Consider the following 47,285-nt stretch of genomic DNA (forward strand, 5'->3'; position numbering starts at 1 on the left):
CCCGCCGCTTTCAATTTTTTTATACCATTACCGGCTACTTTTTCATGAGGGTCCTTTAACCCAATGACAACCTTAGGTATTCCCATTCTTACGATTAAATCCGCACAAGGTGGGGTTTTGCCATAATGAGAGCAAGGTTCTAAGGTTACATAAATAGTAGCATTTTTGAGTAGCGTACTGTCTTTTACCGAGTTTATAGCATTCACCTCGGCATGTGAACCACCATAAGCACTGGTAAACCCTTCACCAATAATTGTGTCATTATACACAATTACTGCACCTACCATGGGGTTGGGCGCTGTAGTACCCAATCCGTTTTTTGCAATTTCAATACACCGTTGCATATATCTCTCATCTGCAGAAAATGCCTTTGATTGAGATGGTATTGTATTTGTAGAATCAAGATTATTAATGGACATCAAACTTTACCTTTATACGCATATCACGTATCTTCACACCTCAAAAATAGTACTTTAAAACCTATTGCATAGTTCATATGGAAAATGTCGTGATACGTGAAATTAAAAAGGAAGATAACCCGCAAGTTGCTAGGGTAATACGGCAGGTGTTGGAAGATTTGGGAGTGCCAAAAGTGGGCACGGCCTATGAAGACCCTTCATTGGATAACATGTATGAGCATTATAATAAACCCAAGGCCACTTATTTTGTGATCGAAGAAAATGGTTCAATTTTAGGCTGTGCCGGTGTTGCACAACTAGATAATTACAACGGTAATGTTTGTGAGCTTCAGAAAATGTACTTTTTGCAAGAAGCAAGAGGCAAAGGGGCAGGTCATAAAATGATCAATGTATGTTTGGATAAAGCCAAGGAATATGGTTTTGATGCCTGTTATTTGGAGACAATGCCCTATATGGAAGCTGCACAAAAATTGTATAAGAAAATGGGCTTTGAATATATAGATGCCCGTATGGGGGATACCGGTCATTATTCCTGTCCTGTATTTATGCTTAAAACATTGTAATTGTGCTGTTAAAAGAGGTAAAGAATATTTTTCATGCAGAATTGGACGCTATCTATGGTAAAGATGAAGTAAACAGCTTTTTCTATCTACTTATTGAGCACTATTTTGAATTAGAGCGTTTTGTATTGGCGTTACAACCTAATCTTAATATAGAAAAAGAACAAGAGACTATCTTGTTTAAGGCGTTGTCCGAATTGAAGTTACATAAACCTATTCAACATATTACAGGTATTGCCCATTTTATGGACTTAGATTTTAAGGTTAATAAGCATGTGTTGATACCTAGACCCGAAACCGAAGAATTGGTTCGGTGGATTTTGGATGATGTTAAAGAACTAAATCAATCTTTAACTATTTTAGACATGGGTACGGGTAGCGGTTGTATTCCTATTTCTTTAGATAAAAATCTGGCGGATGCTAAAGTGTATGCGTTGGACGTTTCGCCACAAGCCCTAGTGGTTGCTGAAGAAAACAATAGAACGCTTGGTGCAAATGTTACCTTTGTTAAGGCGGATATGTTGTCCTTACATTCTAAAACGGCAGCAAAAGAATTAGATCAAAAATTTGATATTATTATTTCCAATCCGCCATATGTACGCGAATTGGAAAAAGCAGAAATGCAAAATAATGTAATAGACCATGAGCCAAGTTTGGCACTTTTTGTTCCAGATAAAGACCCGTTAAAGTTTTACAAGGCAGTTGTAAATTTTGCATCTGAACACTTGAATAAAAATGGTTGTCTGTATTTGGAAATCAATCAGTATTTAGGAGAAGAAACTAAACAAATATTGCAAAAATCTAATTTTAGGACTATCGAATTAAGACCAGATATGTTTGGTAATGACCGTATGATAAAAGGAATAAGAAAATGAAAAGTATTGTAGTGTTTTGCGGTAGTAGTGAAGGTATTGTTTCTGATTATGGCGTAAAAGCATATGAACTGGGAGAGACTTTTGCAAAGAAAGGTATACAACTTGTATATGGAGGAGCCAAAATTGGCATTATGGGTAAAATTGCCGAAGGCGTTTTAAATAATAAAGGAAAGGTAATAGGGGTAATTCCTGTATTTTTAAAGAAAAAAGAAGTAGTTCATGAGGGGTTGACGGAATTGATAGTCACCCAAAATATGCATGAACGCAAATTGAAAATGCATGAACTATCTGACGGAATAATAATGCTCCCTGGAGGATTTGGTACTTTAGAAGAGTTTTTTGAAATGTTGACTTGGTCGCAGCTTGGGTTGCACCAATACCCCATAGGAATTTTGAATACCAATGGTTTTTACGATTCCCTATTGCAAATGATGCATGACATGGTACAAAACGGATTTGTTAAAAAAGAACATTTAAATACTATTTTGGTAGATGATACTATAGAAACATTATTGCATAAAATGGAAAACTATATACCATTGCCTACACCAAAATGGATTAATAAAGAACAGCTTTAATAATTATGAAGGCAAAGATTGAAGAACTAAGAAAAGAGTTGCGAGAGCATAATCACAATTACTATGTGTTGGATAACCCGACCATTTCAGATTATGAATTCGATATGAAATTGAAAGAATTACAGGATTTGGAAGCTAAACATCCTGAATTTTATGATGCCAGTTCACCATCATTACGTGTAGGTGGTATGATCACCAAGAATTTTGCAACCGTAGTTCATGAACATAGAATGTACTCTTTAGACAATTCATACTCTAAAGAAGATTTAGAGGATTGGGAGAAACGTATTCAGCGTAATTTGGGAGACGTACCTGTTGAATTTACTTGCGAGTTAAAATATGATGGCGCATCTATCAGTATAACTTATGAACAAGGTAAACTGGTAAGAGCGGTTACCCGTGGTGACGGAATTCAGGGGGATGATGTTACCAATAATATAAAAACCATTAAATCGGTTCCGCTCCAGTTAAAAGGGGATTATCCAGATAAGTTTGATATACGAGGAGAAATAGTATTACCGTTCGACGGATTTCAGAAAATGAACGAAGAACGCATTGCCAATGGAGAAGAGCCGTATATGAATCCGCGAAATACGGCATCGGGCAGTTTAAAACTTCAAGATAGCAGTGTGGTTGCACAGAGACCATTAGATTGTTTGCTGTACAGTATTGTAGGTAGAAACCTGAATATTGACTCTCAATTTCATATGTTGGAGAAAGCTCGAGAATGGGGCTTTAAAGTGCCAACTGTTGCCAAACTTTGTAAAACTACAGATGAAGTTATGGCATTTGTTGAGGAGTGGGATGTAAAACGCCATGAGTTACCTTACGAAACCGATGGTGTTGTGATAAAAGTAAATAGCCTTCAAAACCAAGAAGAGCTTGGTTTTACCTCAAAAGCCCCGCGATGGGCAATGGCGTATAAATTTAAAGCAGAACAGGTTTTTACCACTTTAAATGAAATAACCTATCAGGTAGGGCGTACAGGCGCAATAACCCCGGTAGCCAATCTAGAACCGGTATTATTGGCAGGTACTACGGTAAAAAGAGCATCGTTACATAATGCGGACCAAATAGAAAAATTGGATATTAGGGTAGGTGATACCGTATTTGTAGAAAAAGGAGGAGAAATTATCCCCAAGATTATAGCGGTTGATCTCACGAAAAGACCGGCAGATTCCAAACCAACGGAATATATTCATGAATGTCCAGAATGTGGTACCGAGCTTACTCGTACAGCGGGTGATGCGAAACATTATTGCCCAAATGAGTACGGTTGTCCGCCACAAATAACCGGTAGAATTCAGCATTTCATTTCTAGAAAGGCAATGGATATTGAAGGCTTGGGAGGGGAAACGGTAGAATTACTGTTTAAAGAAGGGTTGATAGACGATTATGCCGATTTATATAAACTCACCAAAGAAGATGTTTTACCCTTAGAACGAATGGCGGAGAAGTCTGCCGAGAATTTAGTAAACGGAGTAGCGGAATCTGTAAAAGTACCTTTTGAACGTGTGTTGTTTGCTTTAGGTATTCGCTTTGTAGGCGAGACCGTGGCTAAGAAATTGGCAAAAGCATATAAAAACATAGATGCTTTAAAAGAAGCTACATTAGAGCATTTAACTTCTGTAGATGAGATAGGGGAGCGCATAGCGCAAAGTGTCATCGACTTTTTTGCGAACGAGAAGAATATAGATGCCATAGAGAGATTGCGAAGTTTTGGCGTGCAATTATCAATATCTGAAGAAAAGTTACAAAACCAGACCGATACCTTGGCGGGTAATACTTTTGTGGTTTCCGGAGTATTTGAGATTTTAAGTAGAGATGAGCTTAAAAAGAAAATAGAGGATAACGGGGGTAAAGTTGGATCATCTATATCTTCTAAAACTAGTTATTTGGTTGCGGGAGATAAAATGGGACCTAGTAAGCTTGCAAAGGCAGAAAAACTGGGTATACCCATTATTAGTGAGCAAGATTTTATAAACATGTTAGCATAGATCATTATGGATATTTTTACAATAATTTCAGTACTTGTTTTTCTATCGGCAATTTTTGGATATATAAATGCCCGCTTTTTAAAACTACCCAATAGTATTGGCTTAATGTTGATTACAATTGTGTTTACTTTGGCTGTATTTGCTATTGGCTATGTAGACGATACGTTAATAAACGCAGAGCGTTACATTATTACACAGATAGATTTTAAAACGGTGCTGCTAGATATTATGTTGAGTTTCCTGTTATTTGCAGGGGCGCTTCATACCAATTTTGAACAGCTGAAAGTACAACGTTGGCCTATACTGGTATTCTCAACATTAGGTGTTTTGGTGTCTACCTTTTTAGTGGGGACCAGTATGTATTATTTGTTGCAGTTGTTGGGTATGCAGATCAATTTTATTTACTGTTTGTTATTTGGATCTCTTATATCACCAACAGATCCTATTGCCGTTTTGGGAATATTAAAAAAGGCCGGTGCACCAAAAAAGTTGGAAACCAAAATTGTGGGAGAATCATTGTTCAATGACGGGGTAGGGGTTGTTGTATTCTTAACGATATTTCAACTGGCATCTGCAACAGAGGTAGCTGTATCTCCATTACATATTATAGAACTATTTGGGGTTGAGGTAATTGGCGGGTTGGCATTGGGTCTGACCCTAGGTTGGGGAACGTATAAATTAATGCGATCCATTGACGATTATGATATAGAGGTAATCATAACATTGGCAACGGTAATGGTAGGTACATTGATAGCGCAGAAATTCCATTTATCGGCACCTTTGGCAATGGTGGCTGCTGGTTTGGTAGTTGGTAACGACACCGTTCGCGATTCTGCCATGTCAGAGACCACGGAGACCTATGTAGATAAATTTTGGGAGCTTTTAGATATTCTGTTGAATACCTTGTTATTTGTATTGATAGGGATGGAAATGCTGGTACTGACATTTAAAACAGAATATATTATTGCAGGTTTATTGGCAATTCCGCTAGTATTACTTTGTCGCTATCTTTCATTAATGCTTCCTATTAAATTCTTTGAAGAGAAATTGGATTTTGTGCCAAGGACCAATTTGGTAATGACCTGGGGAGGATTGCGCGGTGGTATATCTATAGCATTGGCATTAGGTCTTTCAGATGACATGCATAGAGATGCTTTTTTAGTGATAACCTACATAGTTGTGGTATTCTCGATAATAGGACAAGGCTTAACCGTTGAAAAATTGATTAAAAGTGTCGTAAAATGATACCTAAGACCTATCTTGAATTTGAAAAGAGTTTGGAATTCACCAATGTGCCAAAAGACTGGTCAAACGGACTAAAAGCTGCATGGTACGATGCCAAAGGCGATTGGGAAGCTTCTCATAATATTGCCCAAGATATGCACAATGAACTTGGTAGTTGGTTGCATGCCTATTTGCACAGAAAAGAAGGTGATCGGTTTAATGCAGGATATTGGTATAGATTAGCGAATAAAGAATATCCCACAATTACTTTAGACGAAGAGTTAAAGGTAATTGTGAAGTTTATCTTGATGAGCGGCTAGAAAATTTCCTTTGATCAATTTTCATTTTGGTCTATAATTTTAGAAAATCGGCAAAGTTCCTTGAACGAAGATACAAGAACTTTGAAGTATGAAAGCAATGCAGAATATTATGCAAATCAATTAGGGATAAGTGCAAAACGATTAAATCAGGTGCTTCAAGAAAAGTTGAACCCTACCGCAAAACAAGTGATACAGCAAAGACAGATAACAGAGGCTAAACGTAAACTCATCAGAAGCGAAATCACTACAAAGGAATTGGCTTTTGACCTAGGGTTTGAGTCCATAAGCAGTTTTTTCCGCTTTTTTAAAAGGAATGTGGGTGTTAGTCCAACCGCTTTCAAGGCTCAGCAAAAATCTTAAAATATAAATCTGGAGCAAAAAAAATCGGAATTACTAAGTAATTCCGATTCTTATAATGCTATAAATGCAACTAGATCATTTTAAAATCCAGAAGAATTTCTCCTTCTATGGAAGCCTGTAAATGGTCTCCTTTAAAAGTTTCACCTGCACCAACTGCTGGCGTACCGGTAAAAATCATGTCGCCCGGATTTAAGGTCATAAAAGTAGAAACAAAACTGATGATTTCGGCAAAGTTATAAATAATGTAACCGGTGTTACCAACTTGCTTCTTTTCACCATTGATGACTAAATCAAAGTTAATGTTATCCAATTCGGGAAAATCGGAAATAGGTTTAAAACCAGAAATAGGAGAAGCACCGTCAAAACCTTTGGCCAAAGCCCAAGGACCTTTCTTTTCTCTGCTGGCAGTAAGTACATCTTTTGCTGTATAGTCTATTCCAATACCTATTTCAGAAATGTATGAGTTTGCTTCCTCTACAGAAACATTTTTAGCGGTTTTACCGATTTTTACAACTAATTCTACCTCATAAATCAATTGATTGGTAATCGCAGGGAATTCAACATCCTTGCTATCCGTTACCAATGATGAATCTGGTTTTGTGAATATTAGTTGTACATCATTTTTTAAATCATCAATTTCAGATTTATCTAAAACATAGTTTTTGCCAATGCCTATAATTTTCATTACTGTGGTGTTAGTATATTATTAATTTTGAAGTGAAATTAAACAATCTGGCGAGTATTATTTATTGTTTTAATTGAAATCACATTAACATTACTTTTTGTTTAAAGATAAGGTGTATATGTTGTGATTAAGAATTGATATTTTTTAGTAAAAACAATAGCCAAATATTATTGTATTATCTGTTTATGATAAGCCATTTAAACATTGGTTATATTTTCTGTTCACTATAGATAATCAGATTTATACATGTTTTAAAAACACTATTTCAATTAAAGGATGAAGCGTTTTAATAAGCCGTTAAAGAATTACGGTTTGACCACAAGAAAGTTTTTTTAAAGGAGTAAGGGGAGTATACTCCTTTGGTGTTTAAATTAAACCGTTAGAATTTAAATTTAATTATGTCAAAATCTTTTTGAAGATAGTTGAATTCACATTAAAAAAATTACTACACGGATACTTGGTAAGTATTTTGGATTTTGATTACGTGTTAATTACGGTTATGTATTAACATAAAAATTGCTGTAATAACTTTTTTTTCTGGTCCAGCTTTTAGAACTGACAACCAATTTTAAAGATTATTACAGCAATTAATTCATGAATTGGTAAACTTTTGGTTTTTACGACATTCAATCTGCTAATTTTAATAAAGTGTGCCTAAAACCTGGGTTTTTCTTTCAAAAATCATCTCGCTGCCATTTTTCAATTCATTAGGCTTTTCTAAAGCATTCAACTTAAGGTTGTTTTTTATAGAATATTTCTTTTGTAAAAAATCTACTTGCATAATATTGAGTTTAGAATGAGTAACTAATTTAATCATTAATTCATTGAAAATCATTTAATTATGATAAAATTAAGTAATGTGAACTAAGAAATGCGAATATGATTATTTTGGGAGGGATAAAATGCCAAACTAGTTTTTTAAAGGTGCTTTTTTTTGAGAATTTGCACTCAAAAAATACTGATTTAGAAAATTGTAAACCGACAATTCTCCTTTTTAGGAATTATAATAGGTTATAATGACTTTTTAAAACAAACGCTATTTTCCATTTTTTCATATGGAGGATAGCTATCGGTAATAGTGTATTTATTTTTTTTATACAGTGCAATGGCTTCCGGCTGGCGTAATCCGGTTTCAAGAACTGCAAAGGAGTAATTTAATTCTTTTGCCCATTCTTCTAATACCAATAACACTTTTGAGGCAATACTTTTACCACGAAATTCTGGTTTTACGAACATACGCTTGATCTCAACGGAATTTGTATTGAACTTTTTAAAAGCGCCACAGGCAACAGGTGTTTTGTCGGAATAAAAAACAACACAGTTTTTCAACGCATCAATACCGTTGAATTGTGCGTAAAAAGCATTTTCATCGCCATCACGTAATGCCAAATCAGCATCGAGCAAAGCAACTAATTGCTTAAAGTTTTTATTATCACTAGAACAACGTTTATAGTAAAGCATAATAGGTCTCTTTTTTAGACTTTAATAGTATAGCCATTTGCGTTAACAGTACTATTGTCAAAATAAAAGTCAATTCTACCTAGATTTACTCCAAAACACCCAACTTGATTTACAAGAATATCACGCTCTACGGCATTACTAACTACAGTAGGTCGATCTAGAAAGGTGTGAGTGTGCCCACCAATGATTAAATCCGTGTATTTAGTTCTTTTGGCTAACTTTAAATCATCTGGTTTTTCAGTGCTGTATTCGTATCCTAAGTGAGACAGGCAAATGACCAAATTACACTTTTCTTCTTCTTTAAGTTTAGTTTCCATATCGGTAGCCAATTCATAGGGATCTAGAAAAACCGTTTCCTTGTAAAGTTGTTTAGTTACTAATCCATTCAATTTAATTCCTAATCCGTAAACGCCTACCTTAATTCCGTCTTTTTCATATACTTTATAAGGCTGTGTCAATCCGTCTAAAACCGTATTCGAAAAATCATAATTAGCACTGATAAAATTAAACTTGGCATATGGCATTTGAGCCAATAGACCGTCAATACCATTATCAAAATCATGGTTTCCAATAGTGGTAGCGTCATAATTAAGCATGCTCATTAGTTTAAATTCTAACTCACCGCCATAAAAGTTAAAATACGGTGTACCTTGAAAAATATCACCGGCATCAAAAAGAAAAGTATTCGGATTCTCTTTTCTAATGCTTTCTACCAAACCAGCTCTACGCGCCAAACCGCCTAAGCCTGGAAAATATGCATGATCGTTAGGGAAAGCGTCTACGTGACTGTGTACGTCATTAGTGTGTAAAATGGTAATGTGTTTTTTTGTGGCAACGTTGCAAGAATTTAAACTAAGTCCGCCCAAAGTCAATAAACCAGAGGTTGCAGCCGTATTTTTTATAAATTTTCTTCTTTCCATTTTACTGTAATTGATAATATCTTAAATCTACTTTTGGGGCTAGGGTGTCCACTTTGCTAAAGAAATCTATCATGGCGTTTCTTATTTTATAATCAGTTTCCGTTTTGGAAATGGCATCTTTGAAAAAACCCATATTATCGCCACCGGTTACCAAATAATCTGATGTTGCCACATAATAAGATTTATTTTTAGCAATAGGTTTTCCGTCCACGGTGAAAGTATTGACCGTGTTATTTTTATTCAATATAAGCTGTGCGCCTGCAATGGGGTGCGCTCTTTTGGACTTTATTAGGTAATCAACCATTTTCATTAGAGATTCGCCGTTTAATTCTACGACGACAACAGAGTTTTCAAAAGGCATTACCTCATAAGCCGTTCTGGAAGTTACGTTGCCTTTGGAGATAACAGCGCGTATACCGCCATGGTTCAATAAAACCATATCTATATTATGGCCAGTTCGTTTCTTGAATATAGGATTGGTCTCACTTAGAACGATATCCGCCATTAAATTACCCGCTGTGGTGTTGAATTTTCCATCGGTTTTAGTAATAACAAAAGGTGCATAGGCCAACGTACTATCTAAAATGCTTTCTACTCTATCATGATACGGCTGAATAAATTGCTGAATACTGTCAATAGAAGTATAATTTGTATCAACAGCTATTTGCTTGCCAGTCAGCTCAATGAGATGTTCCGGAGTATTCTTGCAAGACGCTATAATTACAAATGTTATAAATATAACATAATGTTTTATATTTAAAATCTCAAAGTGTTTTAACTTCGCCATATAGTTGCGGGGATATTATTTACATTTGTCTAAATGTAAAAATACATGTTTTTAAAAGGAATTAAGGACAAGTTTAAGCGGAAATCAGGTCGCAAAATATTAAAACAGTTGGTGGCAACACCAGCTGCTGTAATGCGTGAGGGTAAAGGAATACGTTCTGTAGGTTGTATTGTGGATCTGGATAAATTTGAGAAATCTGAAGTGTTTTTTCAGTTTCAAGAAGAGTTTTCTTTACATCCAAATGCCGTAAAAATTATTGGATATAAACGTTTTTATGATAAAAACTCGCCATATGCCACTCCAGTTTTTTCAGATAAAGATCTTGGATGGAACGGTGATATAGAAAACAGTTATGCCCTTGAATTTTTAGGACGTGAATATGATTTATTGGTAAATTATTATAACGAGGATAGCTTACTATTGAATTTAATGTCGGTAAAGACCAAGGCCCGTTTAAAAGTAGGTTTTACAGAAGTAGGGCCAACTTATAATGATTTAATGTTAGATACGCCTTTAAAGGACTTTCAAATATTTAAAAAAGAATTGAAAAAGTACTTGGGCATTTTTAAGGAGATTTAGTTATGAAACAATTAAGAGGAGCAGGGGTAGCGTTAATAACGCCATTTAAGGAAGATGGATCTGTAGATGTTGAAGCTCTTAAAAAAGTAGTGGCCTTCAATATTGAAGGTAATATAGATTATTTGGTAGTACTGGGTACAACGGCCGAATCTGTAACATTATCAAAAGCTGAAAAACAATTGGTAATGCGTACGGTTGAAGAAGTTAATGCAGGTGCGTTACCTTTGGTTATAGGTATTGGTGGTAATAATACCGCAGCATTGGTTGAAGAATTACGATCCGCAGATTTATCCGCTTATGATGCCATACTTTCTGTGTCACCATATTATAACCGCCCAACCCAGGAGGGAATCTATCAGCACTTTACAGCACTTTCACAAGCATCTCCCTTACCTATAATTTTATATAATGTACCAGGTAGAACCGGTAGTAACATGTTGCCCGAAACCGTGGTTCGTTTGGCAAAGAAATTTGATAACATAGTTGCGGTTAAAGAAGCTTGTGGCAATATGGTACAAGTGCAAGAACTAATATCTACAAGACCTCAAGGTTTTCTAGTACTTTCTGGTGATGACATTACTGCATTGCCTACAATTGTTGCTGGCGGAGACGGTGTTATCTCTGTAATTGGTCAGGGTTTGCCAAAAGAATTCTCTAAAATGGTTCATGAGGGCTTAAGTGGTAATAGCAAAAAAGCTTATAGTTACCATTATAAAATGCAAGATGGCATGAAGTTGATTTTTGAAGAAGGCAACCCGGCAGGTATCAAAGTTATATTTGAATATCTAGGTTTGGCCAATGCAAATGTTAGACTACCGTTAATAACAGCTAGTGATGCCTTAAAACATAGAATTGTATCCTTTATGGAATCTATGATACGTATACCGGCATAAATATTCGTTAAATCTTCATTGAGTAGGGCATTCTTGTGGTGTAAAGCCTGTATTTTTATTGGTTTAAAATGTTTTTTAAATCCATTGATAATTACTAATTTTGCAAAATGTTTTTTAAAATGAGGAGAGTTTTTTCAATACTATTGATTGCCATTGCTTTACAATCATGTAGCGAGTACCAAAAAGTACTAAAGAACGATGATGTAAAAGCCAAATATGACATGGCCGAAACTTTCTACGAAGAAGGTGATTATAGAAGGGCGAATAGATTGCTTGAGCAAATAGCGCCCAAGTATGTAGGTAAACCCCAAGGCGAACGTGTAATGTTCTTTTTGTCCAACAGCTATTTTCAGCGTGGAGATTACAATATGGCAGGCTACCAGTTTGAGCGTTTTGTAAAATCATACCCTAAAAGTGATAAAGCGGTTGAGGCAACATTCTTAGGAGCTAAAAGCTTTTATAAACTATCGCCGGAATATTCCTTGGACCAAACCGATACCGACAAGGCTCTATTAAAATTGCAGAATTTTATTAATACATATTCTGAATCTGAATTTTATGCCGAAGCAAATGCCATGGCTCAGGAGCTGACTACCAAAAAAGAACAGAAGGCATTTGAGATTTTAAAGCAGTATAATAAATTGGGTGAATTCAATTATGACATGCTGAAGTCTGCGGTAGCTGCTAGTGATAATTTTGTGTCAGATAATCCTGGCTCACCTTTTAGGGAAGAGGCAATGTTTGTAAAGGTTGAAGCGTTAACCCATATGGCGGTTAATAGTTTTGAGCAATTAAAGGAAGAACGTTTAAAGAATGCCAAAGCGGCTCATGCTGCCTTAATGAAGCAGTTTCCTGAATCTAAGTTTGATAAAGAGGCTACGGATTTGATTGAAAAGATTGATAAAGAATTACAACGTATGCAAGCGCAGACCGTTGAATCAAAATAAATAATTTAATTATGAATATGAACGATTTAAAAAACTCTAAAGCATCGGTATCAACGGTAACCATTAACCGTAACGAGTTTGATCAGCCAACAGAAAATATCTATGAGGCTATTTCAATTGCTGCAAAGCGTGCTGTTCAGATCAACTCTGAAATTAAAAAAGAGCTTTTAGAGAAATTAGAAGAGTTTGCTACCTATAGTGATAGTTTAGAGGAAGTTTTTGAAAACAAAGAGCAAATTGAAGTTTCTAAGTTTTATGAAAAATTACCTAAGCCACACGCAATGGCGGTAGAAGAGTGGTTGATGGATAAAATCTACCATAGAAACACGGAAAAAGACGCTTAAGAAATATGTTGAACGGCAAAAATGTTCTTTTAGGAATCACCGGAGGCATTGCTGCTTATAAAACAACATTCTTAGTTCGTTTATTTATAAAAGCTGGCGCTAACGTTAAGGTTATACTTACCGATAGCGCCAGCTCTTTTGTTTCGCCGCTTACGCTGGCTACTTTGGCCAAAAACCCTGTTGTTCTTGATTTTGTAAAAACAGAGGAAAATACGGTAGATTGGAATCATCATGTAGAAATGGGGCTTTGGGCAGACCTAATGTTAATTGCACCGGCCACGGCAAATACCATGTCAAAAATGGCAACAGGTAATTGTGATAATATATTGATGGCTACTTATTTATCGGCTAAATGCCCGGTTTTCGTTGCTCCGGCAATGGACTTGGATATGTATAAACATCCAAGTACAAAAAAATCCTTAGATGAATTAACTTCATTTGGTAATGTCATTATACCGGCAACAAGTGGAGAACTGGCTAGTGGCTTACATGGTGAAGGCAGGATGGCAGAGCCAGAAGAAATTGTAAACTTTATTAAAAATCAGCTGTCAAAAGGTTTGCCATTGTCCGGTAAAAAAGTGTTGATTACTGCCGGGCCAACGTATGAGGCTATTGATCCAGTGCGTTTTATAGGTAATCACTCAACAGGTTTAATGGGGTTTGAACTTGCTAAAACAGCTGCAGGTCTTGGTGCTGAAGTGTATTTGGTAAGTGGACCTACAAACCTTTCCGTTACCCATGATCTTATTCATGTGGTCAACGTAGTTTCTGCAGATGATATGTATCATAGTGCCCAAATGTATTATGATGCATCGGATATTGTAATTTGTGCCGCTGCGGTGGCAGATTATAGGCCAAAGACCATTGCTGAACAAAAAATTAAAAAATCCGAAGAAAATTTTACCATTGAGTTGGTAAAGAATAAAGATATATTGAAAACCTTCGGTGATCATAAAAAACACCAATTTTTAGTTGGTTTTGCCCTAGAGACCGAAAACGAAATTGAAAACGCAAAAGGTAAATTAAAGCGTAAGAACCTAGATGCAATCGTGTTGAATTCAATGCGGGACAAAGGCGCCGGTTTTGGCGGTGTTACCAATAAAATTTCATTTATAGATACCAATTCTAACATTACTACGTTTGAACTAAAGACCAAGGCAGAAGTTGCCGTGGATATCTTCAATGAAATTATTAAAAGACGATATGCGTAAGGCTGTATTTTTATTTCTTTTCAACCTTTTTTGTTTTGTATCGATAGCACAAGAATTAAACTGTGCCGTTACCGTCAATTCAGATCAATTAACTCAAGGTGATCTTCAGGTTTTTAAAACGTTGGAGCGTTCATTGAATGATTATGTAAATAAAACCAAATGGACCAATAGGGTCTACAAGGAAAATGAAAGGGTAAATGCCCAAATGTTCATTACCATAACTTCTTATGAGTCTAATAGTTTTAGTGGTAATATTCAAATACAATCTTCAAGACCGGTATATAATACCTCTTATTCTACGCCTATATTTAACTACAAGGACAATGCTTTTAATTTTAGGTACATAGAATTTCAACCAATGATTTTCAACGAGAACCAGTTTGAGTCTAATTTGGTAAGCGTAATGGCTTATTATGTCTATGTCATATTAGGCTTGGATGCAGATACGTTTTCTTTGGAAGGTGGTACGGAATTTTACAGAAAAGCGCAGAATATTGTAACGCAGGCGCAAGGTAGTAATTCTGCCGGTTGGAGCCAGTCCGCCGATTCTAACCGAAGTAGATTTGAATTAATAGATAATCTTTTATCAAATACCTACAGGGAGTATCGTATTGCCATGTATAACTATCATAGAAAAGGACTTGATATACTGCCAGATAATAATAGCACAGGTAAACAAGTAATTGCGGGTACTATGAATCTTTTTCAAACGATGATCAATAGACGGCCTAATGCCTTTTTAATTTCCACGTTCTTTGATGCAAAATCAGAGGAGATTAAGAATATTTTTTCTGATGGACCTAAGGTTGATATTGTAAAGCTAAAAGAAACATTGAATAAAATAGCGCCTTTATATGCTTCAACTTGGAACGATATTAAATATTGAACCATTTTACAAAACAGAATTATAGGTTACCTTTGTGAATCTAAAATTCTAACGCGTGCTTTCAACCCTTTCTATTTCTAATTACGCATTAATTGATCGTCTAGAAGTTGACTTCAATAAAGGTTTCACTGTTATTACCGGTGAAACAGGAGCCGGTAAATCTATTTTACTAGGTGGTTTGTCATTGGTGCTCGGTAAGCGGGCAGATTTATCTTCACTACGGGTAAAAGATCAGAAATGTATTATAGAAGGTACGTTTAAAATTGATACGTACGGATTACAGAATTTTTTCGAAGAAAATGATTTGGACTATGAAGATAGTACGGTTATTAGACGTGAAATTTTGCCAAGCGGAAAGTCAAGGGCCTTTGTGAACGATACGCCCGTTACTTTAGGTGTCCTATCAACTTTGGGTGAAAATTTAATAGATATACATTCACAGCATCAGACCATGCAACTTACCGAAAACGACTTTCAGTTAAAACTGGTAGATGCTTTGGCAAACAATCAAAAAAGATTATTGGTATACAGAAAAGATTTAAAAGCTTACCGTAATACGCAAAAAGAACTTGAGAAGCTGATCGAGGTGCAAAGTTCAGCAAATAAAGAGCAAGATTACAATACGTTTTTGTTAGAAGAGTTGGAAAAGGCACCTTTAAAAGTTGGTATTATTGAAGAGCTGGAAGAAGAATATGAGCAGTTGAACAATGTTGAGCTAATTATGGAGCAATTGTCTAAAGGGGATCAATTGTTCAATGATGAGCAGATAGGTGTATTGCCCTTGGTGGCCGAAATGCGTCAATCTCTCTCTAAATTGGTAGATTTTGGCGGCAACTATAAGGATTTGTTCGAGCGTGTAAAATCTGTAATGATAGAATTAGATGATATTAGTACCGAATTACAGCAGCTGCAAGAAGGTGTAGAGGCCAATCCAGATCAATTGGAGCAAGTAAGCAATAAATTACAGTTACTATACAACCTATTAAAAAAGCACAATGTCAGTGATATTGCAGACTTGATTGTTATAAAGAACGATCTTGCCGATAAAGTATTTGAAACTGCCAATTTAGATGATAAAATTGCGGCTAAAACAACCGAAATAGAGGACATGGCATCTGCATTAGAATCTAAAGCAATTGCACTAAGGGAAAAGAGAAACTCCGTAATTCCTCAATTAAAGAATAAATTGGAAACGGATTTGGGGCTGTTGGGTATGCCAAGTGCATCGTTTGAAATTAAATTACATGATGCCGAAACATTCACTACTACCGGTAAAGATGAGCTTTCATTTTTATTTACTGCAAATAGAGGTGGGAGCTATGGAGAATTAAAGAAAGTAGCATCTGGTGGTGAACTATCAAGAATAATGTTAGTGATAAAAGCGATACTTGCCAAGTATGAAAAATTGCCAACGATTATGTTCGATGAAATTGATACCGGTGTATCTGGTGAAATCTCTGACCGTATGGCAGATATCATGAAAGATATGAGTGCAGATCTGCAGGTATTCTCTATCACGCATCTACCCCAGGTAGCATCAAAAGGTAATAATCATTTTAAAGTTTTTAAAACTGAAGCTAAGGAGCGTACCATGACTAACTTAAAGAAACTGACAGATGATGAAAGAGTGGTAGAGTTGGCGCATATGCTAAGCGGTAAAGATTTGTCAGATTCTGCCCTGGCACATGCAAAGGAGCTTTTAAGTTCATCCACCGGTAATTGATACTATAGACTATAGGGTATTCTATATTTACTCAAATGATGCTGAATTTCTATGCATATATTAGTGCTATTGTTTTAGGGTATTTAAGTGGTACTTCAATTCGCTATTAACATATTTTAGATATCTTTGAATTTTAAATTTAACTATACAATCGACCATCATGGGATATAACTTATTAAAAGGTAAAAGGGGAATTATATTTGGAGCACTAGATGAAAATTCTATTGCATGGAAAACGGCACAAACGGTACACGCAGAAGGTGGTACGTTTGTTTTAACAAACGCCCCAATTGCAATGAGAATGGGTCAAATAGACCAATTGGCAAAAGAAACCGGTTCAGAAATTATACCTGCAGACGCTACAAGTGTTGAAGACCTTGATAATTTGGTGGCAAAAGCAGTTGAAATATTAGGAGGGAAAATCGATTTTGTATTGCATTCCATCGGTATGTCTGTAAACGTACGTAAAGGTAGGGCGTATACAGATGAGAAGTATGATTTTACTCAAAAAGGATGGGATGTTTCGGCATTATCATTTCATAAGGTAATGCAATCATTGTACAAAGCAGATGCAATGAACGAGTGGGGTAGTATTGTAGCGCTTACTTACATGGCAGCTCAAAGAACTTTCCCTGATTACAATGACATGGCAGATAATAAAGCATATTTAGAATCTGTAGCCCGTAGTTTTGGATATTTCTTCGGTAAAGAGAAAAAAGTACGTGTAAATACTATTTCACAATCACCTACGGCTACTACTGCTGGGCAAGGAGTAAAAGGTTTTGACGGATTCATTAGTTATGCGGAAAAAATGTCTCCGTTAGGTAATGCATCGGCTCAAGATTGTGCAGATTATACCATTACTTTATTTTCAGATCTTACGAGAAAGGTTACAATGCAGAACTTGTTTCATGACGGCGGTTTCTCTAATACAGGGGTTAGCCAAGAAGTTATAGAGAAGTTTTAATCAAGATTTAAATTTTCCAATTTCATTGGAGCCTATTTATAAAAGGAGAGTTATAATGAACTTATCGTTTTCTTTTATCATTCCTGTATACAATAGACCCAATGAAATTAAGGAGTTGTTGGATAGTCTACGTTTACAGACCTATGACAATATTTTTGAGGTGGTCATCGTTGAAGACGGTTCTACTATTTCATCTGAAGAAGTAATTGGTGATTATGTAGACTATTTGGCAATTTCATATTATAAAAAGCCTAATTCTGGTCCCGGTGATTCCCGTAATTATGGTATGGCTAGGGCAAAGGGCAATTATTTTATTGTGTTGGACTCTGACTGTATTTTACCCCCACAGTATCTTGTTAAAGTTGAGAAAAGTTTAAGGGAAGATTTTGTGCATTGTTATGGTGGGCCGGATGCGGCGCATGAATCATTTTCTACCGTGCAAAAAGCCATAAATTATGCAATGACTTCTTTTTTGACCACAGGCGGAATTCGTGGTGGTAAAAAAGCGGTAGATAAATTCCAGCCCAGAAGTTTTAATATGGGCATTTCTAAAGAAGCTTTTGAGAATGTTGGCGGTTACGGTAACATTCATCCGGGTGAAGATCCAGATCTTACCATACGCATTTGGAACAAGGGCTATAAAACCAAATTGATTTCAGAGGCATTTGTGTATCATAAAAGACGAATAGACTGGAACAAATTTTATATTCAGGTCAATAAATTTGGGATGGTACGCCCTATATTAAATAAGTGGCATCCAGAAACTAAGAAAATCACGTATTGGTTTCCTACCGTGTTTTGCTTAGGGTTATTGGGTTCAATTATATTGGCGATAGCAGGGTTTATGGTGCCATTGTATTTTTATTCTTTATACTATCTGTTATTATTCATAGATGCACTTAGAAAAACCAGTAATTTAAAAGTTGCTTTTTTATCTTTAGTGGCAACAGCGATACAATTTTTTGGATATGGATACGGGTTTTTAAAATCAACCTTGTATATTAATTTCTTAAGTAAAAAGCCGGAGGAAATTTTTCCGAAATTATTTTTTAGTTAAAAGTGATGGAACGATTAGTAGAGTGGATAAAGACAGGACTTAAAAAGAGAAAGGTAAAAGTTTTTCTGGTGTTCTTGTTGTGTGCCTCTCTAGCCTGGTTAATTAACAAATTATCACTGACCTACACTAACAATACTACTTTTAAAGTTGAGTATATTAATGTTCCCAAAGAATTTTTATTGGCCAACACTCCTAAAGAAGAGATTGAGGTACGGCTACAAGCAGCGGGCTTTCAGTTTTTAGGCTATGAACTTAAACCTAAGCATGTACAATTAGATGTTAGCAAAGTAATGCACAAAGACGAAGCATACTATTTATCTGCAGATCAAATAAGAATACAATTAGAATCCCAGCTTAATAATTATAGTACCTTAACGGATTTTGATAGCGATGCTATATATTTTGATTTTACATCTTTAGAAACAAAAAAAGTGCCGGTAAAAGCTTTGGTAGATTTAACCTTTGCATCTAATCATATTCTTGAAGGCGAGATTAAAGTTGAGCCAGATTCAATACAAATTTCAGGACCTAAAAGCCAAATAGATACCATTAATCAAATTAAGACCACATTGTTTAAATCTGATTATATAAATAGCTCATTCTCAAATGAAATAAATCTACAGCTGCCAACACAATTAAAAGGAACAACTTTTTCAAGTAATAGTGTTGCTATATCTGGTAAGGTGGTCAAGTTTTCGGAACAAGTTATTCAGGTTCCGGTTCATGTTATTAACCTACCGGAAAATATTAAGGTTCGTACATTTCCTGAAATTGTTGAAGTACGTTGTCAGGGTACATTAGAGCATTTGAAAGAATTAGAGGTAGAAGATTTTTCGGTAGAGGCAGATTATTTAAAAGTTTCAAAAGAAACAGGAAATAGATTGTCTATAACACTAAAAAAGTATCCAAGAGTATTACATAATGCCATAATGAATACGAATGAGGTTGAATTTATACTTCGAAGAGAATGATAACAATAGGTTTAACAGGAGGTATAGGTAGCGGAAAATCTACTGTTGCATCAATGTTCAAAGATCTAGGTGTGCCGGTCTATGATTCTGATCAAAGGGCAAAGCATTTAATGAATTCTTCTAAAGCTATTCATGACCAGTTAATTGAATTACTAGGAGAGGAGGCGTTTCTTGATGGTAAATTAAATAGAGCGTTTATAGCTAGTAAAGTTTTTAATGATAAGAACTTGTTGGCTAAACTTAATGACATAGTTCATCCGGTAGTTAGGGAAGATTTTGTAGCATGGGCCAAAAATCAAAATGCTAGATATGTAATTCAAGAAACGGCATTACTGTTCGAAAATAAATCTCAAGCATTGTATGATGAAGTTATTTTGGTTACTGCACCAAAAGAAGTAAGAATTGGTCGTGTATTGGCTAGGGATAATACAACAAGAGCGCAAGTTGAAGCACGTATGGACAATCAACTTGAAGACAAAATTAAATTAGAGTTGGCCAATTTTGTTATAGAAAATATTGATTTGGAAATTACCAAGGAAAAAGTGCTTCAAGTCCACGCATCTATCCTTACTGAACACTAGTTATTTAGCAATTTTAACATTTTTGTTAAGGTTAGGTTAAACGTACTGACCTCTAACTGTTAAATCTTTAATTTTAACACCCAATGAACAAAAAGTTATTTGTGCTCTTAGTGGTTTTGATGAGCCTTTCACTTGTTGGTCTGATTTTTGTTCAAAGTTTCTGGATCAGTAAATCCATAGATAGCGGAGAGGAGCAATTCTCTAGTAGTGTTTCTGAAGCATTGAACAGTGTTACCAACAAGATTACCGAAAGAGAAACCAAAAATTACTTTGATAGGTATTTACATGCAAAGGATAGTATTGGAGGAGAGCTTAAAGGTGCTCAGCTCACTAATTTTTTCTTTATTGATAGGGATATCAATTCTAATGAAATATTGTTGTATGAACACGGTATTTTAGAAGAGGATTATGGTATTTCTTCTACGTTCTTTGATAGTAGTGATGGTGCTGATACCACTATCATTAAAAATTTTACAAGTAAGCGAACTACCTCTATATTTAGGGAAGATTTTGATTTAGAAGGTAACACTCCACGTTTTAATCCTATTCAGCGGATTGAAAAAATTGGTGGTCTTAATAAGATGGAAAAGGCCGCCATGGAAGAAATGTTTATGGTTCATGCAAAACGTGTGCCTATTCATAAACGTGTTTCCAAACAAGAAATTGAATTGTTGTTACAGCGAGAGTTAGAGAATAGGGGTGTTGATATTGCTTTTGAATATGGAGTATATAGCAATGGTCTACCGACCAAGGTAAAATCTTCCAAATTTAAATACGCAGAATCAAATATTTATAAGTCTCCTATGTTTGTGGATTTTGAAGGTGTCTCAAATTTCGATTTGTTAATTTCTTTTCCCAAGAAAAAGCGATTTTTGGTACAGAATATTTTGGGTCTAGCGCTGCTTTCATTATTATTTACGATAATTATTGTAGTCGCGTATGCCGGGGCAATTTATCAACTTATACGTCAAAAACAGATATCTGAAATAAAAACGGATTTCATAAATAATATGACACATGAGTTTAAAACTCCGATAGCTACTATAAATTTGGCGGTAGAGGCAATTAGGAACCCTAAAATAATAACGGACCAGGAAAAGGTTTTGCGTTATTTACAGATGATTAGAGATGAGAATAAAAGAATGCATGCACAGGTTGAAAATGTACTTAGAATCTCTAAACTTGAAAAAAATCAGCTTGATATAAGTAAGGATAGGGTCAATGTTCACGACATTATAGAAGATGCCATTACTCACGTAGAATTGATAGTTGATGATAGAGGTGGCTATATACATACCCATTTAGACGCTGAACGTTGCGAAGTTTTGGCCAATGAAATGCATTTTACCAATGTAATAGTCAATATGTTAGACAATGCGATCAAGTATTCTGAAGAAGCACCAAAAATAGATGTATTTACAGAAAGAGCTAAGAATTACATCATAATAAAGGTTCAGGATCAAGGTGCCGGTATGAGTAAAGCAGTGGTAAAGAAGGTATTTGAAAAATTCTATAGAGAGCACACAGGAGATTTACATAACGTTAAAGGACATGGATTAGGTTTGTCTTACGTTAAAAAAATAGTTGAAGACCACCAAGGCGAAGTATATGCCGAAAGTGAAAAAGGAAAAGGAAGTACATTTTACATAAAATTGCCGTTAATATAAAAATATATGGAAACAATAAACAAGAAAATACTTTTAGTAGAGGATGACCCAAATTTTGGGATTGTATTGAAAGATTATTTGTCAATGAATGACTTTGACGTCACGTTGGCAAAGAATGGAATGGAAGGTTTTGAGAAGTTCAAAAAAGATAATTATGATATCTGTATTTTAGATGTGATGATGCCTTATAAGGACGGTTTCACATTAGCGAAAGAAATTCGTGAAAAGAATGAAAATGTACCTATTGTATTTTTGACGGCAAAAACAATGAAGGAAGATGTTCTTAAAGGATATAAAGCTGGTGCAGATGATTATTTGAACAAGCCTTTTGATTCTGAGGTATTGTTAATGAAATTGAAGGCTATCTTGCAGAGAAAAGCTTCTAATGGCTTGGCAGATAGTAAGAAGTTTGAGTTTACGATCGGTGGCTTTCACTTAAATTCAAAATTAAGATTCTTAAAATATAAAGACGAAGAGTCAATTAAACTTTCTCCAAAAGAGAACGAATTGCTACGTTTATTAGCTTTACATGAGAATGATTTAATGCCAAGGGAATTGGCATTGACAAAGATTTGGAGAGATGATAATTATTTTACCTCTCGTAGCATGGATGTTTATATTGCAAAATTACGTAAGTATCTAAAAGTTGATGATACCGTTGAAATACTAAATATACATGGAGAAGGTTTCCGTTTAGTTGTAAAGGCAGAGGGAGAATAATTTTCTTAAAAACTAGTATAAAAAAAGCATCCGGAAAGGATGCTTTTTTATTTTATAACTTTTCTATTATTTCTTTTACAATTTCATTGGGAGTCTGATCAATGGATACCGTTAGCGCATCTTTAGGAGTTTCAAGGTCATCAAATTGAGATTGTAATAAGCCTTTAGGCATGTAGTGGTTTTTTCGATTATTAAGTCTAGCTTCTATAAGTTCAAAACTACCGTCCAAAAAAATGAATTGATGTTTATTCTCTAAATTTTTACCAAGTATAGCTCTGTATTTTTCTTTTAAGGAAGAGCATACAATTACCGCTCCTGTAGCTAAATTTTCAAAACCTACCTCATTAAGTTTTTCTAACCAACCTTGTCGATCATCATCGTTTAACGGGTGACCTTCACTCATTTTCTTCACATTTGCTTCTGGATGAAAACTGTCTCCATCAAAAAAAGGAAATTGTAATTTCTCTGCCAATAGTTGCCCAATGGTAGATTTTCCGCTGCCTGAAACACCCATTAGATATAAAATTTGTTTTTTAACCATGTTTTAAATTTACAATTTCATTATCAATTTTAGACAAAAGTGTTGTAGGCTCATAATCAAAATCAATCCATTTGGTATTTTTATTTCTCAAAAACCAGGTAAGTTGTCTTTTTGCAAATCTTCGTGTATTCTTCTTAATTTCAGAAATTGCGAATTCTAAAGTCCATTCGCCAGAAAAATACTTAAAAAGCTCCTTGTAGCCAACCGTTTGCAAAGCGTTCAAATCTTTAAAATCTGCCAAGCCCTCAACTTCCTGTAAAAGTCCTGCGTCCATCATTAAATCAACACGTTGGTTGATGCGTTCATAAATAATGGGTCTATCGGCTTTTAAGCCAATGGATACTACTTTGAATTCTCTTTCTTCCTTTGGTTTATCAAGAAACGAAGAATAGGTAGAGCCGCTACCAATGGTAACTTCTAATGCCCTGATAACTCTTTGTGGATTTTGAATGTCAACCTTTTCAAAATATACAGGATCAAGTTGCTTTAATTTTACCTGTAAAGCTTCTATACCTTTTTCGGCTAGCTCTTTGTTCAAATCTTCTCGAATAGATGGATCAATGTTTGGGAAGTCGTTTAGACCATCTGTAACGGCATTTACATATAGTCCGCTGCCGCCAACCATAATAACCACATCATGGGTTTTAAAAAGATGAGATAATTTATCAATAGCTTCCCTTTCAAAATCGCCCACTGTATACTGTTCACTAAAGTTTTTATGTTGTATAAAATGATGTTTTGCTTGCGATAGCTCTTCTAAACTTGGAACTGCGGTACCAATATTCATTTCTTTGAAAAACTGTCTGGAATCTGCCGATATAATTTCGGTATTATAATGCTGCGCCAAGAGAATTGCCAATTTGGTCTTGCCAATGGCGGTTGGGCCTACTACCGATATAAGAATTTTATTCATTTAAAATAGATCCACAGTTATAACAATGTGTAGCGTCATCTCTATGGCCTTCTTTACTACAGGTTGGGCAACATTGCGTATTGATATGGACATAACTTCCTGATGTCTTAAGGTCTGATGTATCTTTACTTTGCTTAGAAAATTCGGCGGTAACCATACCTGTAGGTACCGCAATGATGCCATAACCTAATAACATAATAATAGTTGCAATTGCTTGACCTTGTGGTGTAATCGGTGCAATATCACCATAGCCTACGGTAGTAAGTGTCACTATGGTCCAATATATACTTGTGGGTATACTTGTAAATCCTGCTTCATCACCTTCAACTAAATACATAAGTGTTCCCATCATTACCGAAGCAATAAGAACTGCAAACAGAAACACCGTAATTTTTGCCCTACTGGCCTTTAAGGCTCTTTTAAGTTGTGAAGCTTCACCCAGAAAACGAGCAAGTTTTAAAATACGGAAAACCCGTAATAATCTAAATGCCCTAACCGCTAGTAATACCTGCGATCCGGCAAAAATATATGAGATGTATAATGGTATGGTAGATAAAAAGTCTATAATGCCATAAAAACTAAAAATATAGGCGCTTGGTTTTCTTATAGATATAATTCTTGCAATATATTCAATGGTGAAGAAAATGGTAACGACCCATTCAAGCACAAATAAAATATCATGATATTCGGCATCAATAGCTTTTACACTTTCTAGCATGATAAGAATGACACTGAAAATTATGATTATGAAGAGAATTATATCGAACAATTTACCCATAGGGGTGTCCGCCTCATAAATTATTTCATGAATTTTATGTTTCCAAGGTGAAAGTTTTTCTTCTTCTTTCAAACTATTCGTTTATTTCTATTATTTTAAGTACCCTTTTCTTTCTTAAATACGATTCAATAAGATAATTGGCGTCAAGAGTACCGTTCATTGGTGTAATTATACTTTCTAATATATGAATATTATTTATTTGATAGTTCAAATCATAGAACCCAAAGCCCACTAAAGAGCCATTTTTAATTAAAATAGCACTTTGTTCGCCAATTTCTCGACCTTTGTCCACCACAATAACTTTTTTGCCTTTAATGCTATTTTGTGTAGTTGCCGCAATTACGCGTTTATTATATTCCTCAATACTTTCTTTATTGATACATGCTCCATTACAAGTGTTATTATCATAACCTGAACAATTATTTCGAGCTTCGCTAATACCGTTTACTTTTTCGCAAAGTTGAAACTCTTTGGTAATCTTGTACAAGTAATTCTTAGCACTGAATACACTGTTAAAAAGCCAAATGGTCTCTTTACATTCTCTATAAGGCTTAATATCTAGGGCAAAATAGCCGTTTTCATTGACCCTTTTACAGATAGCATGACTGTACATTCTTTTTTTGGGGATGGTGCTATATTTTGGCCTAAGTTTTAATAGCTCTTCATGTTCTTTTAAAATGGCAATAAGTTCGTTGCCGGTAAGTTCAAAAGTTACCTTTTTAGTGTCTTTGGTTAATTTTCTGGACTTGGTATTGGTCTTGGTAAAAATTTGGTTGACCCTCTTTTTAATGTCGTTCGATTTGCTAAGGTGGATGATCTCCCCATCCTTATCATGCATGTAAAAAACTCCGGTTTTATTCGGTAAGTCTCTTACTATATCCAATTGTTTTTCAGATAGTTCGCCCTGTGTTTCTTTTCTGATAGTGTCTTTAATGATTATTTTTTCAGAATCTTTGGCAAGTAACAGTTTAAACAATTTTATAGTAGCCAAGGCATCACCGTTTGCACGGTGTCTGTCACTTACCGGTATGCCCAAAGATCGTACCAATTTACCAAGACTATAGGATTCGGCATCTGGTAATAATAACTTTGAAAGATCTACGGTACAAAGCGTTTTGCGTTCAAAATTATAACCTAAACGTCTAAATTCCGTTCTTAAAATTCTATAATCGAACTGGGCATTATGGGCTACAATGACCGTATCTTCTGTAATTTCTATAATGCGTTTGGCTACCTCGTAGAATTTAGGTGCAGTTCTTAGCATTTTGCTATTAATTCCGGTAAGTTTCACAACAAAAGGTTGTATTTCCCTTTCCGGATTTACCAAGCTAATGAATTTGTCGACTACCTTTTGTCCATCAAATTTGTGAATAGCAATTTCGGTGATACCCTCCTCATTAAATTTTCCTCCAGTAGTTTCAATATCTAAAATTGCGTACATGTAATAGTTTATAAATTATGGGGTAGATCTCTAGATATTAATTTCTTGATCCAAAGATACTACTTCCTATACGTACCATGGTACTTCCTTCTTCTATAGCTATTTTGTAATCACCGCTCATACCCATAGAAAGAGTAGTAAAATCCGAATAAGTACTTTGAAGTTTTACGAAAAGGGATTTAAGACTACTGAACTCTCTACGTACTTGTTCCATATTATCGGTAAAGGTAGCCATACCCATTAATCCTTCAATTTTTACATTTTCAAAGGCTTTAAATTCTTCATTATCAACTAGATCAAGTAGCTCTTCTTCGTTAAAGCCAAACTTGGTGTCTTCCTCGGCAATATGTACCTGAAGTAAACATGGGATAATGCGGTTATGCTTTTTTGCTTGTTTATTAATTTCTGCCAACAATCTAGGGCTGTCGACCCCGTGGACCAAAGAAACATACTCGGCCATATATTTAACCTTGTTGCGTTGAAGGTGCCCTATCATGTGCCATTTAATATCTTTTGGTAAGTTCTTCCACTTTTCCGTCATTTCTTGAACCCTATTCTCTCCAAAAACACGTTGTCCCTGATCATATGCCTCTTGAAGGTACGATATTGGTTTTGTTTTTGAAACGGCAACCAAGGTAACGGACTCGGGAATGGTATCTTTTATGGCTAATAAGTTTTCTTTTATAGACATATATTTTTACAGTTCTTAAGGACTCTTATTTCTTAAATTGACTTGATACTACCTCTGCCTTTCTATTTTCTGAATAATCATAAAAGCCTTCACCGGATTTTACACCTTTTTTGCCTGCCATAACCATATTTACAAGTAATGGCGATGGTGCATATTTAGGATTTTTAAATCCGTCGTGCATAACGTTTAAAATAGAAAGACAAACATCTAAACCAATAAAATCAGCTAATTGTAATGGTCCCATAGGGTGCGCCATTCCCAACTTCATTACCGTATCTATTTCTTCAACACCTGCAACACCATGATGTAAGGTTTCAATAGCTTCGTTGACCATGGGCATTAAAATTCTATTTGCCACAAAACCAGGATAGTCATTTACTTCTGTTGGAGTCTTACTTAATTTTTCGGAAAGTTCCATGATAGCGGTAGTGGTCTCGTTAGAAGTACTATATCCACGAATAATCTCTACTAATTTCATAATAGGAACCGGATTCATAAAATGCATTCCTATCACCTTATCAGGTCTACTGGTAGCGGCAGCTATCTGTGTTATTGAAATTGAAGAAGTATTTGAAGCTAAAATGGTATTAGCGTCGCAAAAGTCATCAAGTTCTTTAAAGATTTTAAGTTTTATAGTTACATTTTCTGTGGCAGCTTCAATAGCTAGATCAACATTAGATACACCAAGCTGTAACTCTGTAAAAGGTGTAATGTTGACAAGCGTATTTTTTTTGTCATTTTCACTGATTTTATCTTTCGCCACCATACGGTCAAGATTTTTTGTAATGGTAGCAATACCTTTGTCCAATGCATCTTTAGAAACATCAATTAGGTGTACTTTAAAATTGTTTTGGGCAAATACGTGGGCAATACCATTACCCATAGTACCAGCACCTATAACCGCAACTGTTTTCATATTTTATTTGGATTAAATGCTGCAATAATCTGTAATGCAACTTTTAGTGCTTGTGTTCCTTGTTTTAAACTTACTACAGGCGTTGAATTATTTGTAATAGCAACCGCAAAAGACTCTAGCTCATCTAAAATGGCGTTATTGGTCTCAATGGACGGATTTTCAAAATAAATCTGTTTTTTAACGCCTTCCGCATTTTGTAAGATCATATCAAAATCACCCGGTTCTTTTGGGGCATCTTTCATTTTTACGACCTCAACTTTCTTTTCAAGAAAATCAACGGATATATACGCGTCTTTTTGAAAAAATCTGGATTTTCTCATATTCTTTAAAGAAATTCTACTGGCCGTTAAATTTGCTACGCAACCATTTGCGAACTCTAAGCGTGCGTTTGCAATATCCGGTGATTGACTAATGACCGAAACACCGCTGGCATTTACCTGTACCACTTCAGAATTAACAACACTTAATATAGCGTCGATATCATGAATCATTAAATCAAGAACTACAGGTACATCTGTGCCTCTAGGATTAAATTCTGCCAATCTATGTGCCTCAATGAACATTGGTTCTTTTATGGCCTGTTTTACGGAAGTAAACGCAGGGTTAAAACGTTCTACATGACCCACTTGTCCTTTAATGCCATATTCTTTTTCTAAGGCCAGTAATGAATTAGCTTCCTCTAAGGTATGGGTAATAGGTTTTTCAATAAATATATGCTTACTTTTCTCAATTGCTTTCTTTGCACAATCATAATGAGAAAGGGTAGGGGTTACAATATCTACAACATCAACGGCATTAATGAGATCATCAAGATTTTGGAAATAAGTATAACCAAATTCAGAACTAACCTTTTCGCCATTAGAACTGTCCGCATCGTAAAAACCGACAAGTTCATATTTTTGAGATTCTTTTAGAAGTCTAAGATGTATCTTGCCTAAATGCCCAGCTCCTAAAACACCAACTTTTAACATTTATTTCGTTTTCCTCAAAAATACGCATAGTTAGGTACTTTTATCCTATGCAGTATTTCAAATTTGGAAAAAAATAAGGATAAGTTTTTGCTTGTACTACCATCATATAAAGAACTTTGTTAACTTTGAGGTACAAACCGACTACCATTGAAAGATACCTTAAAACACAGGGGAATGCGCAATCATTTAGCGCAAGTATTGATAGACAAAGGAATAGCCGATAAAAAGGTTTTGGACGCCGTAAGGGAAATACCTAGGCATTTATTTATGGAGAGTAGTTTTGAGGGGCATGCTTATCAAAACAAAGCATTTCCTATAGCTGCCAATCAAACAATTTCTCATCCGTACACGGTTGCATTTCAAACTGAATTGTTAGAATTGGAACCAGGGCAAAAAGTTTTGGAAATTGGCACGGGTAGCGGTTACCAAACAGCGGTACTTCTAAAATTAAAAGTTAAGGTCTATACTGTTGAAAGACAGTTAGAGTTGTTTAAAAAAACCAGCATCTTTTTTAAAAAAATGGGTTACAGGCCAAAGCAGGTAATTTTTGGCGATGGATATAAAGGATTGCCAAAGGAAGCTCCATTTGATAGAATTATTGTAACCGCTGGTGCACCAGAAGTACCCAAAGCTTTGTTATCTCAGTTGAAAGTTGGCGGTAGATTGGTAATACCAATTGGTTTTGAAGAACAAATAATGACTTTGTTCGTTAGAACTACGGAAAAAGAATTTTCAAAGACGGAGTACGGTTCGTTTAGATTTGTACCGTTATTGGAGAATAAGAATTAGCCGTTAAAATTTTTCTTTATACGATCAAGATCTCTCTTGTTATCGCGATCTTTAATAGATTCTCTTTTGTCGTAAAGTTTTTTACCTTTTGCCAATGCAATTTGCATTTTGGCAAATCCTCTTTCATTGACAAAAACGCGTAGTGGAACAATCGTTAAACCAGAAGTATTTACTTCCTTGCTAAGTTTTTTTAATTCTCTTCTTTGTAAGAGTAATTTTCGTTCTGCCTTTGGTTTATGGTTAAAGTGAGATGCATGGGAATATTCATCAATTTGCATATTTATTACAAAAAGCTCCTCTTTATCATTAAATTCACAAAAACTTTCTGAAATAGACGCTCGTCCTTCCCTAATGGCCTTGATTTCGGTACCTGCTAATACGATACCTGCTGTATATTTATCTAAAAGCTCATATTCAAAACGAGCTCTTTTGTTCTTAATGTTTATAGTATTCTGCATCACAAGCAAAAGTAATAACATTTCAATGAATGTCTTATACTTTTAAAATTTATTGCTAACTATATAAATTGTTGTTAGTATTAATCCGGGCAGTTACAATTAAAAATCAATTTTTCAACAGAAGGTGTACCGTTAATAATTTTAACTATAAATAACGTACCATTTTCGCTATCCTCAATGTCATAATACTTTTGTTCGTCAATTAACTTATTGACAAATTCAGGAGTAGTGTTACTGTGACCTACTATTAGGACATTGTTGTTTAAATTATCGGCCTTAAATTGTGCAATATCAATGGTGCTTGGGTCGTAGTACTGTACATCTATATTTTGTTTGACCGATGTAGGTGCTGCCGTCATTGCCGTTCTATTGTAGTCAGTTGAGTAAATGGCGTTAAGTTCCGTGTCTGCAAGAATTTCTGCCCAGTGCATAGCTCTTCCTAATCCTTTTTGGTTAAGTTCTGGATCAGGATCGTCTGGATTGTTTCTATTTTTTTCGGCATGTCTAATAAGATAAAATGTCGAAATTGATGTTTGTTCTTGCGCTGTATCATTTACTGGCTCATCTTTGCAAGAAAGATTGATTGCTAGAAATATTAAAAGAACAATTTTTAATGCTTTCATGAAATTTTGTTTGGTGTATTAATTTAATAACTAAAATTACTTCAAAATAGTACTATAAATAGTCTATTTTTTGTTTTTTTGCATATGAAAAAAAATTGTGGGGCACTTCTTATCGGTTTTGTAGTTCTAGGTCTTAAGGCCCAAGAGGTCGTACTTCCTACTGATTTCAGGCAGCAAAATCTCACTGAATACAACAGTAGTTTAATTAATCCGGCTTATAGTTTAGATTGTAACAATCCCTCATCTGTAGCATTGTGGACTAGATGGCAATGGCAGTCTTATGACGGAGACCCAACAACGTTATTCTTAAATTATACGGCAAGGCTGAATGATGTTTCTGCCGCAGGTGTTGGTTTTTTTCAGCATAATACAGGAATTTTTCTTAATACGGGAGCTGCTCTAAATTATGCTCACACCATAGAATTAAGTGATGGAGTAATTTTAGGTGCTGGTTTAAACGTTTTCGCTTTTCAACAAAAATTAGCGGACGATCGTTTTTTTGTACCGAATCCCATACAGACCACTGCAGAAAACGACTTCATATTACAAATGGCGCCAGGCGTTAATTTAAGTATAGACAGGTTCAATATTGGATTGGTTTCTGAAAACCTTTTCGATTATAATTTTACCTCCAACGAGCGTAACACAAGTCCTGAAGATAGAATGTTTCAGACTTTGGTGAGCTATGATTTTCCTGTTAGTGTATTAAGTACGGATGATAACTCAGTTTTAAGACCTATGCTATATTATAAGACTATCCCTGGGTTGGATAATCAAATAGGGCTGACTACATTATTGACGACAGATAAATATTGGGCGCAGGCCGGTTATAATAGTTTTTACGGGTTTTCCGGTGGTGTAGGTGGGCGTTTCTTTAAACGATTGTCTTTTGGTGCATTGATCGAAGTAGGAACAAGTTCAGAATTAAAAGGACAAGATCCGTCATTTGAATTGGTAACATCTTACAAACTAGGAACCTTACGTACACCAGAGGAGAAACTTGAAGAACAGTTAATTGCGGAGGAGCAAAAACGCAAACAGGATGTTTTGGTAAAACAAGAAGATAATGTAATTGTATCCAATCAATTGACAAAGGCAGAGAAATTGGCACTTAAACGAGAATCTAAGAAACAAGAGCGTTTGGCACTTATTGAAAATAAAAGAATAAAGGATAGTATTCAAAATGCTTCAAGTAAACCAAAATTGGCCGTAAAAGAATCAAGAAGGGATATTAGAAGAAGAAAAGATTCTATAGAGAACGCCAGGGCAGAGCAGGCTTTGGTAGCGGCCAAGGCATTGAAACAGCAAAAATTGCAAGATTCTATAGCAACGGTTAAGAAAAATGAAGCAGCTGCTTTGGCACTAGCTCAACAACAAAGGCAAGATTCTATTGCCCAAAGCCAGGCTTTGGCCATGAAAAATGAAGTAGTAAAGGTTAGGGCTGGGGAAAAATACGAGGAAGTGACAAAAGAAGGTTCCTTAGAGCCAGGTTACTACCTAATTGCCAATGTATTTGGGACTAAAAAGTATTTAGATGCTTTTATCTTAGATATGCAAAAGCGTGGAATAAATGCTAAATCATTCTTTAGACAAAAGAATAAATATAACTATGTGTATTTGGCTAAATATAATTTTATAAAGGAAGCCAGAGAAGCTAGGGACTCTAAACTAAGTGGAAAATACACTGATAAATTATGGATATTCAGGGTTACCGGAGAATAGAAAGCCTAATAGTTTTCACAGGGGTAACTTTTTGTTATAGCTTTACTACCTAATTATAGATTTATTTCAATTCCCTTTTAATAAGAACATCTAAATAGGTAACCGTATTCAATAAGTATTTGCGATCCTTTGTTAAGGTAGCCATTGAAATTGCCCCTTGTATAATTGTAAATAGTTGTTTTGAGAATTGCAAAGGAGATACCGGTAGTTTAAATTCCCCGTTATTAATGCCGTTTTCAAAAACCAAAGCAATTTTTCCTTCAATTTCCTTGACAGTTTCTTTTGCTGCAGCTGCAAGTAGTTTATTATTGTGTTGGGCATCAATACCAACGTTTAAAATAGGGCAACCACCCATATTCAAAGTAAAAATGTCATATTTTTTATAGAAGTTGATCAAATTATTAATTTTGTCCATGGCCTTGCCGTCAATTGACAATTGCTCGTCAATGGCAGAAAGTAATAAACTTCTATTATATTCAAAAGCAGCTAGGGCAAGTGCTTCTTTGTTTTCAAAATTACCATAAAGCGCACCTTTGGTTAAGTTGGTGGCGCCGGTTAAATCACTCATACTAGTGCCCACATATCCATGTTTGTTAAAAACAGGTGCGACAGTCTCAATAATAAATGCAGTTGTTCTTTCGGCTTTGGTTGACATAATAGACTGTTTTAATGCGAATATAAATAATCTATACTGTATGGTATATACTGTTTATAAAAAAAAGCGTCCATATATTTTATATGAACGCTTTTCTAACAAATTAATAATATTAAACCGTTATTTCTTCCTGATTTCTAAAGACCAGACCATTATCAAAAGCATCTAACAACACAACGCTTTCAGCTTTAATTTCACCACTCAACAATGCTTTTGACATATTATTGAGTACTTCTTTTTGAATAGTTCTCTTTACAGGTCTTGCACCAAATTGTGGGTCATATCCTTTATCCGCCAAATAATCTATAGCTTCTTCCGTGGCATCTAAAGTAATTTGCTGATTATCCAGCATTTTCTTTAAACTCTCTAGCTGAAGCTTAACAATTTCTTTAATATTATCTTTCGTTAAAGGTGTAAACATGACTATGTCATCAATTCTATTGATAAACTCCGGTCTAACGGTCTTCTTCAATAGACCTAGCACTTCAATCCTTGCGGCTTCGGTTGCACTATAAACGTCTACGGCATTTTCAAAAGTGTCTTGGATAATATCGCTACCCATATTACTGGTCATGATGATAATCGTATTTTTAAAATCTGCGACCCTTCCTTTATTATCGGTCAATCTGCCTTCATCAAGGACCTGTAATAAGATATTGAACGTATCTGGATGTGCTTTTTCTATCTCATCCAATAATACAACTGAATATGGTCTTCTGCGTACGGCTTCAGTTAATTGTCCGCCTTCATCATAACCTACATATCCTGGAGGCGCACCTACAAGTCTACTGACCGAATGTCTTTCTTGATATTCGCTCATGTCTATTCTGGTCATGGCATTTTCATCATCAAATAAATATGATGCCAAGGTTTTTGCCAATTCAGTCTTACCTACGCCGGTTGTACCTAGAAAAAGAAAGGAACCTATAGGTTTTCTTGAATCCTGCAGGCCGGCCCTACTTCTACGTATGGCATCTGAAACCGCCTCAATGGCCTCTTCTTGACCAACAACACGTTTATGGAGTACTTCTTCAAGCTTCAACAACTTTTCACGTTCGCTCTGCAACATTTTTGTGACAGGAATGCCGGTCCATTTAGCAACTACTTCGGCAATATCATCACTGGTTACCTCTTCTTTGATCAACGTACCGGAATGTTGCTGTTTAGCTAAATTGTCTTGTAGCTTAGTAAGGTTTTCTTGAGCTTCTTTTATTTTGCCGTATCTAATTTCCGCAACCTTGCCATAGTCACCATTTCTTTCGGCACGCTCGGCTTCGGCTTTAAAGTTTTCAATGTCCAGTTTTGTCTGTTGAATATTGTCAACTACAGATTTTTCGCTTTCCCATTGGGCAAAAATTTCATTTCGCTCTTCTTTCAAATTTGCCAAATCTAAGTTTAGAATCTGTAATTTTTGAGTGTCGTTCTCCCGCTTAATAGCTTCTATTTCAATTTCAATCTGCATAATCTTGCGGTCAAGAACATCTAATTCTTCAGGTTTGGAGTTTATTTCCATTCTAAGCTTAGAAGCGGCTTCATCCATAAGGTCAATGGCCTTATCTGGTAAAAATCTATTGGTGATATACCTTTGTGATAATTCTACCGCAGCAATTACCGCTTCATCTTTAATGCGCACTTTATGGTGTGCTTCATATTTTTCTTTAATACCTCTAAGAATAGAAATGGCACTCTCGGTATCTGGCTGATCTACAACTACTTTTTGAAATCTTCTTTCCAGAGCTTTGTCCTTTTCAAAATACTTTTGGTACTCGTCTAATGTAGTTGCGCCAATTGATCGTAACTCGCCTCTTGCCAAAGCTGGTTTAAGAATATTGGCCGCATCCATAGCACCTTGACCTCCGCCGGCACCAACTAAGGTATGTATTTCATCTATGAACAATATAATATTGCCATCTGCACTAACTACCTCTTTAATAACCGCTTTCAGCCGTTCTTCGAACTCGCCCTTGTACTTTGCCCCGGCGATCAAAGCGCCCATATCTAAAGAATAAATTATTTTATCCTTTAGGTTTTCAGGAATATCTCCTTGTATAATTCTATGTGCCAAACCTTCAACGATGGCAGTTTTACCTACGCCGGGTTCACCTACAAGAATGGGGTTGTTCTTTGTACGCCTTGATAGAATTTGTAGAATTCTACGAATTTCTTCATCACGCCCAATAACAGGATCCAGCTTGCCGCTATCTGCAAGCTCATTTAAGTTTTTTGCATACTTTTTTAAAGAATTATAGCTGTCTTCCGCACTTTGTGAAGTAACTTTTTCTCCATTGCGCAATTCATTTATGGCTGCTATTAAATGCTTTTCTGTAGCCCCTTGATCTTTTAAAATCTGGGCTATTTTACTTTTAGATTTTAATATGGCCAAAAAGAGATGTTCTATAGAAACATATTCATCTCCCATATTTTTGGCACTGATACTTGCTTCGTTTAGCGTTTTGCCGGCTTCTCTTGAAAATTGAATATCGCCGCCTTCTACTTTAGGAAAGCTTAAAAGTTCATTTTCTATGATTTGCTGAACCAATGAAAAGTTAATTCCCAATTTTTTTATTAAAAAGGGCATTACATTCTCTTCAACTTCTGTAAGCGCTTTAAAAATATGTTCGTTCTCAATTTGCTGATGTCCGTTATTTTGGGCAATCAGCTGGGCCTGTTGTATGGCCTCTTGTGATTTTATAGTAAAATTATTTATGTTCATTTTCTTTGGGTTTTAGTTTATTGTAATACTTTTGATATGTATTTGTCAACAATCTTACCAATTGAACTTACAGGACAAAATGACTGTAAATAAAAGAAATTAGGTGACAATTAGTCAGTTGTTCCTTGATGAATACACAACATTAAATTAAGAATTTTATGGGAATATTTGGTGGTTTATTTGGTTCTAAAAGTGAAGGTGAAAGTGGTTCTTCCAATATACCTTGGATACCTTTAAATACCGTAGACCAACTTGGTACAATTAAAGAAAAATCTAGTAGTAGGCCTCAGGTAATATTTAAACATTCTACAACCTGCGGTATAAGCAGAATGGTGCTCAATATGTTCAAGAGTAGTTACAGTTTGCAAGATGGGCAAATGGATCTTTACTTTTTAGATTTGTTGGCTAATAGAGACGTGTCCAATGCCGTAGCATCAAAGTTTGGGGTAATGCATCAATCTCCTCAATTATTGATCATAAAAAATGGAGTAGTGGTTATGCATGATTCTCATGGTGCAATATCAGATATTAACTTAGAGAAATACGTTTAAAAAAAAAGCCCAATTCAAGGGGCTTTTTTAATTGAAACGTTGTTTGTTCAGTATGTCGATAAGATTATTCTTTAAATCCTCACCGGCATCATATACCATTTGTTCGTTACTGGGAAATGGAACCCTTGCCAGCTGTAAGAAAGACATTAACTCATTATTTAAAGCTCTTTTGTCACCGTCATAATTGGCATATATATGTTCAAATATAAATTGACTAGATAACGGGTATTGATTTACTTTTTGTTTTTTCTTTAAATCAACAAAACTAACTACGCCATTAACTTCGGCACTTTTGTATTGTGTATACTGATAAAAATTGCATCTTACAGTTTTAAATTTATCTATCTTAATACTATTGCCTAGGCTATCTTTAACAACGTTACCGTTACTATCCTCTAAAAAGGTATAGCCATCCTTAATTTTACGCTCTTTGCTAATTTGCTTCTCCCTTATCTGTTCTGGAGAAATATCAATATTCTGAAATGAAACTTCCATTTGGTAATCATACAGTTGATTTTGTATTCTTTTTGTATGGTATTCTGTCCAATTAGAATTTAATCCGAATATATTTAAATTTAATAGTTCGTCTTCCAGCCTTTTGGGAATTATCTGATCGGTATTATTGATCATGTCCACAATTATATAATCTAACCCTTTTTGATAGGCTTCGTCTATTTTAGACATCACATCCTTATAGTTTGGGTTAATCTCATTTAGATAAATAAGATCGTTATACGCTTTTCTAAAATCAGATTTGTAATTGGCTTCCTGTAATACTTTAGTGGCGTTGGTATAGAGAAAATTAGACAATTCTGATTTAGCGGCAATTAGCTCATCATCGTAATCTTTAAAAACGAAATTTGCTTTTCTACCTTCATCTGTAACGTATAATGGTAACAAAGGCCGAATTCTTTCTTGAATAGATTTCAATCTAGCATAGCTATTATAGATTTCCTCATAATTTTTTGCATTGCCATCTTTTTTTAGAAATTTAATATGCTGTAGCTCTCTATCTGTATTCTTTTTATATCCTTCTTCTAACAGAATTATGTATTGTTGGTTGCTCTTCTTGGTCTTGTTTGTAGCAATGTTAGCAACCGCTTTGTTGATGGCAGTTTCATAATTACCTGTATTAAGGGCCTCTTGAGTTTTTTTAACTCCACTACATGAAAGTAGTATTCCGATAAAACTAAATAGTAGAAATTTTCTCATGTCTATTATTTTTAGGATTTATAATAGCTATTCAACAGCCGTGCCACAAAAAGGTTTTAATTAAACGTTATGGGATAAGTAATAGTATATATTCGATAATGTGCTCAATCCATTTGTGGATTAAGTTTCTATAAAGAGTGTAGTTATTAACTAATTTTAATAAATAAGTTAAGTGTTTGTGTACTTTTTTATATTTCTTTAAAAGTGCTATTTGTATTTTTGCCACTTATTTAAAAGATATAGTACCATGCAACGCGATACCACAATTTTTAATCTTATTGAAGAAGAGAAACAACGTCAAATCAATGGAATTGAGCTAATTGCTTCTGAAAATTTTACTAGTCCTCAAGTAATGGAGGCTCAAGGCTCTGTGCTTACAAATAAATATGCCGAAGGATACCCGGGTAAAAGGTATTATGGCGGGTGCGAAGTAGTGGACAAAGTTGAGCAATTGGCAATTGATAGGGCAAAAGAGCTTTTTGGTGCAGCTTATGCTAATGTACAGCCACACTCTGGTTCTCAGGCCAATGCAGCGGTATATCATGCATGTTTAAAACCCGGTGATAAGATTTTAGGGTTTGATTTGTCTCATGGAGGTCACTTGACACATGGATCGCCCGTTAATTTTTCCGGTAGATTATATACACCGGTATTTTACGGTGTTGATAAAGAAACAGGAAGGTTGGATTATGATAAAATTCAAGAAATAGCTACTAAAGAGCAACCAAAGTTGATTATTGCAGGTGCATCGGCATATTCAAGGGATATGGATTTTGAGCGTTTTCGTAAAATTGCAGACAGTGTAAATGCTATTTTACTTGCAGATATTTCTCACCCGGCAGGTTTAATTGCCAAAGGACTTTTAAGTGATCCAATTCCTCATTGTCATATTGTAACGACAACTACTCATAAAACATTACGAGGACCAAGAGGTGGGTTAATATTAATGGGTTCTGATTTTGAGAATCCATTCGGAATCAAGTTAAAAAACGGAAACTTAAGAAAAATGTCTGCTTTGTTGGATTTGGCTGTTTTCCCAGGAAATCAAGGTGGTCCTTTGGAACATGTCATTGCCGGTAAGGCAATTGCATTTGGTGAGGCCCTGACCGATTCTTATGCGACATATATAGCACAAGTAAAGAAAAATGCAGATGCCATGGCAACGTCTTTTGTTAAACGTGGATACAATATTATCTCTGATGGTACCGATAATCATATGATGCTGATTGACCTTAGAAATAAAGATATTTCAGGAAAAGACGCGGAAAAAGCTTTGGTGCTGGCAGATATTACTGCAAATAAGAACATGGTGCCATTTGATGACAAATCACCTTTTGTTACTTCAGGAATACGTTTTGGTACCGCTGCAATTACAACTAGAGGATTGGTTGAGAGCGATATGGAAAAAGTGGTAGATTTTATTGATCAGGTAATTACAAACCCTGAAAATGAAGCTATCATAAAAGAAGTAAGAGCAAAAGTAAATGCAATGATGAGTACTAGGCCAATTTTTAATGCTTAATTGAAAATTGAAAAAGATTTAGAGTTTTTATTCAGATAAAAACTCTAAATCCCCACTTACATAGGTATTTTTAAGTACATCATAAATAGATGCTTCATCATCTTTGTCAAGGTAAATCCCCCAAAATTCCGAATATGTTTTTGGTGCAGTATTAATTTGATCTTCGTTAGCTTCCATATTCTCAAAACTGTCTTCAAATATCGGAACAAAAATTTCATATGGTTTTTGAGTAAGTCCTCTGGTTAAAAAAACATAGTTAAATGCAATCTGCTTTAAAATGTCATTTAATTGAGTGGGTATACTCTTGTCGTAAATACGTTTTATTACAATACTAGTGTCATTTAAAAAGAATGTAAGCTCCTCAATATCAATATTGTATTTGTTTTTTGTATTCAATATTTCTAAAGCATGTTGTAACGGAGATTCCTCTGTTCCACTATTTCCCCATCTACCTGTATTAAAATGAGATAGTAATTCCAATAGATCTAAATTACAGGATACTTCCAATACTAAACTAATAGAATTGAACGTAATGTGCTTGTTGTTGAGCTGTACATTTGAAAAATAATGAAATCCTAGGGAACTTAGAAATGTATCTATACCAACGATTTCTTTGGTATATTCTAATTTTGAATTGTTGATGAAATTTTCGAAATTAAAAGGCATATAGGTGGAAATTTATAGCATTTCTTTGTTATAAAGATACTTTTCTAACTTCGTAATCTGACCTAGGAAAACCTTAGAATTTCAGAGGATATTATTATAAAATAACTTTGTATTTTGTAATAGGCTGATAGTTAAATACTTATTAAAAGTAGTATTCTAGAGGAAACCACGTGTTTTGGCTTCATTGATCAAGGCCAGATCATTACCGTTTTTAACATCGAATAATGCCTTAAGTTGTCTTTTTCTGGCTTCAACTGTTGTGTTGGCAGATCCAATTAAAGGCGCTATATCTCTAGTGTGTATTCCTTGAGAAAGATGGTAAAGGATCTTTTGGTCTTGCTCATCTATAATGATATCTGTGGACATTCTGCGGCGTATAGCTGACAATGCACTGGCGGTATAATACGGAGAGCCGTTAATTATAGTTTCTACCATAGTCTTAAGAGACATTTCATCTATCTCTGATTTTACCATATATCCGTCAGGATTTACCGTTTTAAAAATGTTATTAATTCTATAGTTGTCGCTGTAAGATGACATGAAAACGACTTTTGATTTAGGTACCTCTGCTCTTGCCACAATACCTAAATCTACTCCTGTCCTTGGATCTTTTGATTCTGGGGAAAATAATTGGATATCTAAAAGAATAACATCATACGGTACTGCACGTTTAGAATTCTCTATTTTTATTTTGCCTTTTTCAAAACTGGTAGCAATTTCAACTTTAACATTAAAATCTGTAAAATCAGAATCTTCCAGGATATACTTATATCCTAGAGCTGTCATTTCGTGGTCATCTACCGTTAAAATTCTTACAGTGTTCATAGTTTCGGGGTCTATTATAATTTACTAAACGTTTTTAAATTAAATATTATTATCGGTGTTACTTTTAATATCCTCTTTAATAGGAATATTTAAAGAAATAGTAGTGCCTTCTCCTTGTCTTGAGTCTATATGAAACGTTCCGTTTAATTTGTTCATTCTAGAAGTAATATTTCTTATACCTATGCCTTTTTTACCTTTGTTCACATTGTAGCCCACGCCGTTATCGCTCATAATTACATTGAAGTCATTGTCATTTCTATAAAAGGTAACTTCAAAATAGGAGCATTTAGAGTGTTTGATCGCATTTTGAAATGTTTCTTGAATAATACGATAAACATTAATTTTAATTTCTCCGGCCAAACTATCCCAATTTTCATCTTCATTAAAATGGAAGTAGGTCTTAATTTTATTGTTCTTGTTATTGGCAAGAAGTGTTTCGACAGAATCTGTAAAATTGTTTATTTTTTGATATGCACTATGGCTAAGCTCGTGAGATATTGACCTTATCTCGTTCTCAATTTCTTGTAAGGATCCCAGGGCTTTGGATTTTTCTTGAATTGCCTCATCTGTAGTCCTTTTGTTTAAGCCGGTAAGTATCATTCGTGCTCCAAGCATTTTTCCAAGCACGCCATCGTGTAGTTCTTCTGAAATTCTTTTTTGCTCCAGGCGCTTAACTTCATCAACTTTTTGCTTTTGCATAAGCATTAAATTGAAGATTTCTTGATTATTAGCCTGTTGTTGTTGATCAAAACGAAGTTTTTGATTCTTGGCTCTTTGATTTATTATTATGTAAATGGAAAGACCAAGTAAGAAGAAGCCTGTTGCTATACCGATCCATATTTGTTTTTGTTTGGAGAGTGTTTCCTTTTCACTTTCTAGCTCTATATTCTCGGCTATAAATTCATCGGTTTCAAAACGTATACGTGCAAACTTATTCTGTTGTTTTCGTTCTTCTATTTGTAAACTATCATTAAGCTCGGTATAATTTTTAAAATATTCAGGGGCATTAGATTTATCTAATTCTGCCAGGTACTGCCAAGTTTTTAACAATTGTTCATTAGCGCTTCCTTCCACTGATAATCTTTCGGCAATTTTGGCTTTTTCAATAGCCCCTAAAGTATCTGCAGCGTAAGCCTTATATTCAGAATAACTGTGATAGCTTGATGCCAAACTGCCGGTATCGTCTTGTTGCGCTTTAATATCGATTGCCTTCTTTAATAATTTTTCTACGTCAACAGTGTCTTTAAAATATAATTTTGCGGTAGCAAGATTGCTAAGTGCTTTGGCGTATAATACCGGATGTTTTTCGTAGATATTTAGTTTGCCTAAAACTTCATTAAAATTTTCTATGGCCTTTTTATACTCTTTTTTATCCCTGTAAATGACCCCTATATTATTAATTAAACTAGCCTTGTTAATTTCTGAATTAGGAATTTTGTCCAAATAATAAAGCGCTTCATTGTAGTAAGAAAGTGCTTTGTCATAATCCTTTAAATCGTTTAAAACTATGCCTAGTATATTATAAGATTTGTACAACCCTTTGGTGTCTTCAATTGAATTATATATTTCAATTGCTTTTATAATATTTGCTTCGCTGCCTACGTAGTCTTTAATTTTCATTTGAATAACAGCCTTTTGCAAATACATTTCTCCTGAATTGGATCGATCGTTTAAGGCTTCAAAAATGTTCTGTGCTTCCGTATAGTAGTAAAATGCACTATCTTTTATAGATCTTTTACGAAAAAAATAAGCTAAATCCCAATATGCATTGGCGGCAGCTGCAGAATCCTTTATTTTAAGATTTACAGAAATCGCATTCTTGTTGATTTTACGGAACAATGCGCTGTCTACAATTTGTGATTGATTGTAAGATAGGTTGGATAGGTATTTGGACTTAAGAGTATCATTACCAATGTTTTTAATAAACTGAAAAGCTTTAAGCTGTAACTCTATTTTAATTTTTTGGTCAACTTTATCATCATAACTTTCAGATATCCAGGCGTCAATACTATCGCTTTTGAAATTGTTATCAATTTCAATGGCCTGATCGGTTGACAATGGGGCAGGAGCGTTCTTTGAACAACTTATACAAAGTATGTAGATTGCTGAATAATAAATTATGGACTTTATCAAGAAAAACTGATGTTATAATTGTTAAAATCCAAGTTATAAAAAAAGCCTTTAACGAAATCGTTAAAGGCCTTTTTTTTATATTTAAAAATTTACTTATATAATTTTCTTAGGTGGTTTTCTATCATCAAGTGGTAAAGAACAGTCATCGCAATTTGAAGCTTTTGTAATATCGTTAGTGTATTCAACTTCATTGTTTGTGTCTTGAAAAATTGATGTTGCCATACCTATTGTCATTATTGCAACTGCTAAAATACTAACTACTTTTTTCATATTGTTCTTGTTTTTAGGGGTTTCTTAAATAATTATACAGCCAAAGTAATATCGATTAGTGGCTTGTGAGGACATTATTATAAGTCTTAAGTAAACGGCCTGATTCTATTAGTAAATGAACCAATTGTGAGAGAATTCTTTAATTAAGTGAAGAAAAGGTGTTTTTTGAAAGAATGTTTTTAAGGTTGTTCATATTCTCTCTATAAGTTTTTGAAAAAGGGATATTTTGATTTACTGCTTTTATAGAACAGATAGATTTGCCAAAGTTGATACGAGAAACGTAACTTGTATTTACAATATAGCTTTGATGAACACGCATAAAATTGTTCGGCAAAGTTTTTTCAAATGTCTTTAACGTTTTGTAGGCGTTTATAATTGCACCATCTTTCATAAAAAACTCAGTGGTATTGTTATCTGCCTTTAAATAAAGAATATCATTAGTATTCAGATAATGAAAGTCGTTATATGATTTTAAGCAAATTGTCTCTGGCGCCTTCTCTTTTGGCATTCTTTTCTGAAGTTTCAATAACGATTTTCTGATGTCAAATTCATTGAACGGTTGCAACCAGTAGTCGAAAAATCCATTTTTGATAGCATCATATGCATAATTTTTGGTTGATGCTATACCAATTAAAATGGGTAGGTGATTCATATATTGATGAATTTCTGTAACCATTAAAAAAACAGAAGAATAATTGGTATTAAGATTGATAAAAACTATATCTGGAGAGTACTTTAAAATATCGTTTAATCCATCTGAAGGATTATTGGTTGTATTTACGCATTCAAAATCACCGTATTCGTCTAAAAATGTATGCAACTGCAAATTTGAAACAGCATCAGGATCTATTATGGTATAAGTATAGTTCAATGAAAAATAGTGTGTGCGCTAATTTAAACATAGGTAAGAAAAAGAAAACCTAGAATGTCCTTATAAAAACGAAGGACATTTTGATAAAATCAATGTTTGTAGGGGCTGTGACAGAAAAATCTGTCGAAAAGTACTAGGTTTTGTCTACTGATCTTTCTCTTTCGCTTGAAAAGCACCTAAATCAGGATTAGGAATTCTTTGTGTTCCTAAAATATCAACCGGATAATTATTTGCGGTATTTATATCACCTTTGTTTATTAATTCAGAATCTAAACCAATTCTATAATCGTTCATAAAAGGCTGAAAATAGTCTAATTTGCCGTTAAGTGTAATATTTAAATAATGTTTTTTATTTTCAAAATCGTAAAGAACATCTTCGTTGGTAGATGATTGGTTTTCATTAAATTTTATAAAGCAATTTTGAAAAGTGTAGTTAAAAATATTCTGATCGTTCTTTTGTAGTAAAATCTCATTTGAGCTATTACCATCTATAATGCAATTCTTGAAATCAGCTAAAAATAAATCAAAACTTTCACTTTCATCAGTGCCGGAAGTATTACTGATTTCAACACTGGCATTAAACCTAAAGCCTTTGTTCCAATAGTTTGCAATGGTAGCATGAATAAAAGAATAAGTACCGCCATTTTCAATTTTTAAGGAAGAATTACCAGCTGCTCCTAGAACTAAGTTGTTGGCTACTATGTTTGTGTTGCTTGCCCAAATATTATACTTAGCGCTATTGAATATGCGACTGTTTGCGATGTTCAAGGTTTCTTCTGGGGCATTAATCTGACCTTCTACATATAAACCTATTTCAGCGTTTTTAATAGTCAAGTGATTAATAGTGTTGTCTTTGCTGCCCGCACCGATCCAAATAGCGCCCCATTGTCCGGGGATATTTTCAAATTCAGGTTCTAAGCGATCTCCTTCAAATATGACTTCCTTTTCAAATTCGTTGTCATTTGAACTAAGCTTTCCATTAATGATTAGGGATGATTCATCTTGTACTAAAATACCAGAATTTTGATGAAAATGAACACGAGTGCCCGGGTCTATAATAAGTTTTTTTCCCTTGGGGATGACGGCGTATCCATATATAACATAAGACTTATCGTTTTTAAAATTTAAGTGAATATCTGCCAATTCAAAGCCTTCTATTTCAATTGGGTTCCCATTTTCATCGGTATATAGTACTATCGATTCCTCTTTATTTTCCTGTGGATATAGAAATATGGCATCTTTTACCAATGTAACCAATTCAACGGTTTGTTGAAAAGGTTCCTTATCGAACAAAATGGCGTCTGTGTAAAGTAATTCATTAAGTGAATTGTCCGTAATACCTATAGTGGTTTCTACAAAAACAAAAAGGCTATCTTCGGCGTAAATGGGAATATTGGTAAATTCTTTACCGGCAACACCATCAACATTTAACCTGTAATAACTCTCGTTTCCATTTTTAAGAGATATGTTGGGTATTAAAATATCTTTCTTGGTGTCGTTAAACACCTTTAGAGTGTAAGTACTACTGCCAATATTGGTAAATACCGTATCCAGATAAACAGTGTCTCTTGAAAATGAAAGACGGCCACTACTTTCAGTGTATTCAAAATCTTTTCTGCAAGAGGTGCTACAGAGAAGAGCAAATAGGGCAGAAAGTATAAATAGGGTCTTTAGATGCACGCAAATGGGGTTTGACAAATCTAAGTTACAGGAAAATTTTTTTAATAGCTTCCGGAATTCTTAAAGGTCTATATGTTATACTATCAAGAAGACACCATTCAGTACTTGATCTTACTAGTAATTTTTTGGTGGTGCCATGTATCATCTCTACAATTCTAACACATTTGGCACCAGAGCTAGAGGCTATATAAGTTGATATTTGGATAGGGTCGCCAAGAACTGCTGCGCGTTTATATTCTATATGATGGGTTAGTACCACCCAGATAACTTCCTCTTGCATTTTTTTGGTTGCTATAGTTTGCCAGTGTTGTTTAGAGATATCTTGTATCCACTGCACGTAGCGAACATTGTTGACATGATTTAAATCGTCTAGGTCATCATGTGCAACAACAAGTTCTTTTTGGAATGCCATATGTTATTTTTTCTCAATTTGGACTTCGAACATTTTGTTCCAAAATTTACCGGTGACAAAAAAAGTTTTGCGATCCGGGTGATATGCTATTCCGTTAAGAACGTAGTTTGTTTTGTCCCAATTTTCGGTTTTGGTGATCATATCGCTTAAACCACTGAAATTGATTACTCCTTCAATGGCGCCAGTATTACTATCAATGATCATAACGCTAGGTTTTTGGTATACATTGGCATAAATTTTTCCATCAACATATTCCAATTCATTTGCAGAGTCAAAAATGGAAGAATTGGTTACTGTTTCAATATAACCGTTTTCGGTCATCGTATCCGGATTTATAAACCAAATTTTTGCTGTTCCGTCACTCTTAAAAATTTTTGAACCATCATTGGTCAATCCCCATCCTTCACGACTCTTTCCATATTGAAAATTATCTAATTTTTTAAAAGAGTTAAGGTCATAAATAAACCCTAGGCCACTTTGCCATGTTAGCTGGTATATTTTATCGTTTAAAATAGTAATGCCTTCCCCAAAATAGGATTCATCCAAATCTATTTGTTCAAAGACCTTTCCTGTTTTAAAATCTAATTTTCTTAAATAAGACTGACCTTTTCTACCTGTAGACTCATATAAAGTGTCCTTATAGAATTCAAGACCTTGTGTATAAGATTTTGTGTCATGTGGATATTCATTAATGACAGTATACGTATAAATTTCCGGAGCTTTTTCAGAAAGTACCTTCAAGTTTTTGTTGATGTTTACCGTTTCACCATCAAAGGTAATTTTAGCGGTCAAAATTTTGTTGCCCAAGGTTGGAACATCAATTTTAATTTTGTCGTTATTAAAATTTAAAGGAGCACCGTCAATACTATATTCTACATTTTCTATCTCTTTTTTCTTTTTATTTTTAATGCTTATACCAATTTCTTGATTTTGTTGAACTTGGTTTGCATTTTTTTCTAAACTAATTTCAAATAGGGAAGATGGTTTTTGATTGCCACTTCCACAGGCAGTAAATAAGCTGGTAATTAGAACGATACAGAAATAATTAAAAATTTTCATTAAGAAAATGGGTGTTTAAGTTGATGAAGTAATTAATTCAAGGCAATTTAATTCATAAAAATAAGAAACTAAAGGATTGTCAAAGTTTTAAAAGATTGTATATTTGCACCCGGCAAGTCCTACACGACCAGCTCCTGTAGA

Annotated in this window: 50 protein-coding genes; 24 read left to right on the plus strand and 26 right to left on the minus strand. The window is 34.7% G+C overall.

All coding sequences use genetic code 11. From position 1 onward, the window contains the following. Window positions 1-344: bifunctional diaminohydroxyphosphoribosylaminopyrimidine deaminase/5-amino-6-(5-phosphoribosylamino)uracil reductase RibD (gene ribD / locus QZ657_RS04720; protein ID WP_291965349.1), on the minus strand; the 344-nt coding region annotated here is incomplete at its 3' end. A 152-nt stretch (window positions 345-496) separates the two neighbouring features. Here ribD and QZ657_RS04725 point away from each other — a divergent pair. Genes QZ657_RS04725 through QZ657_RS04755 form a run of 7 tightly spaced genes read left to right on the plus strand, consistent with a single transcriptional unit; the run spans window position 497 to window position 6,333 of the window. Beyond that, on the plus strand, window positions 497-982 hold the full coding sequence (locus QZ657_RS04725) for a GNAT family N-acetyltransferase (RefSeq protein ID WP_058102977.1): 486 nt from the start codon (window positions 497-499) through the stop codon (window positions 980-982). Between the two features lie 2 nt (window positions 983-984). Next, window positions 985-1,854 carry a peptide chain release factor N(5)-glutamine methyltransferase gene (gene prmC, locus QZ657_RS04730; RefSeq protein ID WP_291965293.1) on the plus strand — a complete coding sequence of 290 codons (870 nt, stop codon included), beginning with the start codon at window positions 985-987 and terminating at the stop codon, window positions 1,852-1,854. Next, window positions 1,851-2,432, plus strand: coding sequence for a TIGR00730 family Rossman fold protein (locus QZ657_RS04735; RefSeq protein WP_291965295.1), 582 nt, complete (start codon window positions 1,851-1,853; stop codon window positions 2,430-2,432). Before prmC ends, QZ657_RS04735 begins: the two co-directional genes overlap by 4 nt. Before the next feature lie 5 nt (window positions 2,433-2,437). Then, entirely contained in the window at window positions 2,438-4,429 is a 1,992-nt protein-coding gene (ligA, locus tag QZ657_RS04740; RefSeq protein ID WP_412759651.1) for an NAD-dependent DNA ligase LigA, read from the plus strand. Between the two features lie 6 nt (window positions 4,430-4,435). Beyond that, window positions 4,436-5,674 (plus strand): cation:proton antiporter, encoded by a 1,239-nt coding sequence (locus QZ657_RS04745; protein WP_291965296.1) that lies wholly within the window; start codon window positions 4,436-4,438, stop codon window positions 5,672-5,674. Next, on the plus strand, window positions 5,671-5,973 hold the full coding sequence (locus QZ657_RS04750; RefSeq protein ID WP_276472299.1) for a hypothetical protein: 303 nt from the start codon (window positions 5,671-5,673) through the stop codon (window positions 5,971-5,973). Before QZ657_RS04745 ends, QZ657_RS04750 begins: the two co-directional genes overlap by 4 nt. A gap of 60 nt (window positions 5,974-6,033) precedes the next feature. Further along, on the plus strand, window positions 6,034-6,333 hold the full coding sequence (locus QZ657_RS04755) for a helix-turn-helix domain-containing protein (protein WP_291965298.1): 300 nt from the start codon (window positions 6,034-6,036) through the stop codon (window positions 6,331-6,333). Window positions 6,334-6,403: 70 nt separating this feature from the next. On the opposite strand, the gene QZ657_RS04760 is transcribed toward QZ657_RS04755, so the two are convergent. The 5 genes from QZ657_RS04760 to QZ657_RS04780 all read right to left on the minus strand — a co-directional run bounded on the left by QZ657_RS04760 (window position 6,404) and on the right by QZ657_RS04780 (window position 10,186). Further along, complete coding sequence (locus QZ657_RS04760) at window positions 6,404-7,018, minus strand: fumarylacetoacetate hydrolase family protein (protein WP_210706346.1); 615 nt, start codon at window positions 7,016-7,018, stop codon at window positions 6,404-6,406. Window positions 7,019-7,658: 640 nt separating this feature from the next. Next, on the minus strand, window positions 7,659-7,799 hold the full coding sequence (locus QZ657_RS04765; RefSeq protein WP_276472302.1) for a hypothetical protein: 141 nt from the start codon (window positions 7,797-7,799) through the stop codon (window positions 7,659-7,661). Between the two features lie 230 nt (window positions 7,800-8,029). Continuing rightward, window positions 8,030-8,479 (minus strand): GNAT family N-acetyltransferase, encoded by a 450-nt coding sequence (locus QZ657_RS04770; RefSeq protein ID WP_291965299.1) that lies wholly within the window; start codon window positions 8,477-8,479, stop codon window positions 8,030-8,032. A gap of 14 nt (window positions 8,480-8,493) precedes the next feature. Next, a complete protein-coding gene (locus QZ657_RS04775) occupies window positions 8,494-9,399 on the minus strand; it encodes a bifunctional metallophosphatase/5'-nucleotidase (protein WP_291965301.1) in 906 nt (301 codons plus the stop codon). 1 nt (window position 9,400) lies between these two features. Further along, window positions 9,401-10,186 carry a 5'-nucleotidase C-terminal domain-containing protein gene (locus tag QZ657_RS04780; RefSeq protein ID WP_291965303.1) on the minus strand — a complete coding sequence of 262 codons (786 nt, stop codon included), beginning with the start codon at window positions 10,184-10,186 and terminating at the stop codon, window positions 9,401-9,403. A gap of 45 nt (window positions 10,187-10,231) precedes the next feature. Between QZ657_RS04780 and QZ657_RS04785 the strand changes: the two genes are divergently transcribed. From QZ657_RS04785 to QZ657_RS04845, 13 genes are all read left to right on the plus strand, one after another. Beyond that, the gene (locus QZ657_RS04785) at window positions 10,232-10,765 is read left to right on the plus strand and encodes a DUF6913 domain-containing protein (protein WP_276472306.1); all 534 of its coding nucleotides are present in this window, start codon (window positions 10,232-10,234) and stop codon (window positions 10,763-10,765) included. A gap of 2 nt (window positions 10,766-10,767) precedes the next feature. Further along, window positions 10,768-11,658 carry a 4-hydroxy-tetrahydrodipicolinate synthase gene (gene dapA / locus QZ657_RS04790; RefSeq protein ID WP_291965305.1) on the plus strand — a complete coding sequence of 297 codons (891 nt, stop codon included), beginning with the start codon at window positions 10,768-10,770 and terminating at the stop codon, window positions 11,656-11,658. A gap of 119 nt (window positions 11,659-11,777) precedes the next feature. Further along, complete coding sequence (locus QZ657_RS04795; RefSeq protein WP_291960564.1) at window positions 11,778-12,605, plus strand: outer membrane protein assembly factor BamD; 828 nt, start codon at window positions 11,778-11,780, stop codon at window positions 12,603-12,605. 17 nt (window positions 12,606-12,622) lie between these two features. Beyond that, complete coding sequence (locus QZ657_RS04800) at window positions 12,623-12,949, plus strand: DNA-directed RNA polymerase subunit omega (RefSeq protein WP_076548396.1); 327 nt, start codon at window positions 12,623-12,625, stop codon at window positions 12,947-12,949. A gap of 5 nt (window positions 12,950-12,954) precedes the next feature. Next, window positions 12,955-14,160: a bifunctional phosphopantothenoylcysteine decarboxylase/phosphopantothenate--cysteine ligase CoaBC gene (coaBC, locus tag QZ657_RS04805; RefSeq protein WP_291965309.1), complete on the plus strand. Its 1,206-nt coding sequence runs from the start codon at window positions 12,955-12,957 to the stop codon at window positions 14,158-14,160. Continuing rightward, entirely contained in the window at window positions 14,153-15,046 is an 894-nt protein-coding gene (locus QZ657_RS04810) for a DUF4835 family protein (protein WP_276472593.1), read from the plus strand. The genes coaBC and QZ657_RS04810 overlap by 8 nt, the downstream gene beginning before the upstream one ends. A gap of 55 nt (window positions 15,047-15,101) precedes the next feature. Beyond that, a complete protein-coding gene (gene recN / locus QZ657_RS04815) occupies window positions 15,102-16,769 on the plus strand; it encodes a DNA repair protein RecN (RefSeq protein ID WP_291965311.1) in 1,668 nt (555 codons plus the stop codon). A 160-nt stretch (window positions 16,770-16,929) separates the two neighbouring features. After that, a complete protein-coding gene (locus QZ657_RS04820) occupies window positions 16,930-17,736 on the plus strand; it encodes an enoyl-ACP reductase (protein ID WP_276472312.1) in 807 nt (268 codons plus the stop codon). Between the two features lie 55 nt (window positions 17,737-17,791). Further along, window positions 17,792-18,793: a glycosyltransferase gene (locus QZ657_RS04825; protein ID WP_291965312.1), complete on the plus strand. Its 1,002-nt coding sequence runs from the start codon at window positions 17,792-17,794 to the stop codon at window positions 18,791-18,793. Window positions 18,794-18,798: 5 nt separating this feature from the next. Continuing rightward, on the plus strand, window positions 18,799-19,764 hold the full coding sequence (locus tag QZ657_RS04830; protein ID WP_291965314.1) for a CdaR family protein: 966 nt from the start codon (window positions 18,799-18,801) through the stop codon (window positions 19,762-19,764). After that, window positions 19,761-20,345 carry a dephospho-CoA kinase gene (gene coaE / locus QZ657_RS04835; RefSeq protein WP_291965315.1) on the plus strand — a complete coding sequence of 195 codons (585 nt, stop codon included), beginning with the start codon at window positions 19,761-19,763 and terminating at the stop codon, window positions 20,343-20,345. The genes QZ657_RS04830 and coaE overlap by 4 nt, the downstream gene beginning before the upstream one ends. A gap of 83 nt (window positions 20,346-20,428) precedes the next feature. Beyond that, window positions 20,429-22,012: a sensor histidine kinase gene (locus tag QZ657_RS04840; protein ID WP_276472316.1), complete on the plus strand. Its 1,584-nt coding sequence runs from the start codon at window positions 20,429-20,431 to the stop codon at window positions 22,010-22,012. Window positions 22,013-22,018: 6 nt separating this feature from the next. Continuing rightward, a complete protein-coding gene (locus QZ657_RS04845; RefSeq protein WP_276472317.1) occupies window positions 22,019-22,732 on the plus strand; it encodes a response regulator transcription factor in 714 nt (237 codons plus the stop codon). Between the two features lie 52 nt (window positions 22,733-22,784). On the opposite strand, the gene QZ657_RS04850 is transcribed toward QZ657_RS04845, so the two are convergent. The 7 genes from QZ657_RS04850 to QZ657_RS04880 are packed head-to-tail and all read right to left on the minus strand — an operon-like array spanning window position 22,785 to window position 28,983. Further along, window positions 22,785-23,273, minus strand: coding sequence for a gluconokinase (locus QZ657_RS04850; protein WP_291965316.1), 489 nt, complete (start codon window positions 23,271-23,273; stop codon window positions 22,785-22,787). Next, window positions 23,266-24,186, minus strand: a complete 921-nt coding sequence (miaA, locus tag QZ657_RS04855; protein WP_291965318.1) for a tRNA (adenosine(37)-N6)-dimethylallyltransferase MiaA — start codon at window positions 24,184-24,186, stop codon at window positions 23,266-23,268. Before miaA ends, QZ657_RS04850 begins: the two co-directional genes overlap by 8 nt. After that, window positions 24,179-25,036 (minus strand): ion transporter, encoded by an 858-nt coding sequence (locus tag QZ657_RS04860; RefSeq protein WP_276472320.1) that lies wholly within the window; start codon window positions 25,034-25,036, stop codon window positions 24,179-24,181. Before QZ657_RS04860 ends, miaA begins: the two co-directional genes overlap by 8 nt. Window position 25,037: 1 nt before the next feature. Further along, window positions 25,038-26,405, minus strand: a complete 1,368-nt coding sequence (locus QZ657_RS04865) for an exonuclease domain-containing protein (protein ID WP_291965320.1) — start codon at window positions 26,403-26,405, stop codon at window positions 25,038-25,040. 37 nt (window positions 26,406-26,442) lie between these two features. Then, complete coding sequence (locus QZ657_RS04870) at window positions 26,443-27,096, minus strand: YggS family pyridoxal phosphate-dependent enzyme (protein WP_291965323.1); 654 nt, start codon at window positions 27,094-27,096, stop codon at window positions 26,443-26,445. 25 nt (window positions 27,097-27,121) lie between these two features. Then, window positions 27,122-28,012, minus strand: a complete 891-nt coding sequence (locus QZ657_RS04875) for a 3-hydroxybutyryl-CoA dehydrogenase (protein WP_291965325.1) — start codon at window positions 28,010-28,012, stop codon at window positions 27,122-27,124. Further along, complete coding sequence (locus tag QZ657_RS04880) at window positions 28,009-28,983, minus strand: Gfo/Idh/MocA family oxidoreductase (protein ID WP_291965327.1); 975 nt, start codon at window positions 28,981-28,983, stop codon at window positions 28,009-28,011. Before QZ657_RS04880 ends, QZ657_RS04875 begins: the two co-directional genes overlap by 4 nt. Window positions 28,984-29,130: 147 nt before the next feature. On the opposite strand from QZ657_RS04880, the gene QZ657_RS04885 reads away from it, so the two are divergent. Continuing rightward, window positions 29,131-29,772, plus strand: a complete 642-nt coding sequence (locus QZ657_RS04885; protein WP_291965329.1) for a protein-L-isoaspartate(D-aspartate) O-methyltransferase — start codon at window positions 29,131-29,133, stop codon at window positions 29,770-29,772. Here QZ657_RS04885 and smpB read toward each other — a convergent pair. Beyond that, entirely contained in the window at window positions 29,769-30,230 is a 462-nt protein-coding gene (smpB, locus tag QZ657_RS04890; protein WP_276472326.1) for an SsrA-binding protein SmpB, read from the minus strand. The genes QZ657_RS04885 and smpB overlap by 4 nt on opposite strands. Window positions 30,231-30,310: 80 nt before the next feature. After that, window positions 30,311-30,853: a SixA phosphatase family protein gene (locus tag QZ657_RS04895; RefSeq protein ID WP_291965331.1), complete on the minus strand. Its 543-nt coding sequence runs from the start codon at window positions 30,851-30,853 to the stop codon at window positions 30,311-30,313. Window positions 30,854-30,937: 84 nt separating this feature from the next. On the opposite strand from QZ657_RS04895, the gene QZ657_RS04900 reads away from it, so the two are divergent. Beyond that, on the plus strand, window positions 30,938-32,575 hold the full coding sequence (locus QZ657_RS04900) for a PorP/SprF family type IX secretion system membrane protein (protein ID WP_291965333.1): 1,638 nt from the start codon (window positions 30,938-30,940) through the stop codon (window positions 32,573-32,575). 61 nt (window positions 32,576-32,636) lie between these two features. On the opposite strand, the gene QZ657_RS04905 is transcribed toward QZ657_RS04900, so the two are convergent. Together QZ657_RS04905 and clpB are read right to left on the minus strand one after the other, a co-directional pair. Continuing rightward, window positions 32,637-33,230 carry a TetR/AcrR family transcriptional regulator gene (locus QZ657_RS04905; protein WP_291960235.1) on the minus strand — a complete coding sequence of 198 codons (594 nt, stop codon included), beginning with the start codon at window positions 33,228-33,230 and terminating at the stop codon, window positions 32,637-32,639. Between the two features lie 112 nt (window positions 33,231-33,342). Next, window positions 33,343-35,943 carry an ATP-dependent chaperone ClpB gene (gene clpB / locus QZ657_RS04910; RefSeq protein ID WP_291965336.1) on the minus strand — a complete coding sequence of 867 codons (2,601 nt, stop codon included), beginning with the start codon at window positions 35,941-35,943 and terminating at the stop codon, window positions 33,343-33,345. 158 nt (window positions 35,944-36,101) lie between these two features. Here clpB and ytxJ point away from each other — a divergent pair, with 158 nt between their 5' ends. Then, window positions 36,102-36,494: a bacillithiol system redox-active protein YtxJ gene (ytxJ, locus tag QZ657_RS04915; RefSeq protein WP_291965337.1), complete on the plus strand. Its 393-nt coding sequence runs from the start codon at window positions 36,102-36,104 to the stop codon at window positions 36,492-36,494. Window positions 36,495-36,521: 27 nt separating this feature from the next. Here ytxJ and QZ657_RS04920 read toward each other — a convergent pair whose 3' ends face one another. Beyond that, window positions 36,522-37,706 carry a hypothetical protein gene (locus tag QZ657_RS04920; protein WP_291965338.1) on the minus strand — a complete coding sequence of 395 codons (1,185 nt, stop codon included), beginning with the start codon at window positions 37,704-37,706 and terminating at the stop codon, window positions 36,522-36,524. Between the two features lie 247 nt (window positions 37,707-37,953). On the opposite strand from QZ657_RS04920, the gene glyA reads away from it, so the two are divergent. Further along, window positions 37,954-39,228 carry a serine hydroxymethyltransferase gene (gene glyA, locus QZ657_RS04925; RefSeq protein ID WP_291965340.1) on the plus strand — a complete coding sequence of 425 codons (1,275 nt, stop codon included), beginning with the start codon at window positions 37,954-37,956 and terminating at the stop codon, window positions 39,226-39,228. Between the two features lie 27 nt (window positions 39,229-39,255). Here the strand turns inward: glyA and QZ657_RS04930 are convergent, their stop codons facing one another. The 8 genes from QZ657_RS04930 to QZ657_RS04965 all read right to left on the minus strand — a co-directional run bounded on the left by QZ657_RS04930 (window position 39,256) and on the right by QZ657_RS04965 (window position 47,144). After that, window positions 39,256-39,894: a hypothetical protein gene (locus QZ657_RS04930; protein WP_291960243.1), complete on the minus strand. Its 639-nt coding sequence runs from the start codon at window positions 39,892-39,894 to the stop codon at window positions 39,256-39,258. A gap of 156 nt (window positions 39,895-40,050) precedes the next feature. After that, window positions 40,051-40,719, minus strand: coding sequence for a histidine kinase (locus QZ657_RS04935; protein WP_291960245.1), 669 nt, complete (start codon window positions 40,717-40,719; stop codon window positions 40,051-40,053). A gap of 39 nt (window positions 40,720-40,758) precedes the next feature. Beyond that, the gene (locus QZ657_RS04940; RefSeq protein WP_291965342.1) at window positions 40,759-42,777 is read right to left on the minus strand and encodes a tetratricopeptide repeat-containing sensor histidine kinase; all 2,019 of its coding nucleotides are present in this window, start codon (window positions 42,775-42,777) and stop codon (window positions 40,759-40,761) included. Window positions 42,778-42,945: 168 nt separating this feature from the next. Continuing rightward, entirely contained in the window at window positions 42,946-43,122 is a 177-nt protein-coding gene (locus QZ657_RS04945) for a hypothetical protein (protein WP_276472337.1), read from the minus strand. Window positions 43,123-43,261: 139 nt separating this feature from the next. Continuing rightward, entirely contained in the window at window positions 43,262-43,993 is a 732-nt protein-coding gene (locus QZ657_RS04950) for a LytR/AlgR family response regulator transcription factor (RefSeq protein ID WP_291965344.1), read from the minus strand. Window positions 43,994-44,137: 144 nt separating this feature from the next. Continuing rightward, window positions 44,138-45,673, minus strand: coding sequence for a hypothetical protein (locus QZ657_RS04955; protein ID WP_291965346.1), 1,536 nt, complete (start codon window positions 45,671-45,673; stop codon window positions 44,138-44,140). A gap of 25 nt (window positions 45,674-45,698) precedes the next feature. Then, a complete protein-coding gene (locus tag QZ657_RS04960) occupies window positions 45,699-46,085 on the minus strand; it encodes an acyl-CoA thioesterase (RefSeq protein WP_291960252.1) in 387 nt (128 codons plus the stop codon). A gap of 3 nt (window positions 46,086-46,088) precedes the next feature. Beyond that, window positions 46,089-47,144 carry a glutaminyl-peptide cyclotransferase gene (locus QZ657_RS04965; protein WP_291965348.1) on the minus strand — a complete coding sequence of 352 codons (1,056 nt, stop codon included), beginning with the start codon at window positions 47,142-47,144 and terminating at the stop codon, window positions 46,089-46,091. Window positions 47,145-47,285 lie beyond the last annotated feature (141 nt).

Source organism: Maribacter sp. (assembly GCA_020629415.1).
GTDB classification, from domain to species: domain Bacteria; phylum Bacteroidota; class Bacteroidia; order Flavobacteriales; family Flavobacteriaceae; genus Maribacter; species Maribacter huludaoensis.

Bases quoted from the DNA above. Each gene is read 5' to 3' on its own strand.
- QZ657_RS04870 (WP_291965323.1), bottom strand. From the start codon at position 27,096: ATGTCTATAAAAGAAAACTTATTAGCCATAAAAGATACCATTCCCGAG.
- QZ657_RS04865 (WP_291965320.1), bottom strand. From the start codon at position 26,405: ATGTACGCAATTTTAGATATTGAAACTACTGGAGGAAAATTTAATGAG.
- ytxJ (WP_291965337.1), top strand. From the start codon at position 36,102: ATGGGAATATTTGGTGGTTTATTTGGTTCTAAAAGTGAAGGTGAAAGT.
- ligA (WP_412759651.1), top strand. From the start codon at position 2,438: ATGAAGGCAAAGATTGAAGAACTAAGAAAAGAGTTGCGAGAGCATAAT.
- QZ657_RS04825 (WP_291965312.1), top strand. From the start codon at position 17,792: ATGAACTTATCGTTTTCTTTTATCATTCCTGTATACAATAGACCCAAT.
- QZ657_RS04850 (WP_291965316.1), bottom strand. From the start codon at position 23,273: ATGGTTAAAAAACAAATTTTATATCTAATGGGTGTTTCAGGCAGCGGA.
- QZ657_RS04760 (WP_210706346.1), bottom strand. From the start codon at position 7,018: ATGAAAATTATAGGCATTGGCAAAAACTATGTTTTAGATAAATCTGAA.
- coaE (WP_291965315.1), top strand. From the start codon at position 19,761: ATGATAACAATAGGTTTAACAGGAGGTATAGGTAGCGGAAAATCTACT.
- coaBC (WP_291965309.1), top strand. From the start codon at position 12,955: ATGTTGAACGGCAAAAATGTTCTTTTAGGAATCACCGGAGGCATTGCT.
- QZ657_RS04845 (WP_276472317.1), top strand. From the start codon at position 22,019: ATGGAAACAATAAACAAGAAAATACTTTTAGTAGAGGATGACCCAAAT.
- QZ657_RS04945 (WP_276472337.1), bottom strand. From the start codon at position 43,122: ATGAAAAAAGTAGTTAGTATTTTAGCAGTTGCAATAATGACAATAGGT.
- glyA (WP_291965340.1), top strand. From the start codon at position 37,954: ATGCAACGCGATACCACAATTTTTAATCTTATTGAAGAAGAGAAACAA.
- QZ657_RS04905 (WP_291960235.1), bottom strand. From the start codon at position 33,230: ATGTCAACCAAAGCCGAAAGAACAACTGCATTTATTATTGAGACTGTC.
- smpB (WP_276472326.1), bottom strand. From the start codon at position 30,230: ATGCAGAATACTATAAACATTAAGAACAAAAGAGCTCGTTTTGAATAT.
- QZ657_RS04735 (WP_291965295.1), top strand. From the start codon at position 1,851: ATGAAAAGTATTGTAGTGTTTTGCGGTAGTAGTGAAGGTATTGTTTCT.
- QZ657_RS04965 (WP_291965348.1), bottom strand. From the start codon at position 47,144: ATGAAAATTTTTAATTATTTCTGTATCGTTCTAATTACCAGCTTATTT.
- QZ657_RS04770 (WP_291965299.1), bottom strand. From the start codon at position 8,479: ATGCTTTACTATAAACGTTGTTCTAGTGATAATAAAAACTTTAAGCAA.
- QZ657_RS04725 (WP_058102977.1), top strand. From the start codon at position 497: ATGGAAAATGTCGTGATACGTGAAATTAAAAAGGAAGATAACCCGCAA.
- miaA (WP_291965318.1), bottom strand. From the start codon at position 24,186: ATGAATAAAATTCTTATATCGGTAGTAGGCCCAACCGCCATTGGCAAG.
- QZ657_RS04960 (WP_291960252.1), bottom strand. From the start codon at position 46,085: ATGGCATTCCAAAAAGAACTTGTTGTTGCACATGATGACCTAGACGAT.
- QZ657_RS04785 (WP_276472306.1), top strand. From the start codon at position 10,232: ATGTTTTTAAAAGGAATTAAGGACAAGTTTAAGCGGAAATCAGGTCGC.
- QZ657_RS04800 (WP_076548396.1), top strand. From the start codon at position 12,623: ATGAACGATTTAAAAAACTCTAAAGCATCGGTATCAACGGTAACCATT.
- QZ657_RS04775 (WP_291965301.1), bottom strand. From the start codon at position 9,399: ATGGAAAGAAGAAAATTTATAAAAAATACGGCTGCAACCTCTGGTTTA.
- QZ657_RS04930 (WP_291960243.1), bottom strand. From the start codon at position 39,894: ATGCCTTTTAATTTCGAAAATTTCATCAACAATTCAAAATTAGAATAT.
- QZ657_RS04795 (WP_291960564.1), top strand. From the start codon at position 11,778: ATGAGGAGAGTTTTTTCAATACTATTGATTGCCATTGCTTTACAATCA.
- QZ657_RS04830 (WP_291965314.1), top strand. From the start codon at position 18,799: ATGGAACGATTAGTAGAGTGGATAAAGACAGGACTTAAAAAGAGAAAG.
- QZ657_RS04820 (WP_276472312.1), top strand. From the start codon at position 16,930: ATGGGATATAACTTATTAAAAGGTAAAAGGGGAATTATATTTGGAGCA.
- QZ657_RS04875 (WP_291965325.1), bottom strand. From the start codon at position 28,012: ATGAAAACAGTTGCGGTTATAGGTGCTGGTACTATGGGTAATGGTATT.
- QZ657_RS04765 (WP_276472302.1), bottom strand. From the start codon at position 7,799: ATGCAAGTAGATTTTTTACAAAAGAAATATTCTATAAAAAACAACCTT.
- dapA (WP_291965305.1), top strand. From the start codon at position 10,768: ATGAAACAATTAAGAGGAGCAGGGGTAGCGTTAATAACGCCATTTAAG.
- QZ657_RS04935 (WP_291960245.1), bottom strand. From the start codon at position 40,719: ATGAACACTGTAAGAATTTTAACGGTAGATGACCACGAAATGACAGCT.
- QZ657_RS04900 (WP_291965333.1), top strand. From the start codon at position 30,938: ATGAAAAAAAATTGTGGGGCACTTCTTATCGGTTTTGTAGTTCTAGGT.
- QZ657_RS04745 (WP_291965296.1), top strand. From the start codon at position 4,436: ATGGATATTTTTACAATAATTTCAGTACTTGTTTTTCTATCGGCAATT.
- QZ657_RS04840 (WP_276472316.1), top strand. From the start codon at position 20,429: ATGAACAAAAAGTTATTTGTGCTCTTAGTGGTTTTGATGAGCCTTTCA.
- QZ657_RS04780 (WP_291965303.1), bottom strand. From the start codon at position 10,186: ATGGCGAAGTTAAAACACTTTGAGATTTTAAATATAAAACATTATGTT.
- QZ657_RS04750 (WP_276472299.1), top strand. From the start codon at position 5,671: ATGATACCTAAGACCTATCTTGAATTTGAAAAGAGTTTGGAATTCACC.
- QZ657_RS04810 (WP_276472593.1), top strand. From the start codon at position 14,153: ATGCGTAAGGCTGTATTTTTATTTCTTTTCAACCTTTTTTGTTTTGTA.
- QZ657_RS04880 (WP_291965327.1), bottom strand. From the start codon at position 28,983: ATGTTAAAAGTTGGTGTTTTAGGAGCTGGGCATTTAGGCAAGATACAT.
- QZ657_RS04920 (WP_291965338.1), bottom strand. From the start codon at position 37,706: ATGAGAAAATTTCTACTATTTAGTTTTATCGGAATACTACTTTCATGT.
- clpB (WP_291965336.1), bottom strand. From the start codon at position 35,943: ATGAACATAAATAATTTTACTATAAAATCACAAGAGGCCATACAACAG.
- QZ657_RS04895 (WP_291965331.1), bottom strand. From the start codon at position 30,853: ATGAAAGCATTAAAAATTGTTCTTTTAATATTTCTAGCAATCAATCTT.